Origin of the sequence: Burkholderia sp. MSMB2157WGS (assembly GCF_001532755.1) — a bacterium.
Classification (GTDB): domain Bacteria; phylum Pseudomonadota; class Gammaproteobacteria; order Burkholderiales; family Burkholderiaceae; genus Burkholderia.
In genome coordinates, this window is sequence record NZ_LPJG01000048.1 from 1 (window position 1) to 57,081 (window position 57,081).

At 66.7% G+C, this 57,081-nt stretch carries 52 protein-coding genes, 1 tRNA gene and 1 pseudogene (1 of these 54 only partly in view); 33 read left to right on the forward strand and 21 right to left on the reverse strand.

The features are described 5' to 3' along the window. Positions 1 to 117: pseudogene (locus WT53_RS33700) on the forward strand (3-hydroxybutyrate dehydrogenase); the annotation flags it as partial. A 122-nt stretch (positions 118 to 239) separates the two neighbouring features. Here WT53_RS33700 and WT53_RS28485 read toward each other — a convergent pair. After that, positions 240 to 1,439 carry an amino acid aminotransferase gene (locus WT53_RS28485; RefSeq protein ID WP_034207825.1) on the reverse strand — a complete coding sequence of 400 codons (1,200 nt, stop codon included), beginning with the start codon at positions 1,437 to 1,439 and terminating at the stop codon, positions 240 to 242. A gap of 259 nt (positions 1,440 to 1,698) precedes the next feature. On the opposite strand from WT53_RS28485, the gene uvrB reads away from it, so the two are divergent. The 5 genes from uvrB (at position 1,699) to WT53_RS28510 (ending at position 7,249) form a co-directional block, all read left to right on the forward strand. Next, positions 1,699 to 3,789: an excinuclease ABC subunit UvrB gene (gene uvrB / locus WT53_RS28490; protein WP_034207824.1), complete on the forward strand. Its 2,091-nt coding sequence runs from the start codon at positions 1,699 to 1,701 to the stop codon at positions 3,787 to 3,789. A 226-nt stretch (positions 3,790 to 4,015) separates the two neighbouring features. Further along, a complete protein-coding gene (locus WT53_RS28495) occupies positions 4,016 to 4,567 on the forward strand; it encodes an iron transporter (protein ID WP_059782052.1) in 552 nt (183 codons plus the stop codon). 55 nt (positions 4,568 to 4,622) lie between these two features. After that, positions 4,623 to 4,955: a cupredoxin domain-containing protein gene (locus tag WT53_RS28500; protein WP_006478303.1), complete on the forward strand. Its 333-nt coding sequence runs from the start codon at positions 4,623 to 4,625 to the stop codon at positions 4,953 to 4,955. A gap of 57 nt (positions 4,956 to 5,012) precedes the next feature. Then, positions 5,013 to 5,855 (forward strand): FTR1 family protein, encoded by an 843-nt coding sequence (locus tag WT53_RS28505; protein WP_027784952.1) that lies wholly within the window; start codon positions 5,013 to 5,015, stop codon positions 5,853 to 5,855. Next, the gene (locus WT53_RS28510; protein ID WP_059782054.1) at positions 5,852 to 7,249 is read left to right on the forward strand and encodes a 4Fe-4S binding protein; all 1,398 of its coding nucleotides are present in this window, start codon (positions 5,852 to 5,854) and stop codon (positions 7,247 to 7,249) included. Before WT53_RS28505 ends, WT53_RS28510 begins: the two co-directional genes overlap by 4 nt. A 275-nt stretch (positions 7,250 to 7,524) precedes the next feature. On the opposite strand, the gene hemP is transcribed toward WT53_RS28510, so the two are convergent. The 3 genes from hemP to WT53_RS28525 form a co-directional block, all read right to left on the reverse strand. Beyond that, complete coding sequence (gene hemP, locus WT53_RS28515) at positions 7,525 to 7,770, reverse strand: hemin uptake protein HemP (RefSeq protein WP_059782058.1); 246 nt, start codon at positions 7,768 to 7,770, stop codon at positions 7,525 to 7,527. A 141-nt stretch (positions 7,771 to 7,911) separates the two neighbouring features. Next, on the reverse strand, positions 7,912 to 8,394 hold the full coding sequence (locus tag WT53_RS28520) for an SRPBCC family protein (RefSeq protein WP_059504035.1): 483 nt from the start codon (positions 8,392 to 8,394) through the stop codon (positions 7,912 to 7,914). A 99-nt stretch (positions 8,395 to 8,493) separates the two neighbouring features. Next, complete coding sequence (locus WT53_RS28525; protein ID WP_034207820.1) at positions 8,494 to 9,366, reverse strand: pirin family protein; 873 nt, start codon at positions 9,364 to 9,366, stop codon at positions 8,494 to 8,496. Positions 9,367 to 9,487: 121 nt separating this feature from the next. Between WT53_RS28525 and WT53_RS28530 the strand changes: the two genes are divergently transcribed. After that, positions 9,488 to 10,462: a LysR substrate-binding domain-containing protein gene (locus WT53_RS28530; protein ID WP_027784947.1), complete on the forward strand. Its 975-nt coding sequence runs from the start codon at positions 9,488 to 9,490 to the stop codon at positions 10,460 to 10,462. A 417-nt stretch (positions 10,463 to 10,879) separates the two neighbouring features. Here the strand turns inward: WT53_RS28530 and WT53_RS28535 are convergent, their stop codons facing one another. The 9 genes from WT53_RS28535 to WT53_RS28575 form a co-directional block, all read right to left on the reverse strand. After that, positions 10,880 to 11,308, reverse strand: a complete 429-nt coding sequence (locus WT53_RS28535; protein WP_006478310.1) for a biopolymer transporter ExbD — start codon at positions 11,306 to 11,308, stop codon at positions 10,880 to 10,882. 13 nt (positions 11,309 to 11,321) lie between these two features. Next, a complete protein-coding gene (locus tag WT53_RS28540; protein ID WP_027784946.1) occupies positions 11,322 to 12,056 on the reverse strand; it encodes a MotA/TolQ/ExbB proton channel family protein in 735 nt (244 codons plus the stop codon). Positions 12,057 to 12,090: 34 nt separating this feature from the next. Then, complete coding sequence (locus WT53_RS28545; RefSeq protein ID WP_059782061.1) at positions 12,091 to 12,822, reverse strand: energy transducer TonB; 732 nt, start codon at positions 12,820 to 12,822, stop codon at positions 12,091 to 12,093. Positions 12,823 to 13,039: 217 nt separating this feature from the next. Beyond that, positions 13,040 to 13,276 (reverse strand): bacterioferritin-associated ferredoxin, encoded by a 237-nt coding sequence (locus WT53_RS28550; RefSeq protein WP_006482749.1) that lies wholly within the window; start codon positions 13,274 to 13,276, stop codon positions 13,040 to 13,042. Positions 13,277 to 13,423: 147 nt separating this feature from the next. Further along, positions 13,424 to 14,281: a glutamate racemase gene (gene murI / locus WT53_RS28555; protein ID WP_060262416.1), complete on the reverse strand. Its 858-nt coding sequence runs from the start codon at positions 14,279 to 14,281 to the stop codon at positions 13,424 to 13,426. Between the two features lie 34 nt (positions 14,282 to 14,315). Then, positions 14,316 to 14,792: a bacterioferritin gene (gene bfr / locus WT53_RS28560; RefSeq protein WP_006478315.1), complete on the reverse strand. Its 477-nt coding sequence runs from the start codon at positions 14,790 to 14,792 to the stop codon at positions 14,316 to 14,318. A 193-nt stretch (positions 14,793 to 14,985) separates the two neighbouring features. Further along, entirely contained in the window at positions 14,986 to 16,509 is a 1,524-nt protein-coding gene (locus WT53_RS28565; RefSeq protein WP_060262418.1) for a fumarate hydratase, read from the reverse strand. A 44-nt stretch (positions 16,510 to 16,553) separates the two neighbouring features. Next, positions 16,554 to 17,138 carry a TIGR00645 family protein gene (locus tag WT53_RS28570; protein ID WP_034207817.1) on the reverse strand — a complete coding sequence of 195 codons (585 nt, stop codon included), beginning with the start codon at positions 17,136 to 17,138 and terminating at the stop codon, positions 16,554 to 16,556. Between the two features lie 112 nt (positions 17,139 to 17,250). After that, a complete protein-coding gene (locus WT53_RS28575) occupies positions 17,251 to 18,159 on the reverse strand; it encodes a DMT family transporter (RefSeq protein ID WP_034207816.1) in 909 nt (302 codons plus the stop codon). A 311-nt stretch (positions 18,160 to 18,470) separates the two neighbouring features. Between WT53_RS28575 and acs the strand changes: the two genes are divergently transcribed. From acs to WT53_RS33705, 4 genes are all read left to right on the forward strand, one after another. Next, positions 18,471 to 20,453: an acetate--CoA ligase gene (gene acs, locus WT53_RS28580; protein WP_060262420.1), complete on the forward strand. Its 1,983-nt coding sequence runs from the start codon at positions 18,471 to 18,473 to the stop codon at positions 20,451 to 20,453. Positions 20,454 to 20,535: 82 nt separating this feature from the next. Further along, positions 20,536 to 20,880, forward strand: coding sequence for a DUF4212 domain-containing protein (locus WT53_RS28585; protein ID WP_060262422.1), 345 nt, complete (start codon positions 20,536 to 20,538; stop codon positions 20,878 to 20,880). A 3-nt stretch (positions 20,881 to 20,883) separates the two neighbouring features. Continuing rightward, complete coding sequence (locus WT53_RS28590; protein ID WP_059782066.1) at positions 20,884 to 22,899, forward strand: sodium:solute symporter family protein; 2,016 nt, start codon at positions 20,884 to 20,886, stop codon at positions 22,897 to 22,899. A gap of 32 nt (positions 22,900 to 22,931) precedes the next feature. Beyond that, positions 22,932 to 23,123 carry a hypothetical protein gene (locus WT53_RS33705; RefSeq protein WP_156447914.1) on the forward strand — a complete coding sequence of 64 codons (192 nt, stop codon included), beginning with the start codon at positions 22,932 to 22,934 and terminating at the stop codon, positions 23,121 to 23,123. Positions 23,124 to 23,127: 4 nt separating this feature from the next. Here WT53_RS33705 and WT53_RS28595 read toward each other — a convergent pair. Beyond that, positions 23,128 to 23,218 (reverse strand) — tRNA-Ser (locus tag WT53_RS28595). A 57-nt stretch (positions 23,219 to 23,275) separates the two neighbouring features. Further along, a complete protein-coding gene (locus tag WT53_RS28600; protein ID WP_060262424.1) occupies positions 23,276 to 25,456 on the reverse strand; it encodes a TonB-dependent siderophore receptor in 2,181 nt (726 codons plus the stop codon). Positions 25,457 to 25,794: 338 nt separating this feature from the next. On the opposite strand from WT53_RS28600, the gene WT53_RS28605 reads away from it, so the two are divergent. The 11 genes from WT53_RS28605 to WT53_RS28655 all read left to right on the forward strand — a co-directional run bounded on the left by WT53_RS28605 (position 25,795) and on the right by WT53_RS28655 (position 36,403). Further along, positions 25,795 to 26,424 (forward strand): LysE family translocator, encoded by a 630-nt coding sequence (locus tag WT53_RS28605; RefSeq protein WP_060262426.1) that lies wholly within the window; start codon positions 25,795 to 25,797, stop codon positions 26,422 to 26,424. Positions 26,425 to 26,477: 53 nt separating this feature from the next. Then, entirely contained in the window at positions 26,478 to 27,578 is a 1,101-nt protein-coding gene (locus WT53_RS28610; protein WP_257127885.1) for a hypothetical protein, read from the forward strand. Further along, positions 27,575 to 29,053 (forward strand): virulence factor, encoded by a 1,479-nt coding sequence (locus WT53_RS28615; protein WP_156447915.1) that lies wholly within the window; start codon positions 27,575 to 27,577, stop codon positions 29,051 to 29,053. The genes WT53_RS28610 and WT53_RS28615 overlap by 4 nt, the downstream gene beginning before the upstream one ends. A 9-nt stretch (positions 29,054 to 29,062) precedes the next feature. Beyond that, positions 29,063 to 29,326 (forward strand): PAAR domain-containing protein, encoded by a 264-nt coding sequence (locus WT53_RS28620; RefSeq protein ID WP_060262430.1) that lies wholly within the window; start codon positions 29,063 to 29,065, stop codon positions 29,324 to 29,326. 21 nt (positions 29,327 to 29,347) lie between these two features. Next, positions 29,348 to 30,709 carry a virulence factor gene (locus tag WT53_RS28625; protein WP_257127886.1) on the forward strand — a complete coding sequence of 454 codons (1,362 nt, stop codon included), beginning with the start codon at positions 29,348 to 29,350 and terminating at the stop codon, positions 30,707 to 30,709. A 349-nt stretch (positions 30,710 to 31,058) separates the two neighbouring features. Beyond that, the gene (locus tag WT53_RS28630) at positions 31,059 to 32,156 is read left to right on the forward strand and encodes a toxic anion resistance protein (RefSeq protein WP_034207807.1); all 1,098 of its coding nucleotides are present in this window, start codon (positions 31,059 to 31,061) and stop codon (positions 32,154 to 32,156) included. 20 nt (positions 32,157 to 32,176) lie between these two features. Beyond that, complete coding sequence (locus tag WT53_RS28635) at positions 32,177 to 32,917, forward strand: VWA domain-containing protein (protein WP_060262432.1); 741 nt, start codon at positions 32,177 to 32,179, stop codon at positions 32,915 to 32,917. 43 nt (positions 32,918 to 32,960) lie between these two features. Continuing rightward, the gene (locus tag WT53_RS28640) at positions 32,961 to 33,977 is read left to right on the forward strand and encodes a DUF475 domain-containing protein (protein WP_034207805.1); all 1,017 of its coding nucleotides are present in this window, start codon (positions 32,961 to 32,963) and stop codon (positions 33,975 to 33,977) included. 98 nt (positions 33,978 to 34,075) lie between these two features. Next, complete coding sequence (locus WT53_RS28645; RefSeq protein WP_060262434.1) at positions 34,076 to 34,732, forward strand: TerD family protein; 657 nt, start codon at positions 34,076 to 34,078, stop codon at positions 34,730 to 34,732. Positions 34,733 to 34,783: 51 nt separating this feature from the next. Beyond that, entirely contained in the window at positions 34,784 to 35,656 is an 873-nt protein-coding gene (locus WT53_RS28650; protein WP_060262436.1) for a hypothetical protein, read from the forward strand. Between the two features lie 123 nt (positions 35,657 to 35,779). Beyond that, positions 35,780 to 36,403, forward strand: coding sequence for an HAD family hydrolase (locus WT53_RS28655; RefSeq protein ID WP_059826994.1), 624 nt, complete (start codon positions 35,780 to 35,782; stop codon positions 36,401 to 36,403). Between the two features lie 31 nt (positions 36,404 to 36,434). On the opposite strand, the gene WT53_RS28660 is transcribed toward WT53_RS28655, so the two are convergent. Then, positions 36,435 to 37,544: a fatty acid desaturase gene (locus WT53_RS28660; RefSeq protein ID WP_060262438.1), complete on the reverse strand. Its 1,110-nt coding sequence runs from the start codon at positions 37,542 to 37,544 to the stop codon at positions 36,435 to 36,437. A 224-nt stretch (positions 37,545 to 37,768) separates the two neighbouring features. On the opposite strand from WT53_RS28660, the gene WT53_RS28665 reads away from it, so the two are divergent. After that, positions 37,769 to 38,806 (forward strand): AraC family transcriptional regulator, encoded by a 1,038-nt coding sequence (locus WT53_RS28665; protein ID WP_060262441.1) that lies wholly within the window; start codon positions 37,769 to 37,771, stop codon positions 38,804 to 38,806. 67 nt (positions 38,807 to 38,873) lie between these two features. Here the strand turns inward: WT53_RS28665 and WT53_RS28670 are convergent, their stop codons facing one another. Next, complete coding sequence (locus WT53_RS28670) at positions 38,874 to 39,920, reverse strand: beta-propeller fold lactonase family protein (protein ID WP_060262442.1); 1,047 nt, start codon at positions 39,918 to 39,920, stop codon at positions 38,874 to 38,876. Then, the gene (locus tag WT53_RS28675; RefSeq protein ID WP_060262444.1) at positions 39,907 to 41,274 is read right to left on the reverse strand and encodes an MFS transporter; all 1,368 of its coding nucleotides are present in this window, start codon (positions 41,272 to 41,274) and stop codon (positions 39,907 to 39,909) included. Before WT53_RS28675 ends, WT53_RS28670 begins: the two co-directional genes overlap by 14 nt. Before the next feature lie 454 nt (positions 41,275 to 41,728). Here WT53_RS28675 and WT53_RS28680 point away from each other — a divergent pair, with 454 nt between their 5' ends. Together WT53_RS28680 and WT53_RS28685 are read left to right on the forward strand one after the other, a co-directional pair. After that, positions 41,729 to 42,709, forward strand: a complete 981-nt coding sequence (locus WT53_RS28680) for a hypothetical protein (protein ID WP_060262466.1) — start codon at positions 41,729 to 41,731, stop codon at positions 42,707 to 42,709. 327 nt (positions 42,710 to 43,036) lie between these two features. Then, positions 43,037 to 44,515 (forward strand): deoxyribodipyrimidine photo-lyase, encoded by a 1,479-nt coding sequence (locus tag WT53_RS28685; RefSeq protein WP_179949057.1) that lies wholly within the window; start codon positions 43,037 to 43,039, stop codon positions 44,513 to 44,515. Positions 44,516 to 44,650: 135 nt separating this feature from the next. Here the strand turns inward: WT53_RS28685 and WT53_RS28695 are convergent, their stop codons facing one another. Next, positions 44,651 to 45,883 carry an MFS transporter gene (locus WT53_RS28695; RefSeq protein WP_060262448.1) on the reverse strand — a complete coding sequence of 411 codons (1,233 nt, stop codon included), beginning with the start codon at positions 45,881 to 45,883 and terminating at the stop codon, positions 44,651 to 44,653. A 164-nt stretch (positions 45,884 to 46,047) separates the two neighbouring features. Beyond that, positions 46,048 to 46,989, reverse strand: a complete 942-nt coding sequence (locus WT53_RS28700) for a LysR substrate-binding domain-containing protein (protein ID WP_059826982.1) — start codon at positions 46,987 to 46,989, stop codon at positions 46,048 to 46,050. Positions 46,990 to 47,269: 280 nt separating this feature from the next. Here WT53_RS28700 and WT53_RS28705 point away from each other — a divergent pair, with 280 nt between their 5' ends. Further along, positions 47,270 to 48,307, forward strand: a complete 1,038-nt coding sequence (locus WT53_RS28705; RefSeq protein WP_060262449.1) for an alpha/beta fold hydrolase — start codon at positions 47,270 to 47,272, stop codon at positions 48,305 to 48,307. Positions 48,308 to 48,437: 130 nt separating this feature from the next. After that, a complete protein-coding gene (locus tag WT53_RS28710) occupies positions 48,438 to 49,193 on the forward strand; it encodes a 4'-phosphopantetheinyl transferase superfamily protein (RefSeq protein ID WP_060262451.1) in 756 nt (251 codons plus the stop codon). 21 nt (positions 49,194 to 49,214) lie between these two features. Here the strand turns inward: WT53_RS28710 and WT53_RS28715 are convergent, their stop codons facing one another. Continuing rightward, positions 49,215 to 50,135: a glutamate/aspartate ABC transporter substrate-binding protein gene (locus WT53_RS28715; protein ID WP_060262452.1), complete on the reverse strand. Its 921-nt coding sequence runs from the start codon at positions 50,133 to 50,135 to the stop codon at positions 49,215 to 49,217. Positions 50,136 to 50,347: 212 nt separating this feature from the next. Here WT53_RS28715 and hutH point away from each other — a divergent pair, with 212 nt between their 5' ends. The 6 genes from hutH to WT53_RS28745 all read left to right on the forward strand — a co-directional run. Continuing rightward, the gene (gene hutH / locus WT53_RS28720) at positions 50,348 to 51,871 is read left to right on the forward strand and encodes a histidine ammonia-lyase (protein ID WP_059782096.1); all 1,524 of its coding nucleotides are present in this window, start codon (positions 50,348 to 50,350) and stop codon (positions 51,869 to 51,871) included. 4 nt (positions 51,872 to 51,875) lie between these two features. Beyond that, positions 51,876 to 52,571 carry a histidine utilization repressor gene (gene hutC / locus WT53_RS28725; protein WP_060262455.1) on the forward strand — a complete coding sequence of 232 codons (696 nt, stop codon included), beginning with the start codon at positions 51,876 to 51,878 and terminating at the stop codon, positions 52,569 to 52,571. A 39-nt stretch (positions 52,572 to 52,610) separates the two neighbouring features. Beyond that, positions 52,611 to 54,299: a urocanate hydratase gene (hutU, locus tag WT53_RS28730; RefSeq protein ID WP_059578320.1), complete on the forward strand. Its 1,689-nt coding sequence runs from the start codon at positions 52,611 to 52,613 to the stop codon at positions 54,297 to 54,299. A gap of 2 nt (positions 54,300 to 54,301) precedes the next feature. Beyond that, positions 54,302 to 54,913, forward strand: coding sequence for a HutD family protein (locus WT53_RS28735; protein ID WP_060262457.1), 612 nt, complete (start codon positions 54,302 to 54,304; stop codon positions 54,911 to 54,913). Between the two features lie 4 nt (positions 54,914 to 54,917). Continuing rightward, positions 54,918 to 56,141 (forward strand): imidazolonepropionase, encoded by a 1,224-nt coding sequence (hutI, locus tag WT53_RS28740; protein ID WP_060262459.1) that lies wholly within the window; start codon positions 54,918 to 54,920, stop codon positions 56,139 to 56,141. 196 nt (positions 56,142 to 56,337) lie between these two features. Beyond that, on the forward strand, positions 56,338 to 57,081 hold the 5' portion of the coding sequence (locus WT53_RS28745) for a formimidoylglutamate deiminase (RefSeq protein WP_034207785.1). Its footprint extends 633 nt past the window's final position; only the first 744 of its 1,377 coding nucleotides appear in the window; it begins with the start codon at positions 56,338 to 56,340; its stop codon lies beyond the right edge, outside the window.

The window sequence follows — 57,081 nt, forward strand, 5'->3', positions numbered from 1 at the left end:
GGCGTGTTCACGACGGTGCAGGACGTCGCGCAGACGGTGCTGTTCCTGTCGGCATTCCCGAGCGCCGCGCTCACGGGTCAGTCGGTGGTCGTCAGCCACGGCTGGTTCATGCAGTAACGCGGGGGCGGGCGGTGTAGCCGCCCGCCGCGCTGAACGGCACAACAAAAAAACGCGCTCCACGGAGCGCGTTTTTCATGTCGGCAGGGCGGGGCCGGTGGCGGCTGCCGCCCGGCACCGCTTTACTTCAGGACCGCTGCGACCGCATTGGCGACCGCGTCGAGGTTGCGCGTGTTCAGCGCGGCGACGCAGATCCGGCCCGTGCTGACCGCATAGATGCCGAACTCGTCACGCAGGCGATCGACTTGTGCCGAGGTCAGGCCCGAATACGAGAACATCCCGCGCTGCGCGTTGATGAAGCTGAAATCGCGATCGACGCCGCTCGCCTTCAGGCGCTCGACGAGACCGTTGCGCATCGCGCGGATGCGGTCGCGCATTTCGCCGAGTTCCTGCACCCACGAAGCGTGCAGTTCCGGCGACGCGAGCACCGCTGCGACCACCGCGCCGCCGTGGGTCGGCGGGTTCGAGTAGTTCGTGCGGATCACGCGCTTCAGTTGCGACAGCACGCGCGTGGCTTCTTCCTTGCTCGACGTGATGATCGACAGCGCGCCGACGCGCTCGCCGTACAGAGAGAACGACTTCGAGAACGACGACGACACGAACGCGTTCAGGTCGGCCGCGGCAAACAGGCGCACGGCAGCGGCATCGGCTTCGATGTTCTCGCCGAAGCCCTGGTAGGCCATGTCGAGGAACGGCACGAGGTTGCGTGCCTTCACGACGTCGACGACCTGCTGCCACTGCGCTTCGGTCAGGTCCACGCCGGTCGGGTTGTGGCAGCACGCATGCAGCACGACGACCGTGCCGGCCGCGTAGCTGTTCAGCGCCGACAGCATGCCTTCGAAGTTCACGCCGTTGGTGGCCGCGTCGTAATACGGGTACGCGACGACTTCGAAGCCGGCCGCTTCGAACAGCGCGCGGTGGTTTTCCCAGCTCGGATCGCTGATCGCGACCTTCACGTTCGGATTCACGGTGCGCAGGAAATCGGCGCCGATCTTCAGCGCGCCCGTGCCGCCCAGTGCCTGGGCCGTGACCACGCGGCCCGCCGCGATCAGCGGCGAGTCGTTGCCGAGCAGCAGCTTCTGCACGGCCGCATCGTAGGCGGCGATCCCGTCGATCGGCAGGTAGCCGCGCGGCAGGCCGGCCTCGACCCGCGCCTTCTCCGCGTCGCGAACCGCGCGCAGCAGCGGAATCTTGCCGTCTTCGTTCGTGTACACGCCGACGCCGAGGTTGACCTTGGTCGGACGCGCGTCGGCGTTGAAGGCTTCGTTCAGGCCCAGGATCGGGTCGCGGGGAGCAAGCTGGACAGCGGAGAAGAGCGACATGATGATTCGGCAGTAGTGAAAAGAGGGTCAGGCTTTCAGCCGGCGGGGCGGGCGCGAAGCAGCGCGCCAACGGCGCGACGCCGGAAAGCGCAGCAGCCTGACATTGTAACGAATTCGCGCTGGCGGGGGCGGCGATTCCATCGCGATCGGGGCGGCGAATCGTGAATTCGGGCGGCCGTCGGGCGTCAGGAGCCGACAGCAGTTCGCGCGGCCGCGAAGCGCTAGAATGCTTTCTTTGCCCTTGCTCCGGCCGCATTCCATGTCCGAACATCATGCCGAAGTCGGCGACGCGCTCGACGAATCCAAATTCGTCACTTTCGAAGGGTCGCCGTTCCAGCTTTACCAGCCCTATCCGCCCGCGGGCGATCAGCCGACCGCGATCGACACGCTCGTCGAAGGCGTCGGCGACGGCCTTGCCTTCCAGACGCTGCTCGGCGTGACCGGTTCGGGCAAGACCTTCACGATGGCCAACACGATCGCGCGGCTCGGCCGCCCGGCGATCGTGTTCGCGCCGAACAAGACGCTCGCGGCCCAGCTTTACGCGGAATTCCGCGAGTTCTTCCCGCGCAACGCGGTCGAGTATTTCGTCTCGTACTACGACTACTACCAGCCTGAAGCCTACGTGCCGCAGCGCGACCTGTTCATCGAGAAGGACTCGTCGATCAACGAGCACATCGAGCAGATGCGGCTGTCGGCGACGAAGAGCCTGATGGAGCGTCGCGACGTGGTGATCGTCGCGACGGTGTCGGCGATCTACGGTATCGGCAATCCGTCCGAATACCACCAGATGATCCTCACGCTGCGCACCGGCGACAAGCTCGGCCAGCGCGACGTGATCGCGCGGCTGATCGCGATGCAATACACGCGCAACGAGCAGGACTTCCAGCGCGGCACGTTCCGCGTGCGCGGCGACACGATCGACATCTTCCCGGCCGAACACGCAGAAATGGCCGTGCGCGTCGAACTGTTCGACGACGAGGTCGAGACGCTGCACCTGTTCGACCCGCTGACCGGGCGCGTCCGGCAGAAGATTCCGCGTTTCACCGTGTATCCGTCGTCGCATTACGTGACGCCGCGCGACACCGTGATGCGCGCGGTCGAGACGATCAAGGACGAATTGCGCGAACGGCTCGAGTTCTTCCATCGCGAGGGCAAGCTCGTCGAGGCGCAGCGCCTCGAGCAGCGCACGCGCTTCGATCTCGAGATGCTGCAGGAACTCGGCTTCTGCAAGGGCATCGAGAACTATTCGCGGCATTTCTCGGGCGCGGCGCCCGGCGATCCGCCGCCGACGCTCGTCGACTACCTGCCGCCCGATGCGCTGATGCTGCTCGACGAATCGCACGTGCTGATCGGCCAGCTGAACGGCATGTACAACGGCGACCGCGCGCGCAAGGAAAACCTCGTCAATTACGGCTTTCGCCTGCCGTCGGCGCTCGACAACCGGCCGCTGAAGTTCCACGAGTTCGAGCGCAAGATGCGCCAGGTCGTGTTCGTGTCGGCCACGCCGGCCGATTACGAGAAGCGCGTGACGGGGCAGATCGCCGAGCAGGTCGTGCGACCGACGGGCCTCGTCGATCCGGAAATCGAAGTGCGGCCGGCGAGCTCGCAGGTCGACGACGTGCTGACCGAAATCAACGCGCGCGTGAAGGCCGGCGAGCGCGTGCTGATTACCGTGCTGACGAAACGCATGGCCGAACAGCTGACCGAGTTCCTGGCCGACCATGGCGTCAAGGTGCGTTATCTGCACAGCGACATCGATACGGTCGAGCGCGTCGAGATCATCCGCGACCTGCGGCTCGGCACGTTCGACGTGCTGGTCGGGATCAACCTGCTGCGCGAGGGCCTCGACATTCCCGAAGTGTCGCTCGTCGCGATCCTCGACGCGGACAAGGAAGGCTTCCTGCGCGCCGAGCGCTCGCTGATCCAGACGATCGGCCGTGCCGCGCGGAACGTGAACGGCAAGGCGATTCTCTACGCGGACAACATGACCGAGTCGATGAAGCGCGCGATCGACGAAACCGAGCGGCGCCGCGCGAAGCAGATCGCCTACAACGAAAAGATGGGCATCACGCCGCGCGGCGTCGTGAAGCGCATCAAGGACATCATCGACGGCGTCTACAACGCCGACGACGCGCGTGCGGAGCTGAAGGAGGCGCAGCAGCGCGCGAAATTCGAGGACATGTCGGAAAAGCAGCTCGCGAAGGAAATCAAGCGTCTCGAGAAGCAGATGGCCGACTACGCGAAGAACCTCGAATTCGAGAAGGCCGCCGCGACCCGCGACCAGCTTGCCGTGCTGCGCGAACGCGTGTTCGGCGCGAACGTCGGCGACCACATCAGCGGCGGCCGGTAAATCTTTCCAAGCGTCACCGAATCCTTTTGGTAAAGCGCCTGTAAGCCTTGTCGGATCAGGGGTTTACGGCGCGCTCCGTTTGTTCCGAAACGGGTTCGGTGCTAAACTCCTCATGTATTGAGAATAGTTCGCATTAACGTTCTTCGTCGCGTTAGTGTTTCCAGCGGGCGGCCCGGCGGCGGCTCGCATGTCGTCAAGATAGTCAGACAAATAACAAGGAGTGTCCATGTTGGGTTCTTCGTTCATCCGCACGACGGTTGCGGTAGCGGCGGCGCTGGCCGCGATGTCGGCCTCGGCGGCCGAGTATCCGATCGGCAAGCAGCAGATCCAGGGCGGCATGGAAATCGGTGCGGTGTATCTGCAGCCGATCACGATGGACCCGGAAGGCATGATGCGCAAGGCGTCGGATTCCGACATCCACCTCGAGGCCGACATCCATGCGGTCAAGAACAACCCGACCGGTTTCGCGGAAGGCGACTGGATGCCGTACCTGCAGGTCACGTACAAGCTGACGAAGCAGGGCGACCCGAAGTGGAAGGCCGAGGGCGACCTGATGGGCATGGTCGCGAGCGACGGCCCGCACTACGGCGACAACGTGAAGCTCGCCGGCCCGGGCAAGTATCACCTGACGATGGTCGTCAAGCCGCCGATGCAGTCGGGTCACATGGCATTCGGTCGTCACGTCGACAAGGAAACGGGCGTGGGCCCGTGGTTCAAGCCCATCACGCTCGAGTACGACTTCCCGTTCGCCGGTATCGGCAAGAAGGGCGGTTACTGATCGGTGGCATGACGAACGGCGCGCTTCGGCGCGCCGTCGGCGTAGAGAACCCAGAATGAAAATTCCCCAGAAAATCGTTGCCGCAGCCGCTGCGCTGTGGCTTGCCGGCGCGGCGCATGCGGCCGATCTGCCGACGTTCAAGCTCGAGATGACGGACGGCAAGCTGAATCCCGCACGCATCGAAGTGCCGGCCGGCCAGCGTTTCAAGATCGAGATCAGGAACACCGGCAAGGGCGCCGCCGAATTCGAGAGCGTGCAGTTGCGCAAGGAGAAGGTGCTCGCGCCGGGCGCCGATTCGTTCGTGGTCGTCGCCCCGCTGTCGCCGGGCGAATACAAGTTTTTCGACGATTTTCATCAGCAGGCGCAGGGCGTGATCGTCGCGAAGTAACGCGTTTTATCTGCGCGCGGGCGTCCAGTCCCTTGCCCCGCGCGTCAGGAGGTATCGATGGGTCAGATCTTGTTCATCGTCTGGCGGGAGAGCGTCGAAGCGCTGCTCGTCGTCGGCATTCTCTATGCATGGCTGAAAAACGGCGACGACGATGCGCGCCGCGGCCTGCCTTTCCTCTGGGCCGGCGTCGGCGTCGGCCTGCTGATGGCCGTCGGCCTCGGCGCCGCGCTGGTCGGGTTCACCGAGGTGTTGTCCGGCGATGCGCAGGACTATTTCCAGACGGCGATGGTGCTGATCGCATGCGTGCTGATCGTGCAGATGGTGCTGTGGATGCGCCGGCACGGCCGCACGCTGAAGCGCGACATGGAGCAGTCGCTGCAGCAAAGCACGCGCGATTCGAACTGGTGGGGCGTCGCCGTGCTGGTCGCGCTCGCGATCGCGCGCGAAGGCAGCGAGACGGTGATCTTCCTGTACGGCCTCGGTTTCGGCCAGTCGGGCCACGTCGACGGCAGCCAGATGCTCGCGGTCGTGATCGGTCTCGGCCTCGCGTTCCTCACGTTCTATCTGCTGCAGCTCGGCGGCAAGTATTTTTCGTGGCGGCATTTCTTCCGCGTCACCGAGGTGATGCTGCTGTTTCTCGGCGCGGGCCTGTTCCAGACCGGCGTCGACAAGCTGATCGACAAGGAAATCCTGCCGCTCGGCATCTCGCAGGTGTGGGATACGTCCGCGATCCTCGATGATTCGGGCACGTTCGGTTCGCTCGTCGCGACGCTGACCGGCTATCGTGCGCACCCGGCGCTGACCAACCTGGTGGCGTATGCGGTGTACTGGGCGGTCGTCTGGCTGCTGATGAAGCGCGCGAGCCGCCGTCCGGCCGTTGCAGCGGGTCGCGCGGCATGAGCGTCGTCGCCGCCGTCAAGCCGGGCTGGCTAGCGCAGGCCGGCCAGTGGATGCAGCGCCACGGTGCGCTGATCCGCGGTATCCAGTGGATCGTCGTCGCCGTCTACGCGTTCCTGATCATCGTGCCGGCGGTGTTGCCGCTGCCGGACGATTCCGCGCACCTGTGGAACAACCTCACGCTCATCGCGCAGTTCGCGTTCTGGGGCATCTGGTGGCCGTTCGTGCTGCTGTCGATGGTGATGCTCGGCCGCGTCTGGTGCGGTGTGCTGTGCCCGGAGGGCGCGCTCACCGAATACGCGAGCAAGTTCGGCCGCGGCGGCCCGATTCCGCGCTGGATCCGGTGGGGCGGCTGGCCGTTCGTCGCGTTCGGCATCACGACGATCTACGGGCAGATGGTGAGCGTGTACCAGTACCCGCTCGCGGTGCTGTTCGTGCTCGGCGGCTCGACCGTCGGCGCGATCGTGATCGGCGTGCTGTACGGCCGCGAGAAACGCGTGTGGTGCAAGTACCTGTGTCCGGTCAACGGCGTGTTCGGGCTGCTCGCACGGCTCGCGCCGATGCGCTACAAGGTCGACGAGGATGCATGGCGCCGTTCGTACAAGAACGGCGAGCACGGCCATCGCGTGATTCCGATCAACTGCGCGCCGCTCGTGCCGTTGCGCAACATGAAGGGTGCGGCGGCCTGCCATATGTGCGGCCGCTGCAGCGGGCACCGCGACGCGATTTCGCTGTCGCTGCGTTCGCCGTCCGACGAAGTCGTGAACCTCGGCGCGGAACAGGCTAACCCGTGGGACACCGCGCTGATCCTGTACGGCCTGCTCGGCGTGGCGATCGGCGCGTTCCACTGGACCGTCAGCCCCTGGTTCGTGCAGATCAAGCAATGGCTCGCGGGCTGGCTGATCGACCGCGACATCACGTGGCCGCTCGAGACCAATGCGCCGTGGTTCCTGCTCACGCACTACCCGGACCGCAACGACGTGTTCTCGTGGCTCGATGGCGGGCTGGTCGTCAGCTACATCGTCGGCACGGGCCTCGTGTACGGCACGGCGCTGCTGGCGTTGCTGGCCGGCGCCACGCTGATGCTCGGCCGCTTCGATCGCGTGCGCCTGCATCATCTCGCACAGGCGCTGATCCCGATCGCGGGTGCGGGCGTGTTCCTCGGGCTGTCGGCCACGACGCTGTCGTTGCTGCGCGCCGAGCATGTGCCGCTCGGCTGGGCATCCGATGTGCGTATCGCGATTCTGGTCGGCGCCAACGTATGGAGTGCATGGCTCGCGTGGAAGGTAACGGGGCGCTATGCGGCGTGGCCGCGCCGGCTCGCGGCATTCGCGTGGTTCGCCGTCGGGCTGGCCGTCGTCGACAGCGCATGGTGGTTGATGTTCTGGGGGTTCTGACGCGGCGCGCATGCCGCTCTCGCTGTCGCGCATCGACGGCAGCAACGACACCCGGGCAACGCGCTGCGCGCATTGTCTGCTCAAACAAAAAAGCGACACGTCCTTCGACGTGTCGCTTTTTTTCTTCCTTGTGCGAGAACCAAAAAAGTGGCTTGGCTTGCTGCAACGGCTGCTTGAGTGTGTTTGCACGAAGGGGTCTAGATCTCGCGTGCAAGCCGTTACGCTGGCTACTGCCCAACACCTCTCAGGGAGGTGGTCCCCACAATACTCGGTCGTTACTTCGTCAGGATCAGTTTGCCGAGCCGCGTGGCGCGCAACTGATAAGTCTCTCCGTTATGCGCGATGCTGACGTGGCTTTGGCCTTGCAGCAGCGCATCGCTGTTGACGACCCGCGTGCCTGCATCGCGGTTGCCGGCGGGTTTCGTCGGCGTGGTGACCGCTGCCGTCTTCTGACGGCTGCTGGCTGCGGTGCCGGTGGTGCGGCGCAGGGTCAGCGTGGTCGGGCGCATGGTGTCGGTCATTCGGTTTGAGCGGTGACTGTCGATACGATGGAATGAATTCTAAATGATAACCATTCCCATTTACAAAAACTCTTTATCAATTGAGATGTCAGTTCTGATAGCTTGAATCAAGAGAGGCGGCCCGCAGGCCGCCACGGGGATTCAGTGCAGCGGATCGGGATCCTTGCGACCCTGCGCGTATTCGCGGATCAGGCGAACGGTATCGATATCCGACGTGCGGTACGCTTCCTTGACGATCCCGTGCGTCTGTCGCGCTTCTTCGCTGTCGTCCGTGACCGTCAGCGTCGTGCGGTACTCGAAACGCAGGAACAGCTCGTTGTCGTCGCGCTCCTCGATCGTCATCGTCAATGAGCCGCCGATCTCGCCGTCGGCCGCACGGATGTCGTAGCGGACCTGCTGGTTCGGCGTGAACGTCACGTGGTCGCGCACGGTCGCGTGGCCGTAATGCAGTTCGCGTTCGAGCGTCGTGTCCGTCCGTTCGTGGATGACGCAGCTGTCGAGACCGATCACGAACAGCTGCGGCTGTTCCGCGCGCAGCACGAGGCCTTCCCAGAGCTGGTCGCGGGTGAGGGCCGGCACGGCCGGATCGTCGGAGTTGATCTGGATCAGATGTTCGAAGTTCAAGGGCAGGAGTTCCTTCTGGTGGCGGGTCGCCACATGCATGATTCAAGCACTCATTGTGACGCAAAACCACGGGCTTCGCGGCACCTGCGCCTCACTGGCTCACGCATCGATGCGGCCCATGCGGCCGGTCTGGTAATCGACGACGGCCTGCCGGATCTCTTCCTCGGTATTCATCACGAACGGTCCGTAACGGACGATCGGCTCGTTGAGCGGCACGCCGCCGATCAGCAGCAGGTCGAGCGACGTATCGCCGGCAGCGAACGTGACAGCGTCGCCGTCGTCGCCGTAGACGATCATGCGCCGTGCGTCGACAGCCTGCCGGTCGGGCCCGTAGAGGCCCGTTCCGTCGATCGGATAGGCGAACACGCGGTAACCGGCCGGCACGGGCTGCGTGACCGTTGCGCCGGGCGCCAGCGTGAAGTGCTGATAGAGGATCGGCGTGCGCGTCTCGATCGCGGCCTGTACGCCGAACGCTTCGCCGGCGATGACGCGCACGTGCGCGCGGCCGTCCGGCGACGTCGCGGTCGGAATGCGGGCAGCCGGGATTTCCTGGTAACGCGGCGCGATCATTTTGTCGCGGCGCGGCAGATTGACCCACAGCTGGAAGCCGTGGGAGCGCCCGCCTGCCTGAGCGAACGCCGGGTCCGGCATCTCGCTGTGCACGACGCCGGCGCCGGCCGTCATCCACTGCACGTCGCCGGGGCCGAGTGTGCCGGCATGGCCGGACGAGTCGCGATGACGGAAACGTCCGTCGAGCGCGTAGGTCACGGTTTCGAAGCCGCGATGCGGATGATCGGGCGCGCCGACGGCTTCGCCGGGGGCGTAGTCGACGGGCCCCATTTCGTCGAGCAGCAGGAACGGATCGAAATCCATCAGCAGCCGCGTCGGAAACGGGCGGTGAACCACGAAACCGCCGCCTTCGATGGTGCGAAGCGCGGGGTAGGTGCGATCAAGCGAGCGAGCGGTGGTCATGGGAAGCCCTCGACATCATCGGAATAGCGTTATTTTTGAAACATGGCGCTATTATATGGGGCGTTTTACCGCGCGATTCGCGGCGGTTCGCAATGGATTGTTCTGAAATTGGAACGATGAGATGAATATCGATGCACATAACCTGAACGACCTGATGTACTTCTCGCAGGTCGTCGAACATGGCGGCTTCTCGGCCGCCGAGCGCGTGCTGGGCATCTCGAAATCGCGGCTGTCGCGGCGCCTGACCGAGCTCGAGGCGGCGCTCGGCGTGCGCCTGCTGCAGCGTTCGACGCGCAAGCTCGCATTGACCGAGGCGGGCGAGCTGTTCTACCAGCATTGCCAGGCGATGCTCGCCGAAGCGAGGGCCGCGATGAATGCGGTGCAGCAGTTGCGCGCGTCGCCGCGCGGCTCGGTGCGCGTCAGCGTGCCGGTGACGCTGTCGCAGACGATGCTGTCGCGCATCCTGCCCGAATTCCTGCGCCGCTATCCCGAGGTGAAAGTGCATGTGCGCGTGACGAATCGCGTGATCGACCTGTTCGAGGATTCGATCGACGTCGCGTTGCGCGTGCGCTCGGAGCCGCCGCAGAACGCCAACATCGTCGTGCGGCCGCTGTGGCGCACCGAGCAGATGCTGGTCGGCGCGCCGAGCCTGCTGAGCCAGAATGCGCCGCCGCTGGCGCCGGACGACCTGACCGGCTTCGAGACGCTCGATACGCCGAGCGTCGACGGCCGGCACGTATTCAATCTGATCGCGCCGGACGGAACGCGCCACGTGCACGAGCACGATCCGCGGCTCGTGACGGCCGACCTGATGACGATCCGCGAAGCCGTGCTCGATGGCCTCGGCATCGCGGCGCTGCCGGAGATGATGTATGGCAACGCGCTGCGCGCGGGGCAACTGTCGCCGGTGATGCCCGGCTGGACGCTGCCGGTGCCGCAGCTGTATGCGGTGTTCGTATCGCGACAGGGGATGCCGCCCGCGGTACGTGCGTTCGTCGATTACCTGGTCGAGAAGCTCGACCATGGCGCGTACAAGGAGCCGGGTTGCCCCGAGCGCGCGAAGAAGGAAGCGGCGGCCGATGTTTCGGCGACCTGAACACGGTGCCCACAACGACGCAAATTTGTTTTGTCATTGAAGCGTCGCCTGCAATCGCAAGTTTCAATCGCCGGAACCTTGAATGCGCGGACGGGCGGGCCTATATTGAAATCCCATTTCGTGAAGGAAGTTCTGAGCGAAATCAGGTGGCCGCATATATTGTGAGCCAGATAGGGCAGAACGCGCAGTCCGTGCAGACCACGGCAGAGTCGCATTTGCGTTGCTCGAGGCGCAACCGATACCGCCGAAGAGCCCGCCGCCCGAAGGCGCCCGCGTGCGCATGAAAAAAGGCCTTCATCTGGCGATGAAGGCCTTTTACTTTGGGGACGCCCGGTTGGGGACGCCCGGTTAGGGAGGCCCGGTTAGGGACGCCCGGTTAGGGGCGCCAGTTACTACCGGCGGCGGGACGTGTGCACGTTACTTTGCTTTTGCGCCGGGCTCCGTCACGAAGCCGAGCTTCGTCAGGCCGCCTGCCTGCGCATCCGACATCACTTCCGCGACGTGCTCGTACGCCACCTTGCGGTCCGCGCGCAGGTGCAATTCCGGCTGCGGCGTGCGTTTCGCGGCTTCCGCGATGCGTGCCTGCAGTTGTTCGCGCGTGACCGTGTGGTCGTCCCACAGGATCGTGCCGTCGCCCTGGATCGCGACGTCGACGGTCTGCGGCTTTTCGTCGACGGGCTGGCTGCTGGCGTGCGGCAGGTCGATCTTCACCGCATGCTGCATTGCCGGGATCGTCACGAGAAAAATGATCAGGAGTACGAGCATGACGTCGACGAGCGGCGTCATGTTGATCTCGCTCATCACGGCATCGTCGTCATCGTCGCTGAAACCGGTGTTCATGGCCATGGATCACCTCGTCTCAGCTGGCGGCGCGCGATGCGAGACGCAGGCCGTCGCGCGTCGACGACGACGCGAGGCTCGCGCCCGTCACGAAGTACGCGTGCAGGCCGTGCGCGAAGCGGCGCAGCTTGCTGACGACTCCCTTGTTCGCGCGGGTCAGTGCGTTGTAGCCGAGCACGGCGGGAATCGCGACGAACAGGCCGAAGGCCGTCATGATCAGCGATTCGCCGACCGGGCCCGCGACCTGGTCGATCGACGTCTGGCCGGTGGCGCCGATCGCGAGCAGCGCGTGGTAGATCCCCCAGACCGTGCCGAACAGGCCGACGAACGGCGCCGTGCTGCCGACCGATGCGAGGATCGCGAGGCCGCTCTGCATGCGCGAAATGCCTTCGTCCATCGTGTCCTTCAGGCAGCGCGTGACCCAGTCCGATACGTCCATGCGATCGTGCAGGTGCGGTTGCGTCTGATGGTGGTGGTCGGCGGCTTCCTTGCCCGACAGCGCGAGCGCGAGGAACGGGTTGTCGTTCGGCGTCGAGGCGGCGAGGCCGAGCTTCTTGATGCCGTCGTCGAAATTGTCGGAATGCCAGAATGCCTGTTCGGCGTTCTTCGTGAGGCGATTCAGGCGGATCACGTTCCAGCCTTTGACGACGATCACGATCCACGACAGGACCGACATCACGAGCAGCGTGATCGCAATCGCGCGTGTGACGAAATCACCTTGCGCCCAGACGTGCGCGATACCGTAGCTTTGCATTTTTGTTTCCTTTGAATCTTCCGGATGAGGCAGGTTAGTCGGTGAGCCCGAAGCTGTAGGGCTGCGTGCGGGCGGCGCGGATCGCCTGGCCGTTCTCGACATACGGACGGCAGGTGGTCGAGCGCATCGCGTCGAGGGCGGCATCGTCGAGGCGCGGATAGCCGCTGCTCTTTTGCAGATCGATGCTTTCGATCTTGCCGGTCACGCCGACGACGAAGTGAACATAGGCGGTGCCCGATTCGCCGCGGCGGCGCGACATCGACGGATAGTCGGGCTTCACGAAGTTGCATTGGAGCGTCGGCACGTTCTTCGGTGCGCTGACCTGCATCGTTTCGCGCGCCGGGGCCGGCGTGGCGGCCGGTGCCGCGGGAGCGGGCGCGGCCGGAGCAGGTGTCGGATCGGCGGCGGGAGCGGGGACGGGCGACGGGGCCGGCGACGGCGCAACCGGTTGCGGCGTCGGCTTCGCCGCTTTCTGCACCGGCTTCGGCTCGACCTTCGGCTTCACGCGCGGCACGGGCTTCGGCGGCGCGGGCTGCGGGATCGACTCGGCCGCGACCTGCTGCGCGATCGGTGCTGGCGTGATGAGCTGCGCGGTGATCGTCTGGACCTCGACCGATTTCGGCGGCGGCGCGTTGCGATGGAGCCACGCGGCCGTGAGCATGATCGCGTGTGCGGCAAGCACACCGACCGCGACGACGATCACTCGGGAATTCATACGTGGTGCAGCCGGCATGGCGCCGGCAGGAGCGAGATGCGAAGCCTGCATGTTAGCTTGAAAGAACGACGCCGCACCCGGGGCGCGGCGGGTGAATCGGCATCACTTGCGGAAGATCAGCAGCGAGATGCAAACGGTGGTTACGAATCCGATCAGCAATTCCATCACAGGCTCCTTGGCAGGTAAGCCGTTGGCTCGCGCAGACGGTGGCTTGCTGACGGTCACAACAAAAAATGCGGCCTGGCCGCATGCGCACGCTCGGTGTCGCTCAGGCCGCCTTGCGGTCGTAGAACGTGACCGGGATCGGATGCGCATGATGCTCGACGCCGCACCGGCTCGCGCAGACGCCTTGCTCGGCCATGAGGTCGCGTACGGACTCCTCGCACTTGCCGCAGCACGTGGCCACGCCGAGCTCGAACTGGAGTTCATCGAAAGAGTTCACGCCCTCGGCGAGGGACGCGCGAATCTTGCGATCGGAAACAGACTTGCACACGCAGACGATCATGATGAGTTGCGATAGCTAACGTTAATGCGAATTATTATCATTAATTTTGCAGACGTTGACAAGCCTGGGTCGGCTTTTTTTAAAACCATCGGACCCTTGAAGCGGCGGGCGTGGCGAAGCAGGGAAGAGCGGACCTGCCGGCCCGCGTCAGGCGGTCGCGCAGGCGTGCGCGTTCGGCGAAGAAATGGTGACGGATTCGACCGGCGCATCGAGGCCGAGCAGCGTCGACGCGAGCGCGCGCAGTTGCAGGCCGTCGCTCGTCGAACAGAAGCGCGGCGGCGCGGCGTGCGTGCCGGCCGGCGCGCGCAGCCCGCGTTCATCGAGCACCCGCGCGAGCTGGCGCGCGATGGCATCGCTCGTGTCGACGATCGTCAGGCGCTCGCCCACAAGGTTACGAATCGTTTCCGTGAAGAACGGATAGTGCGTGCAGCCGAGTACCAGCGTATCGGCGCCGTCGTCGAGCATCGGCTGGATGTAACGCTCGAGCAGCGCGCGCAACGCGGGGGAGTTCGTGTCGCCGCGTTCGATCGCCTCGACGAGCCCGTGGCCGGGTTGGCAGATGAAGCGACGGCCCGCGCCGTAGCGGTCGAGTAGCGCCTGGAAGCGCGGGCTGTTCAACGTGGATTGCGTGGCGAGCACGCCCGCGACGCCGGTCGCGGACAGCGCGGCGGCCGGCTTGATGCCCGGCTCGACGCCGACGAGCGGGATCGACAGGCGTTCGCGGATGGCCGCGATCGCCCGTGCCGTTGCCGTGTTGCACGCGATGACGAGCGCTTTCGCGCCTTCGCGGGCGAGCCACTCGCCGATCGCCAGCGTGCGTTCCGTGATGAATGCCTCGTCGCGCGGGCCATACGGCGCGTGGTGCGAGTCGGCGACGTAGACGAACGATTCGTCGGGCAGATGCGCGCGCGCGGCGCGCAGCACCGACAGGCCGCCGAGCCCCGAGTCGAAGATACCGACAGGGGCGGTGGCGTGCGGAGCGGTAGCGGCGGACGGGTTCGTCATCGTCGGGCGGGCGGCGGGCTGGCGGGTGGCGCGATTACTCGGCCGAACCCATCATCGTTTGCTGATAGTTCTGCAGGCCGACCTTGCCGATCAGGTCGATCTGCGTTTCGAGCCAGTCGATGTGCTCTTCGGTATCGTCGAGAATCTTCTCGAAGATCTCGCGCGACACGTAGTCGCGCACCGATTCGCAGTAGGCGATCGCTTCCTTGCAGGTGGACTGCGAGATCTGCTCGAGCTTCAGGTCGCACTTCAGGATCTCTTCGGTTTCCTCGCCGACGAGCAGCTTGTGCAGGTCCTGCAGGTTCGGCAGGCCGTCGAGCATGAACACGCGCTCGATCAGCCAGTCGGCGTGTTTCATTTCGCCGATCGATTCGTCGTATTCGTGCTTGCCGAGTTTGTCGAGGCCCCAGTGCTTGTACATGCGCGCATGCAGGAAGTACTGGTTGATCGCCGTGAGTTCATTCTTCAGTTGGGCGTTCAGATATTCGATGACTTTCTTGTCGCCTTGCATGGCTGTTCCTTGTTCAGTGGGGCTTCAGAAACCGAACGATAATCGCTCGAACGAGAAAAGCCAAGCCTCGAAGCCTTGTCGGGCCTGCCTTTTGCGTGTAATGAGAATCAGCCTCGAACAACCGGCCGCGCACAATAATGAGAATGAGAAGTAAAAAGGCCGGACGTCCGTCCGGCCTTTCGTTCGATCGCGCTTAAGCGGCAGCGACCGGGATCTTGCCGATCTTCGCCTGCCATTCCTTCGGACCCGTCTGGTGCACCGACGTGCCCGACGAATCGACGGCGACCGTCACCGGCATGTCCTGCACGTCGAACTCGTAGATCGCTTCCATGCCGAGGTCTTCGAACGCGAGCACCTTCGCGCCGCGGATCGCCTTCGACACGAGGTAGGCCGCGCCGCCGACCGCCATCAGGTAGGCCGCCTTGTGCTTCTTGATCGCATCGATCGCGACCGGCCCGCGCTCGGCCTTGCCGACCATCGAGATCAGACCCGTCTGAGCGAGCATCGTCTCGGTGAACTTGTCCATGCGCGTGGCCGTCGTCGGGCCGGCCGGGCCGACCACTTCGTCGCGCACCGGATCGACCGGGCCGACGTAGTAGATCACGCGGTTCGTGAAGTCGACCGGCAGCTTCTCGCCCTTCGCGAGCATGTCGGAGATGCGCTTGTGCGCGGCGTCGCGGCCGGTGAGCATCTTGCCCGACAGCAGCAGCGTCTGGCCCGGCGTCCAGCTCGCGACTTCTTCCGGCGTCAGCGTGTTCAGGTCGACGCGCTTGCTGGTTTCGGTGTTCGGTTCCCACTGCACCTTCGGCCAGGCGTCGAGCGACGGCGCTTCGAGCTTGGCCGGGCCCGAACCGTCGAGCACGAAGTGCGCGTGGCGCGTGGCCGCGCAGTTCGGAATCAGCGCGACCGGCTTCGAGGCCGCGTGCGTCGGCGCCGCCATGATCTTCACGTCGAGCACGGTCGCGAGGCCGCCGAGGCCCTGCGCGCCGATGCCGAGCGCGTTGACCTTCTCGTGCAACTCGACGCGCAGTTCCTCGACCCAGTCCTTCGGGCCGCGCGCGATGATTTCCTGGATGTCGATCGGCTCCATCAGCGATTCCTTCGCCATCAGCATCGCCTTCTCGGCGGTGCCGCCGATGCCGATCCCGAGCATGCCGGGCGGGCACCAGCCGGCGCCCATCGTCGGGACCGTCTTCAGCACCCAGTCGACGATCGAATCCGACGGGTTCAGCATCACGAACTTCGACTTGTTCTCCGAGCCGCCGCCCTTCGCCGCGACCTGCACGTCGACCTTGTCGCCCGGCACGATCTCGTAGTGGATCACGGCCGGCGTGTTGTCCTTCGTGTTCTTGCGGGCGCCTTCCGGCGGATTGACGATCGACGCGCGCAGCACGTTGTCCGGGTGCGTGTAACCGCGGCGCACGCCTTCGTTGATCATGTCGGTGAGGCCCATCGTCGCGCCGTCCCAGCGCACGTCCATGCCGACCTTCACGAAGATCGTCACGATGCCGGTGTCCTGGCAGATCGGACGCTTGCCTTCCGCGCACATGCGGCTGTTCGTGAGGATCTGCGCGATCGCGTCCTTCGCGGCCGGGCTCTCTTCCAGCTCGTACGCGCGGCCGAGGGCCTGGATGTAGTCGAGCGGGTGGTAGTAGCTGATGTACTGCAGCGAATCCGCAATGCTCTGGATCAGGTCTTCCTGTTTGATGACGGTCATGGCTGAGACTCTGTGGGGACAGTGGGGAAGGGTTGGCCGACGGTTCAGGCCGCCGGTCGGGACGCCGCTGGCGCATGCGTCTCGTGGAAATGGGCCGGATGCGTGTGCGTCGTCAGGCGATCGACCCACGCCATCACGAGCGCCGACACGAGGAACGACACGTGGATGATCACCTGCCACATGATCGCGTGCGTCGTGTGCTGGTCGGGGTTGATGAAGGTCTTCAGCAGGTGGATCGACGAAATGCTGATCAGCGCCATCGACAGCTTGACCTTCAGCACGCCCGCGTTCACGTGGTCGAGCCATTCGGGCTCGTCGGGATGGCCCTCGATGCCGAGCCGCGACACGAACGTTTCATACCCGCCGACGATCACCATGATCAGCAGGTTCGAGATCATCACGACGTCGATCAGGCCGAGCACCGCGAGCATCACGCTGATTTCGTCGAGGCCCGTCGCATGCGACAGCAGGTGCCAGACTTCTTTCAGGAACAGGAACACGTAGACGGCCTGCGCGACGATCAGGCCGAGGTAAAGCGGAACCTGGAGCCAGCGGCTCATGAAAATCAGCGCGGGAAGCGGACGAAGCGGGCGACGGCCAGGGCGGCCGGGCGAATGCGGGGCGGACATGTCGGAGTACGGGCGCGGGGCGCAGGTATCGGGGGTAATCTTGAAAAGGCGCGCTATTGTAACGCGTCGGCCGGCGCGGCTGCAGCGACGCGCCGGTACTGCGAGGGACGGATCACGAGGCGGCGGCCGGCACGTTTTTCACACGCAGGCTGGCGAGCACGATGCCGGTGACGACGCACGCGAGCGCGATGCCGTGCGCGAGCGTCGGGCGCTCGCCGAGGAACGCGATGCCGTACGCGGCCGCGGCGATCGGCAGCACCGCGCTGAACACGCCGGCGAGGCTGCCCGGCACGTGCCGGATCCCCTTCATCCACAGCCAGAACGAGAAGATGCTGGCCGACAGGCCGTACCAGACGACGAGCGCCCAGGTGCCGGCCGGCACGCTCGCGTAATCGAAGCGCCACAGCGCCGTCGCGCCGAGCGGCAGCATCAGGAACAGGCCGAACAGGTGCGTATAGGCGCAGATGTCGATCGGTGCGAGCGTTTGCGTGAGCCGGCGCGACAGGATCACGTAGATCGATTCGCAGCACACCGCGCCGAGGATCAGCAGGTTGCCGGTCAGCGAACCGGACGCGTCGCCGTGCGCACCGTGCCCGGCCGCGCCGCCGTTGGCGAGGTTGATCGTCACGACGCCTGCGATCGCGAGCGCGATCGACACGAGCGCCCGGCCGTTCGGCTTTTCACGCAGGATCAGCCACGCGAACAGCGCGACGATCGCCGGGATCGTGCTCGTGATGACGCCCGCGGCCACCGCGCTCGTGCGCTGCACGCCGTTGAGCATCAGCAGCGTGAACATGAAGGTGCCGAAGAAGGCTTGCAGGAACAGGTTCAGCCATTCGCCGCGCTTGACCGCGCGCATCTTCACGGGCCTGAACAGCGGCCACAGCACGGCGATCGCGATCACGAAGCGCAGCGTGGCGAGGATGGCGACGGGGACGAATGCAACGATGGATTTACCGATACCGACGTTGCTGCCGACGAACAGCATCGACAGGATGAGAAAGAGGGCGTAGCGATTCAAGCTGGAATCCGAAAGGCGAGTTCAGTTAGGATTGTAGGGTCGCGGTTGTAACAGCGTAAAGCCGGCCTCGATGCGGCGCCGCCCGGCGCATGAAGCGGCCATGCCGCGTAAGTGACGGGTAAGTTGGAGCGCTTATCGTGGACACTGCCGGGTCGCGTTCGCGTGATGTGGTGCGGTGCAGCATCGTGCGCAGGCCGTCGCGGCCGCGTACGGGTGGGTGGGAGACAGCGGCGCGCGAGCGCCGGCCAAGACGCGCGGCGTGCACGATCGCGCCGCCATGCAGAGGATTCATGTTCACCAAGGGGTAGTCGATGTCTGCGATTGAATCGGTTCTTCACGAAACCCGTCAGTTCGCGCCGCCCGCGGCGCTCGAGAAGACGGCGACCATTTCCGGCATGCCGGCCTATCGCGCGCTCGTCGCCGAGGCCGAGCAGGATTACGAAGGCTTCTGGGCGCGCCTCGCGCGCGAGGGCCTTGCGTGGCACAAGCCGTTCACCCAGGTGCTCGACGAGCGCAACGCGCCGTTCTACACGTGGTTCGAGGACGGCGAGCTGAACGCGTCGTACAACTGTCTCGACCGCCACGTCGAAGCCGGCAACGGCGAGCGCGTCGCCGTGATCTTCGAGGCCGACGACGGCACCGTCACCCGCGTCACCTATGCCGACCTGCTCGCACGCGTGTCGCGCTTCGCGAATGCGCTGAAGAAACGCGGCATTGCGAAGGGCGATCGTGTCGTCATCTACATGCCGATGTCGATCGAAGGCATCGTCGCGATGCAGGCCTGCGCGCGCATCGGCGCGACGCACTCGGTCGTGTTCGGCGGCTTCTCCGCGAAATCGCTGAACGAGCGGCTCGTCGACGTCGGCGCGGTCGCGCTCGTCACCGCCGACGAGCAGGCCCGCGGCGGCAAGACGCTGCCGCTCAAGAGCATCGCCGACGAGGCGATCGCGATGGGCGGCTGCGAGGCGGTCAAGAGCGTGATCGTCTATCGCCGCACCGGCGGCAAGATCGACTGGCATGCCGAGCGCGACCTGTGGATGCACGAGCTCGTCGACGGCGAATCCGAGCGCTGCGAGCCGACCTGGGTCGGCGCCGAGCATCCGCTGTTCATCCTGTATACGTCGGGCTCGACCGGCAAGCCGAAGGGCGTGCAGCACAGCACGGGCGGCTACCTGCTGTGGGCCGCGCAGACGATGAAGTGGACCTTCGACTGGAAGCCCACGGACGTGTTCTGGTGCACGGCCGACATCGGCTGGGTCACGGGCCATACGTACATCACCTACGGCCCGCTCGCGTGCGGCGGCACGCAGGTCGTGTTCGAAGGCGTGCCGACTTATCCGGACGCCGGCCGGTTCTGGAAGATGATCGGCGATCACAAGGTCACCGTGTTCTACACCGCGCCGACCGCGATCCGCTCGCTGATCAAGGCGGCCGAAGCCGACGACAAGGTGCATCCGAAGAGCTACGACCTATCGAGCCTGCGCATCATCGGCACGGTGGGCGAGCCGATCAATCCGGAAGCGTGGATGTGGTACCACAAGCACGTCGGCCACGAGCGCTGCCCGATCGTCGACACGTGGTGGCAGACCGAGACCGGCGGCCACATGATCACGCCGCTGCCGGGCGCGACGCCGACCGTGCCGGGCTCGTGCACGCTGCCACTGCCGGGCATCACGGCCGCGGTGGTCGACGAGACGGGCCAGGACGTGCCGAACGGGCAAGGCGGGATTCTCGTCGTCAAGCGCCCGTGGCCGGCGATGATCCGCACGATCTGGGGCGACCCGGAGCGCTTCAAGAAGAGCTATTACCCCGAGGAGCTCGGCGGCCGGCTGTATCTCGCTGGCGACGGCACCGTGCGCGACAAGGAGACCGGCTACTTCACGATCATGGGCCGGATCGACGACGTGCTGAACGTGTCGGGCCACCGGCTGGGCACGATGGAGATCGAATCGGCGCTGGTGTCGCACGAGCTGGTGGCCGAGGCGGCGGTGGTCGGCCGTCCGGACGACACGACCGGCGAAGCGGTCGTGGCGTTCGTCGTGCTGAAGCGTTCGCGCCCGGAAGGCGACGAAGCCGCGGCGCTCGCGAAGGCGCTGCGCGACTGGGTCGGCAAGCAGATCGGGCCGATCGCGAAGCCGAAGGACATCCGCTTCGGCGACAACCTGCCGAAGACGCGCTCGGGCAAGATCATGCGGCGCCTGTTGCGCTCGCTCGCCAAGGGCGAGGCGATCACGCAGGACACGTCCACGCTCGAGAATCCGGCCATCCTCGAGCAGCTCACCGAAGTGCGTTGAGCACACGGTTGCGCGTCATGCGCGCGAGCCCCTGCGCGGCAGTCCCGATTGCCCGCGCAGGGGCTTTTTGCTACATAACGGCATGACCGTTCCGACCCGCTCGGCGCCTGCCGCGCCACCTCCCGTTCCCGCGCCGCTCGCGCGTGCGCACGCACGCTACTGGCGCTTCAACGTCGCGCTGATCGCGGTGCTGATGGTGATCGGCTTCGCGGTGTCGTTCATCGTGCCGTTCTTCGGACCCGCGCTCGCCGGCGTTCGTTTCGCCGGTTTCAGCCTGCCGTTCTATGTCGGCGCACAGGGCGCGATTCTCGTCTACCTCGTGCTGATCGTCGTCTACATCGGGCTGATGCAACGCGCGGACCGTACGCTGCGCCGCGCGTACGACGAGCATGCGGCACGCGCCGGCCATGCGAGCGGCGGGCGCTGATTCATGCTGACGCATCGACTGATACGCGCGTACGCGCTCTACACGCTCGGGTTTCTCGGGTTCGTGCTGCTGATGTGGCGGATCGAGCGCGCGACGGGCTCGGGCGTCTGGATCGGCTACGTGTTCCTGTTCGTGCCGATCGCCGTGTATGCGGTGATCGGGTTGTTGTCGCGCACGTCCGATCTCGTCGAGTACTACGTGGCCGGGCGGCGCGTGCCGTCCGCGTTCAACGGGATGGCGACGGCGGCCGACTGGCTGTCGGCCGCGTCGTTCATCGGCCTGGCCGGCTCGCTCTACGCGACCGGTTACGACGCGCTCGCGTACGTGATGGGCTGGACGGGCGGGTTCTGCCTCGTCGCGTTCCTGCTCGCGCCGTATGTGCGCAAGCTCGCGCGCTACACGATTCCCGATTTTCTCGGCACGCGCTTTTCGAGCACGGCCGTGCGCGCGCTCGCCGCCGGTGCGGCGATCCTGTGTTCGTTCGTGTATCTGGTCGCGCAGATCCAGGGGATCGGCCTGATCGCGACGCGCTTCATCGGCGTCGATTTCGCGATCGGCATCTTCTGCGGCCTCGCGGGCATTCTCGTGTGCTCGTTTCTCGGCGGGATGCGGGCGGTCACGTGGACGCAGGTCGCGCAGTACATCATCTTGATCAGCGCGATCCTGATTCCGGTGTCGCTGATCGCGATGAAGAATGGCCTCGGGCCCGTGCCGCAGTTCAATTACGGCAAGCTGATGGAGCGCGTCGCGGCGCGCGAGGCGCAGGTGCGCGACGCGCGCGACGAGCAGCAGGTGCGCGATGCGTACCGCCGGCAAGCCGCGGAGATCCAGACGCGGCTCGACCGGTTGCCGGCGTCCCATGCGGACGCGCGCCGGCATCTCGTCGACCGGCTTGCCGACCTGCGGCGCCACAACGGGCCGCTGCGCGAGATCAGCCAGCTCGAGCGCGAGCTGGCCGATTTCCCGCGCGATCCGGCGGCGGCGCGCGTGGCGTGGACACAGGCGCGCGACGACCTCCTCGCGCGTGCCGAGCCGCCCGTGCCGATGCACGAGCCGTTTCCGGCTGCGAGCGAAGACGAACGCAAGCCGCGCGAGCGGAATTTCCTCGCGCTGCTGCTGTGCCTGTCGCTCGGCACCGCGAGCCTGCCGCACATCCTGACGCGCTACAACACGACCACGTCGGTCGCGTCCGCACGGCGCTCCGTCGGCTGGACGCTGTTCTTCATCGCGCTGTTCTACCTGAGCGTGCCGGTGCTCGCGGTGCTGATCAAGTACGAGATCCTCGCGAATCTGGTCGGGCGGCCGTTCGCCGAATTGCCGGCGTGGGTCACGCAATGGCATCACTTCGAACCCGACCTGATCAGCGTCGTCGAGGTGATTCGCGACGGCATCGTGCACTGGTCGGAAATCCAGATGCAGCCGGACATGGTCGTCCTGGCCGCGCCGGAGATCGCGGGACTGCCGTACGTGGTGTCGGGTTTGATCGCGGCCGGTGCGCTGGCCGCGGCGCTGTCGACCGCGGACGGGCTGTTGCTGACGATCGCGAACGCGCTGTCGCACGACGTCTATTACTGCATGGTCGCGCCCGATGCGACGAGCCAGCGGCGCGTGACGATCTCGAAGGTGCTGCTGCTGGGGGTGGCGCTGTTCGCGTCGTATGTCGCGTCGCTCAATACCGGAAAGATCCTGTTTCTCGTCGGCGCCGCGTTTTCGCTGGCGGCGTCGAGCTTCTTTCCGGTGCTGGTGCTGGGCGTGTTCTGGAAGCGCACGACGACGCGCGGCGCGATCGCCGGGATGGTGACGGGCTTGGCGGTGTGCGTGTACTACATCGTGTCGACTTATCCGTTCTTCACGCAACTGACCGGGTTCGCCGGACGCGCGTGGTTCGGAATCGAGCCGATCAGCTCAGGCGTGTTCGGCGTGCCGGCGGGGTTCGCGGTGGCGATCGCGGTGAGTCTGTGCGACAAGCGGCCGGATGAATATACGCGGGCGCTGGTGGATTACATTCGGCATCCGTGAGCGCAGGCGGGAGCAGGGTGTCGACGTGCCGAATGGAAAGCCCCCTGACTTCTCAGGAAATCGGCTGGCTTCATGCTTTTGGCGAGGAGAGGATGATTCGCCCGCACAAGCGCTGGCCGCGGATTCCGCGGATTCGATTGCAAGCGAATCCGTTCGAATCCCGCCGCCGAACCATCGGCCTGCTTTTCTCCGGAAACGAAAATGCCCGCTGGCGCGGGCATTGAATACTGGCGGAGAGAGGGGGATTCGAACCCCCGATAGGCGATTAACCTATACACGCTTTCCAGGCGTGCGACTTAAACCACTCATCCATCTCTCCGGAAGACCGAGAGTATAGCAAACTCTGGGGGCTGCCCGCCAGTCCCTTCGGTGCCCGTCAGAAATCCGTCGTCATCGACAGCCACACCGAGCGCGGGTCGCCCTGCGTCAGATATCCGCCGATCGTCGACGACCAGTACGACTTGTTCGCGACGTTGCGCACGGTTGCGCGGAACGTCGTCTTCTTGCCGAACACGTCCGTCGCGTAACGCGCGCCGAGATCGAAGCGGTCCCATGCCTGAATCGACATCGTGTTCGCGACGTCCAGGTACTGCGGCCCCGTGTGGATCCAGCGCGCGGTCAGCGTGAGCCCGTTCAGCATCGGCACGTCGTATTCGGCGCCCGCGTTGAGCAGGAACGACGGCACGCCGATCGGCCGGTGGCCGTCGTTCGCGCCGCCCGCCGTGTTCCGCAGCGTCGCGTCGAGATACGTCGCGCCCGCGATCAGCCGCACGCCTTTCCACGGCTCGCCGTACACGGCCGTCTCGATGCCGCGGTGCCGCTGTGTGCCGTCGGCGCCGAACAGGTTCGTCGCCGGATCGGTGTACGCCATCGGCTTCTCGATCTGGAACAGCGCAAGCGACGCGCCGTACTTGTCGGTGTCGTAGCGGACGCCGGCTTCATATTGCTTCGATCGGTACGGCGACAGCGCCTGGCCCGCGTTGCGTGCGGTGTTCGGCGCGATCTCGCCCTGTGCGAGCGCTTCGCTGCGGTTCGCGAAGATCGACACGTTGCGCCACGGCTTCACGACGAGACCGAACACCGGCGTCGTGATCGCGTCGCTGTAGGTGGTGGCGACCGCGCCCGTGTAGTCGAAGTTGTCGACCGAGATCGACTGGCGCCGCGCGCCGATCGTGAACAGCACGCGGTCGTCGAGGAAGCCGAGCGTATCGGATACCGCGAGGCTGCGCAGCCAGGTCTTCGTGACGGTGCCCGGATCGTTCATGTCGCCGCCTGCGTAGGCGGTTGGCGGGGGCGCGAGCGGCGCCGGATCGTAGAGCGTCGTCGGGAACGCGTTCGACATCGTGTACGCGGACTGGCTGTCGATGCGGATGAACGACGCGCCGACCGTCACGAAGTGCGACACGGGGCCGGTCGTGAAGCGGCCGCGCACGCCGGCTTCGGCAGACTGCGCATCTTCCTTGTGCGGCACGCTCAGGCGCGAGCCGGTCGTGCCGGACGACGAGTAAGTCGGCGTGTAGTAGTCGCCGTGCTCGTTCGTATGGCGTGCGCCGGCCGATACGTAGGCCGTCCACGCGGGCAGGAAGTCGTACTCGGCGCGCACGATGCCGACCGTGTCCTCGAGTTCGCTGAAGCTCCACGGCTGCGCATAGTTGTGCGTCGCGGACGGCACGGCGGGCAACTGATTGCCGCTGACGAGCACGACCGGGCGGCCGTTGTCGATCCGCTGCCGCTGATACAGGAAGTCGCCGGCCAGGCGCAGCTTGTCGCCGCGCCAGTCGAGCGACACCGCCGTCACGTTGCTGCGGCGGCGCTCGTCGTCGACAGCGGTGTCGCCGCTGCTGACCGACTGGTTCACGCGCACGCCGAACTGGCCGTCGCTGCCGAAGCGGCGGCCGATGTCGACATGCGTGCCGAGCGAGCCGGACGTGGCGCCGTCGACGGTGACGCGCGTGAGCGGCTTGTCGTCCGCACGCTTCAGTTGCAGGTTCACGCCGCCGCCGACCGCCGAGCCGTTCGGCGATGCACCGTTCAGGAATGCATTCGCGCCCTTGAACACGTCGACACGCTCGACCGCATCGGTCTGGACGAGCTGCCGCGGCGTGACGCCGTACAGGCCGTTCAGCGACACGTCGTCGCCGGCGAGCTCGAAACCGCGGATGACGAAGACCTGCGAGAAGTTGCCGTAGCCTGAGGCGCTGCGCACGGCCGGATCGTTGTCGAGCACGTCGGCGAGCGTGCGCGCCTGCTGGTCCTCGATCAGTTTCGACGTGTAGGTGGTCATGCTGAACGGCACGTCGCTCGCCTTTTGCCGGCCGAGCACGCCGAAATCCGCGCCGCGCGCGACCTGGCCGCCGGCGTAGGTCGGGGCGAGGTCGCCGGGCAGCGGCTCGGCCGCGCCGGTCACGTTGATCGACGGCAGCATGGTGGCGTCGGGTGCGGCGTTGGCGGCGGAAGTGGCCTGTTGGGCCCGGGCGGCGGCCGGGAAGGTGCAGGCGAGCGCAATGCCGAAGGCAATCGGCGTGAGACGCCGGACGGGTAACGAACGTGTCGACATGGAACGCAAATCGGGTGTGGTCGGTGATCCATCCCGGGGTGGCGAGTCGGAATCCGGGCGGCGTGACGCGTCCGTACTGTCGCGGACGTGTTTTTGTCGAGCGGCGGAGTCTAACGTAAACGAGAATCATTGTCGTTTGCGGAAAGATCAGTCCACTATTTGAGATAACCGGGTGCCGCTCGCCGACGACGGCGCTCATCCGCCGGGCAGGCGTCGGGATGGACATGCGATCATGCGAAATCCGTATTCGTCGTAACAAACGTACGCATCGGTTGCGGCCTGTCGGCCGATCATGCCGATGCCGTCCGTACCGCTCTCTTCAAAAGGAACGCCACGCCATGTCGCTCTCTGCCTTGCTCGCCTTTGCGCTGATCCTGTCCGTCGGTGTCGCGACGCCCGGCCCGACGGTGTTGCTCGCGATGAGCAACGGTTCGCGCTACGGATTGCGTCATGCGATGGTCGGCATGCTCGGCGCCGTCACCGCCGACGTCGTGCTCGTCGCGCTGGTCGGGTTCGGCCTCGGCGTGCTGCTCGACGCGTCGGAAACGGCGTTCGTGACGCTGAAGCTGCTCGGTGCGGCGTGGCTCGCGTATGTCGGCATCCGGATGCTGATGTCGAGCGGCGGGGCCGCGGCGGCGCAGCCCTGCGTGCCCGCGACGCCCGATCGCCGGAGCGCTTTTCTGAAGAGCTTCTTCGTCGCGATGAGCAATCCGAAGTACTACCTGTTCATGTCCGCGCTGCTGCCGCAATTCGTCGACCGGTCGCATGCGATCGCGCCGCAGTACGCGATTCTCGCGGCGACGATCGTCGCCATCGATGTAATCGGGATGACCGGTTACGCGCTGCTGGGCGTGCATTCGGTTCGCGTATGGAAGGCGGCCGGCGAGAAGTGGCTGAACCGGATCAGCGGATCGCTGCTGCTGATGCTCGCGGGGTACGTTGCGCTGTATCGCAAGGCCGTGCATTGACGCGGTGACGGAGCGGGGAAGCGGCTTGGCGCCGTGCCATCAGGACGCATGACGTGGCCGACGGTCGGTGTTTCGGCGCGACGTTCGTCGGTATCGACAGGCGAGGGGGCGTTTTCTCCCAACGCGTATTCGCGTCGAATTTCGAGGTGGGCGGAGAGAACAAGCTCTATCGGTATTGGCAGGACGACTGGCGCAAGGACAAGAACCAGAAGGAAGGCTTCTGGTATCCGCCATCACCGCCCGCGCGGTATGGTCTTGGACGAGGCATGCATTCCAATGAAGGGTTGTTCCCGAAGTTCATGACGCTGATAACGAGTCCCGCCCTCTATCTGTTTAATTTGACCGAGATGAAGGTCAATGCCGATCCGCCAAAAGACTGGGAAATCCCGATCACGGCACCGATGCTCGATAAGGAGACTCGCTTCCTCCCGCAGGCGTTCCGCTATGGAAAACCATCGGGTGCTTGCGATGCGCAAGGGAAATCGATCGAGGAAGGGAGCTTCAACGAGAGTTACGATCCGCCGTCGGCCGCGCGTGACGCCAACAAGGAGAACAAGCGCGATGACGATCCGTACGACAACTTCGACGCGAAATCGGAAAAATTCAAGACTGAGGGTGATGCGCTGAAGGCGCAGGGGGATACTGCATCCGAAGCTGCGCAGCGGTATGAAGATCATTCGATTCTTCGCATGGAAGCGCGTAGATCCGGAAATCGTCGCTGGGTCGACAAGGACGGAAATGTGGTCGGGGAGGACAATCCGGGGGCTGCGAGTGCTGACTATACCGAATGGCGGAACAAGGAGATATTTCAGATTCTGAACGGCGGGGATAAGAATAATCCCACCAATCATTCGACCATCATGACGAATGGTGAACATGCGGAAAAGGCTTTGGCTTACGATATTGCTATTGGGCTTTGCTATCTGACGGAAGACGACTTTGCGGATCTCAGGAAGCAGGCGGATTGGCGATTTTTGAGTGGATTGGTGAAGGATGGTCAAAATGAATTATTTGCGGAATATATAAGGAAGGGAAAGTATAAGGACATGTTTTTGCATAAATGGGTTAAAAGTGATCCGGTTGCAAGCATGCCCGAAAAAATCTACGACGAACGTGATGGCGGATTTTTCCTGCGGCTGGGGAGTGTGCTATGAAGGTGATTGTTGCCACTTGGCAGCGGCGATTTGGATTGGCGATTTTCGTCATGCTGTTGGCTGCGATCGCGTTATATGCAACGATGACGTTGCCGAGTAGTGCATCTGCCGAAAACTCAAGTGCAGGAGATCTGATGAAGAGAATGGTGCTGGTTCCTGGATTGTTGGCTGTGTTGGTATTTGTGTTTTCGACCATGTTGGCGACGTCGAGTGCCGTGGCTGCGACACCACGCACCGTGGGCGACGCTGAATCTAAAAGTGATTCGGTGAAGCCTTTTGTGGCGCAAGTCGTTGGCCTTGAATGGCTCAATCCTCTGCAACGCCGGGATTATCCGGCGGAATGGCAGTTATTATGGACGTTGGGTCTGGCTTCTGCGAACAAGAATGACGATATGGTGCGCACCAATCCTAAAAAGTACTCTGCCGTTCAAGCGATCTCAATCATCGCGGATGGCAGCTCGGGACGTGAATCATTTGGCGGATTTTACGAGAAATATATCGACGAGTTGCTCGTATTGTTTCGTACTAAATATTTTACCAATTCCAACTATTTCTATACCGTAAAACCTGGGGATAGAAGTAGATGGCGTGAGCTGGCTGGCGTGCATGTTGAACTGGCAATTCCTGATCGTCTCGATCCCATCAAGGCAAAGGCATATTTGCGTGATCAAATAATCAGCACGTTCGAGATCGGAAATTCATCGGCAAAAGACCTGTGGAGCCACGACACACCGCCGGATGTGCATGTGACATCGGGGCAGGGGAATGCCGGCTTCACGTCGCTGAACGCGGCACTGGACTATCTGGCCGCCCACCCGGACAAAAGCGCGTGGGTGATGAACTGGGACGCACCGAGTTTCCCGCCGAAGGACGAACAGATCAACGAGAACATGGTGGTGCTGTTCCTCGCCGGCCCCGACCTGAAGACCGAGCGTGAGCCGCTGGCCTGGATCGGCAAGGCTGCTCGAAGCAACGTCAAGGATTTCGAGGCCAAGCAAGGCGCGAGCCGCGCGGTGCAGGCATGGAAGTCGGCGATCGATGCGGCCGCGAGTAATGCAGGCGTGCCGGTGTCGTCGGTGAATTACATCGTGCACGACGCGGGCAAGGGCAGCGATGCTGCATCGACACGCATTGCGTCACTGTCGCAGACGCTGACGGAAGTACTGCCCGAATACGATTTCCGTACGCAGACCTTCAATACATCGGCGCTACTCGGTGACATGGGCGCCGGCGCGGCGCTGACCGATGTGGCGCTGGCGATCGGCCGAGCGAATCACCTCGGTGGCAATGTGCTCGTAGCCGGAACGACCGACACGGAGCATCCGACGGCAGTGGTCGTCGTCGCGCCTTCGAAGCTGACGCCGATCGACGCCGGCAAGGACTGGTTCCGTGCACGCGGCGAGAACAACGCGTACTTGCCGTGGTGGGGGCGCCGTCACGACGCACGTCCGGCATCGCAAGGCTATTCGGAATAAGGAGCGCGCATGCGCGGCATCATTCGAGTCGGCGACGCAACGAGCCACGGCGGTCAGGTCGTGACCGGCAGTGCGGTCAGCGAAGTGATGGGGCGGCCGGTCGCCCGGCTCGGTGACACGTGCGTCTGCCCGATCGCGGCCCATCAGGCCTGCTTTATCGCCGAAGGCGATCCGCAGGTCATCGTCGACGGGAAACCGGCTGCATTCGATGGTCACAAGACATCGTGCGGTGCGACGCTGATTTCGAGTCTAGCGTCGTCCGGACGGGAATGAATTCGCGGACCGGCGCGCGGGTTGGCCGGTTCGATCGGGGTATTCATGCACTGTTTCACTCTTGCCAGACGTATCGGGTGCGTCTTGATCGTGATGGCGACGCTCTTGTCGTGCTCGCCATTGCGGGTCGAGACGCGCGCTGCATCGACGCGATCCGTCGAAGGTGCGTCTGCCGCGCCGTTTGTTGCTCAAGTTGTCGGGCTTGAATGGCTCAATCCGCTGCAGCGTCGCGACTATCCGACCGAGTGGCAATTGCTGTGGACGCTTGGGTTGGTGAAGCCGAACGCCAACGACGACATGGTGCGCACAAACCCCAAAAAATACTCGACCTTGCAGGCGGTTTCCATCGTCGCGGACGGTAACTGGGGAAGTGAGACGTTTTCGGGGTTCTATGAAAAATACGTCAGCAAACTTCTTGTGTTGTTTCGTACGCGCTATGTAATGAACTCCAATTATTTCTATACCGTCAGCTCGAAGTACAAGAGTGAGTGGCGTGAACTGGCCGGGGTGCGTGTCGAACTTGCACTTCCTGCCGACCGCCTCGATCCGGTAGCTGCCGGCGCGTTCTTGCGTGACGAAATGGTGAATGCGTACGAAATCGGCAACCCCTCCGCAAAAAATCTATGGATCCGCGATACGCCGCCCGACGTACACGTAACGTCGGGCCACGGCAATGCCGGCTTCACGTCGCTGAACGCCGCGCTGGACTACCTGGCCGCGCATCCCGACAAAAGCGTGTGGGTGATGAACTGGGACGCACCAAGTTTTCCCCCGCACGACGAACAGATCAACGAGAACATGGTGGTGCTGTTCCTCGCCGGCCCGGATCTAAAGACCGAGCGCGAACCGCTGGCATGGATCGGCAAGGCGGCGCAAGGCAGCGTCAAGAATCTCGACGCGAAGCAGAACGGCAGCCGCGCGGTGCCGGCGTGGAAATCGACGATCGACGCAGCCGCAGCCAATGCGGGCGTTACAGTCTCGTCGCTGAACTACGTTATCCACGACGCAGGCAAGGGCAGCGCCGCCGCGTCGGCAAGGGCCGCGTCCCTTTTGCAAGGGTTCGCGGAAGCCGTGCCGGAAAGCGACCTCCGCGGCGCGACCTTCAACACGTCGGCACTGCTCGGTGACATGGGGGCCGGCGCGGCGCTGACCGATGTGGCGCTCGCGATCGGCCGCGCAAAACATCTCGGCGGAAACGTGCTCGTGGCGGGCACGACCGACGCTGAGCGTCCGACGGCCGTGGTCGTCGTCGCACCATCGAAGCTGACGCCGATCGATCCCGACAAGGAGTGGTTCCGCGCACGCGGAGGGAACAACGCGTACTTGCCGTGGTGGGGCCGCCGTCACGACGCGCGCCCGACGTCGCAAGGCTATTCGGACTAGGACGCGACGTAAGGGGTTGCGTTAAGCAATCTGTAACAATCAGCGGAATAGCGAGAAGCCGATTATTTCAAAATACTTTCAGCTTCTCTTTGCCGATGTGCACGAGGAAATCCGGATTCGCGCTCCATCAAGGCACGGGTCCCGACGTGCCGGAGGCCGTGTCGGAATTCCTATCGCATGTCTTACATATCGAATGGAAATTGAAAGAATTGCCCGGCTTGACGCGCCACCCCGTCGCCCCTTATTGTCCGTCTGCCGCCCGTGAGAGAGCACGACGGCAATCGCGCAAGCGCGTCTCGCGCGCACGACAACACGTAGCAAAAAGCAGAAAAGGAAACGTGGTAGCCACATGAAGCCGCTATTCGACGACAACAAATCCGATGCGGTCAGCGATCGTCCGTCCACCCCGTCTTCGTCACCCGTCGCCGTGCCGGCAGCCGTCGCCCACGTCGTCGTGCCGGCAGCGTCGCCGACGGAACATGCGCGCCTGATCACCGTCGACGAGATCGATCAGCTCGGCGCGACGCAGGGCACGCGCATCGCCGCCTTCTCCCAGCAGATTCTCGCGAGTGTCCGGGCATCGGACGCCGACCAGTTCGGCGACAAGCTCAACGAGCTGATCGCGACCGCGAAGGGGCTCGACCCGCGCGGCGCCGACAAGGGCGGGCTGCTCACGCAGGTCACGCGGCTGTTTCGCTCGACCAAGGAGAAGCTGCTGTCGCAATACGAATCGGTGAGCAAGCGGATGGACACGCTCGTCGTCGAGCTCGAAAACCATGCGCAGCGCCAGAAGGCCGGCATCGACGAGCTCGAGCGGATGTACAACGACAATTACGCGCTGCACCAGGAGCTCGCGCAGTCGAAGGCGCACGGCGAAACGGCGCTCGCGACGCTGCGCGCACATCTCGCGGCCGGCCAGCAGCCGGCTGACGATGCATTCGCCGCGCAGCGCCTGCTCGACGTGAAGCGCAAGGTCGATGCACTCGAAAGCAAGCTCGACGATCTCGATCGCGCGATGCTGATGTCGAAGCAGCTCGCGCCGCAGATCCGGATGGAGCAGGACCAGAAACGCACGCTGACGTCGAAGTTCATGACGATCAAGACCGTGCTGATCCCCGCGTGGACCAACGCGTTCGCGCTCTATCTCGAGCAGCTCGGCACGAAGCGCGCGGCGGCGCTCGCGAACGCGACGTACGATGCGGCCGACGAGGCGATCCGCGCGCAGGCCGACCTGAATCGCCGGAACGCGCAGGAAGTCGCGAAGCTCGGCCAGCGTCCGGTGATCTCGACCGACACGTTCGAATACGCGCAGCAGCAGCTGTTCGGCGCGTTCGACGACATCACGCAGATCATCGCCGACGGCAAACGCCAGCGCGAGCAGGACGCGCCGCGCCTGCGCCAGCTCGAACAGGATCTGATCACCCGATTCGCTCCGAAGCACAACTAAGAGAACCGAGAGAACACTGCATGATTACGCTTGAGAAACGCGCGGCGAAGGTCGCGATCGTCCTCGAAAAACGTCAGATCCTGAAGCCGCCCGTCGTGCGCGTCGGCGCGGCGCTCGACATCTCGGGCTCCGCGAAGCCGCTGTACCAGTCGGGCGTGATCCAGGAGACGCACGACCGGATTCTCGGCATCGCCCTGAAGTTCGACGACAACGGCGAAGTCGATACGTGGACCTTCACCGAAGGCTACGACCGCCTGCCGACCGCGACGCCGGAGAACTACGGCTCGTACATTTCCGACCATGTGCTCAACGCGCGGATCGACAAGTGGGGCGGCACGCAGTACGCGCCGGTGATGAACGACATCGTCGACTTCTTCTTCCGCGCGCCGGAGCCGAAGCGCGAGGAAAAGCGCGGCTTCCTGAGCCGGCTGTTCGGCGGGGCGGACGACACGTCCGCCCCGGCCGCCGCGGCGCCCGTCAACGGCCATCTGCCCGCGTGGGTGCTGTTCGTCACCGACGGCCAGAACCCGAAGAACGACCGCAAGCGCGTGCGCCAGTTGCTGACCGAATCGCAGCATTTTCCGCTGTACTGGTCGCTCGTCGGCGTCGGCGATCCGAGCGAATTCGACTTCCTCGCGGAAGTCGCGGAGGAAATGCCGAACGTCGGCTTCCTGCATCTCGAATCGCTCGATCTCAGCGACGAACAGATCTACGAACAACTGATCACGCAGGAATTCTGCGACTGGGTGCGCGCGAAGTAAGCGCGCCCCGCCAGCCCATTTTTCTGAACTCGATTACCCCATCATGTTGAAAGACTTCAAGATCCCGTTGTCGCTCACGGCGCTCGCGCTGATCGCGGCCTATCTCCTCGGCGGCGTGAAGGACATGCTGATCGTCGCGGTCCTGTGCGTGCTCGAGATTTCGCTGTCGCTCGACAACGCGGTCGTCAACGCATCGGTGCTGAAGAACTGGTCGGAGAAGTGGCGCAACCGCTTCATGGTGTTCGGCCTGCCGGTAGCCGTGTTCGGCATGCGGCTCGTGTTCCCGCTGCTGATCGTCGCGGTAATCGGCCACATCGGCCTGTGGGATGCACTGACGCTCGCGATCGAATCGCCGGACAAGTACGCGGCGGTGCTGACGTCCGCGCATCACGAGGTGTCGGCGTTCGGCGGCGCGTTCCTGCTGATGGTGTTCTTCAAGTTCATGCTCGACACCGAGAAGGACGAGCACTGGATCGGCTTCCTCGAAGGCCCGATGCGCCATCTCGGGCGCATCACCGCGCTGGAGGTGGCGCTGACGCTCGCGATCGTGATCGTCGCGTCGTTCTACGTGCCGGCGGCCGAGCAGGTGAGCTTCCTGCTCGCGGGCGCGTTCGGCGTGATCGGCTTCGTGATCGCGCACGGCGTGGGCGACCTGGTCGGCGGCGAGGACACGGGCACGCGCGTGGTGCGCGAAGGCGTCGCGGGTTTCATGTATCTGGAAGTGCTCGATTCGTCGTTCAGCTTCGACGGCGTGATCGGCGCGTTCGCGCTGTCGAACAACATCTTCCTGATCGCGCTCGGCCTCGGCGTCGGCGCGGCCTACATCCGGGAGATGACGCTCGTGCTGCTGAAGAAGGGCACGCTCGCGCAGTACCGCTTTCTCGAGCACGGCGCGTTCTGGGCGATCGGCGCGCTCGCGACGATCATGTTCCTGGGCGTGAAATTCGAGGTGCCCGAGGTCGTCACGGGCCTGATCGGCGCGGCGATGATCGCCGCGGCCGTGTGGTCGTCGATCGTCGTGCAGCGCAAGGAAGACCGTGCCGCGGTGGCGGGCAAGTGAGCACGCGTCACGCGGCGCGATAACCATCAACGAGGGGCCGCCGCGGGCGGTCCGGCATCGCCGCCGACGCAACGGCGGTTCCAGCAGAAGAGGTTCAGATGATCAATTTGTCGAAGGGCGGTCGAGTCAACCTGTCGAAGGAAGCGCCCGGCACGCAGAAATTCCGCATCGGTCTCGGTTGGGACGCGAACGCGACGGACACGGGCACGGATTTCGATCTCGACGTGTCGGTGTTCCTGTGCAAGTACGACGCGCAGAGCAATCCGAAACTGATCTCCGATCAGCATTTCGTGTTCTACAACAGCGAAGTGCGCACGATGGAGCGCAAGGAAACCTTCATCCAGCCGGGCGACGATTTCCCGAAGCGCGGAATGCCTTCGTCGAGGTGCCTGGGCGTCGTGCATAGCGGCGACAACCGCACGGGCAGCGGCGACGGCGACGACGAAGTGATCTTCATCGACATGACGAAGCTCGCGGCCGACGTCGAGGAAATCTCGGTGGTCGTGACGATCGACCAGGCCGAAGCGCGCCGCCAGAATTTCGGGCAGGTTCGCAACAGCTACATCCAGATCGCCGACGAGGTGTCGGGCGCGGTGATCGCGAAGTACGCGCTCGAGGAAGACTTCTCGATGGAGACGTCGGTGCAGGTCGGCAGCTTCTATCGTCGCGACGGCCACTTCATGTTCAAGGCGGTCGGCGCAGGCTACAACCGCGGCCTCGGCGATTTCGTCCGCGCGTACGGCGGCGCGGTCTGACTGGCGGGAGCCCGGCGCGCGGCACCTCGCCGCGCCGGGCAGGAAGCGGCGATGACGAATCCGTCCGACGAGCCGAAGCGGCTCGAGTTCGATACGACGCCCGAGCGCACGCCCGGGCGTCTCGCGTTCGACGCGCTGGCCGCGCCCGGTGCGTCGGTCGCGCGTGCGCCGGCGCGACCGGCACCTCGGGCGCTCGACTTCGGGCCGGCTTCCGCGTCCGATCAAGCCGTGCGCACGGCGCCCGCCGATGCGGTCGGCCGCGCGCTGTTCGGCGAATCGAATCACCCGCAGCTCGAAGCGTGCTTCCGCGCCGCGCAGGCCAGCTTTCCCCATCTCTATCCCGATTACGCGCCGCGCATCGAGCGGCATATCCGGCAACTGGTGCCGCTGAAGCTCGCGACGGTCGCGACGATCGGCGACGGCGCGCTGGAGACGGCCGGCAACCTCGTCGAGGCCGTCGCGGCGACGACACGCGAATTCAACGAACTCGGCGCGGCCGACATGATGGCGGGGCTGCTCGCGCAGGCGACACGCAAGGCCGGCATGTTCGAACGCTGGTTCGGTGCGGCGTCCGGTCATGTCGACTACCGCGCGGCGCTGGGCGCGCTCAAGCAGTCGCTCGGCTTTTTCCCGCGCCGTACCGAGGCGCTCGCCGCGGAGGTCCGCCATGCGGAGGAGAACCTCGTGGTCGTGCTCGCGGCGTTGAGCGCGGTGTCGGACGTCGTGCGGGCGCCGGACGATGCGGGCGTCGAGCGCGCGCTGTTCGACCGCCGCAACATCGTCGGGCAGGCCGTCCAGCAGATCCGGATGCAGCCGGCGCAACTGCGCGGGCTCGACGAGCGCGTGACCGACCTGCTGTCGCGCGCCGATCACCTGATGAACGTCGTGCTGCCGGCGGCGCTGGCCGCGCGGCCGTCGCGCTGAGCGAACGATACGGCCGCATGCGCTTCGGCGCGTGCGGTCTCGTGTCGGGCGCGACGGTTTCGCGCGCGCGGCCGCGAGTCTGTTATCTTCCCGGGCATCTCATCGCTTTCCCGCCGATTCTTCATGACCGACCGCATCGTCGCCGCCTTCGATTTCGACGGCACCATCACGACTACCGACAGCTTTCGCCATTTCGTCCGCCATGCGGTCGGCACGCCGCGTTTCGCGTGGGCCGGGCTGCGGGCGTTGCCGTGGATCGTCGCGATGAAGGCCGGGCTGCTGTCGCGCGGCGACGCGAAGGCGAAGTTCGCGTCGTTCGCGTTCGGGCCGATCCGGGAAGAAGCGCTCGATGCGCAGGCGCGCAGGTTCGTCGACACCTGCCTGCCGAGCCTCGTGCGTCCGGAGATGCTAGAGCGCATTCGCGAGCATCGCGCGCGCGGGCATGAAGTCGTGCTGGTCAGTGCGTCGCCGTCGCTGTATCTGGAGAAGTGGGCGAAGACGGCCGGCTTCGACGCCGTGCTGGCGACGCGGCTCGCGTTCGAGCGCGGCGTCTTCGCCGGGCGGCTCGACGGCGAGAACTGCTGGGGGCCGCAGAAGGTCGTGCGGCTGCGCGGCTGGTGGGGCGACCGGCCGCCGCAGCAGTTGTTCGCGTACGGCGACAGCCGCGGCGACAAGGAAATGGCCGAGCTCGCGAACTGGTCGTGGATCCGCGGGCAGGGGCCGATGCCGCCGATCGGCGATCGATGAAGCGCCGATGCGTTGATGCGCGCCGTCGGCGTTACGCGTCGGCTTGCGTGCGATGCGTGCCGCGAGACGGGCGATAGCCGCCCCAGCGATTCGCGCGCGCGAACGTGCCGACGTCGTTGAAGCGCACGCCGACTTCGCGCAGTGCCGCATGCGCGGTGCGCGCGGTCAGTTGCCGGATGTAGAACGGGTCGCGCACCACGAAGTGATGGATCGCGTGCGTGCTGCCGAAATTGAAGCAGAACAGCTGGAACGGCAGCATCCACCACGGGTTCAGTACCTGCGTCTGCTGGATCACGTTGCGCGAATCGATGTCGCCGAAATAGTGCATGTTCGAGCTGACGAAGTTGATGCAGAAGCTGCGCACGAAGTTCGGCCCGAGCCACACCACCGCCAGGAAATCGACGACGCGCATCACGTGCTCGACGACGGCCGGCACCGTCACCGCGTAGCCGCACGCATGCAGCGCGAACAGGCCGACGTGATAGACGACGAACGCATGCCATAGCGTGTAGTACAGGTGGCCGATCGGCATGTATGACGACACCTGCTCGACGCGCAACTGCAGGCGCTCGGACGGATCCTGCACCGGCTGCGCGGCCACGTACTGCTTCACCTTGCGGCGCATCGCGGCCGGTCGCAGCACGACGGCGAGCATGCCGTCCGCGATCATCAGCAGGCGCTTCACGCCCCAGCGCTCGCCGTTGGTGATGCCGAATTCCTCGAGATCCGATTCGCCACCCGACACCTTGTGGTGATGCAGGTGCATGCGCCGGCGTGTCCACGGGTTGATCGTGCCGGGCCGCGTGAGCCAGCACAGCGCCATCATCAGGTGATACGCCCACGGCGTCTTCTTGAAGTACATCAGATGGATCAGGTCGTGCTCGAGCTCGTGGATCAGCGACGTGACGAACGCGGCGAGCGGCAGCGCGACGTACCATGCGATCGCGCCGCGCGCATACAGCCATGCGATCGCGAGCATCGCGCTCACCGACGTGGCCATCACGGTCGCGCCGACGAGATTCTGGTTGTCGAGCAGCGGAAAGCGCGCGCGGATCGCGTCGCTCGCGGCGTTGACTTCGCGGCGGACGTACGCGACCTTGTCGGCGTCGTTTCGAAAGACGGTTCGTGCGGGTGGGCTCATCGACCGGAATCCGTGCGGAAAGAGTAGGGCGCAATGCCGATGTGACAAGCATAGGCGCGTGCCGGCGCGCATGCGAGGGCCGGCGGTGCCAATGGCGGTGTCATTTCGGGCCACGTTGGCCGGCAATCCGCGTTCGAGGCGCCGGTACGCGGCTAGAGTGCCGCCGCGGTGTCATTGCGGGCCAGCGACGCTACAATCCGCCGAAACCGCCCGGAGTGAGCCGCATGGTCCCGTCCGTTCCGGATGCCGCGCGCCAGTTGAACAAGGCGACGGTGTCGTCCGCGTATGCGTTGTTCATGCTGATGCTGGCCGAGGAGCGCGGCATCGACGGCGGCCGCATTCTCGCCGGCTCGGGCGTCGAGCGCGACCGGCTCGCGCAGCCCGATGCGCGCATCACGCCGCTGCAGCAGGCGACGATCGTGTTCAACCTGCTCGACGCGACCGACGATCCGTCGATCGCGATCGAGATCGGCTTGCGCAGCAGCCTGACGAAGGCGGGGCTGATCGGCTTCGGGCTGATGAGCTGCGCGACGCTCGGCGAGGCGATCGCGCTCGGCATCCGTTACCTGCCGACGCGCGTGCCGTTTTTCTCGGTGCGGCTCGCGCAGCTCGACGGCATCGTCGACATCGACGTGCTCGAAGCGTTTCCGCTCGGCCGGCTGCGCCAGTTCGCGGTGGAAAACTTCCTGGTCGAGACCGCGATCCTGTTCAATTCGCTGCTGTATCCGACGCCGGGGCGCACGCTGCAGTCGCGTGCCGAACTCCATTTCGAATGGCCCGAGCCGCCGTGGTTCGAGCGTTATCGCGCGCGGCTGCCGCGCTGCCATTTCGATGCGAGCGCGAACCGCATCCGCTGCGACGCCGCGCTGCTCGACGAGCCGATCGGCACCGCGAACGCGCAGACCGCGCAGATGATCGTCCAGCAGTGCGAGGCGGAGCTTGCGCGGCTCGGCTATGCGGAGAGCATCGTCGAGCGCGTGCGCAACCTGCTGATCTGCGACGAAGGCGGCTATCCGTCGGTCGACGACGTCGCGCGCGAGTTGCACGTGTCGGCGCGCACGCTCAAGCGCAAGCTCGCCGCATACGGCGCGACCTATTCGGCGCTGCTCGACGAGATCCGGCTGCGCGACGCGCTGCGGCTGCTCGAAGGCACACGGTTGCCGGTCGACGAGATCGCGGCGCGCGTCGGCTATACCGACCGCGCCAATTTCACGCGCGCGTTCAAGCGCTGGACGGGCGTTGCGCCGAGCGAGCGACGCTGAACGCCGAACCGGCATCGGCGTGCCGGCTCCCGCTCGCGCGCCGATGCTTCTTCAAGCCTTCCTGCCTTCAGACGATCGCGATCCAGTTCGCGCCGTGGCCGCCCGGCACGCGCGCGTGCAGCGACAGCGTGCCGTCGTCCGGCGCGATCGCATACACCGCCACGTGTTCCGACCGTTCGCCGCAGGCGACGAGCCAGCGTCCCGACGGATCGATCGCGAACCCGCGCGGCTGGGTTTCGGTGGCCGTCGCGTGCGTCGGCTCGAACGACCCGTCTTCGTGGCGGCGATAGCCGAGCAACCGGCTCGACGTGCGCTCGCTGACGTACGCGAAACGCATGTCGGGCGTCAGGTGCAGATCGGCGGCCCACACGGACGGCTCGGCGGGGGCGGGCGGACGCGCATGGCCTTGCGCGAGGTCGGCGACGGCCGGGTGGCGCGCACTCACGCGTGCGTCGCCGAGCCGGCCGGTGTCGGTGTCGCGGGCGAAGGTCGCGAGCGTGCCCTGGAATTCGCTGACGACGACCAGCGTGCGGCCGTCATCCGCGAACCGCAGGTGACGCGGACCGAAGCCGGCCGGCACGCGCGTTTCGCCGTGTTCGACCGCGCGCAGGCCGGCAGCGTCCTCGACGAGCGCGAAGCCGAACACGCGGTCCGAGCCGAGCGAGCTGACGTACGCGAAACGGTCGTCCGGCGACACGATCACCGCGTGCGCGTTCGCGATGCCGCCCGCGACTTGCAGCGGCGCGCCGTCGCCGTCGCGCACGCGTGCCGCATCGTAGACGCTCAGCGAATTTCCGCCGTACGATGCGCCGAGCAGCCAGCGGCCGCTGCGGTCGAGCGACAGGTACGCATGGCTCGCGTCGATCGCGGTCGTGCCGATGCGCGCGAGCGTGCCCGTGGCGGCGACGCGGAACGCGACGATCGTCGGCTGCTCGCCGCGCGTCGCGACGTAGAGCCGCGTGCGGTCGGCCTGCACGGCGATCGGCATCGCGACGTCGGCGGCCGGATAGCGGGCGAGCGGCGCGAGCGTGCCGTCGCCGGCGAGGGAGAACGTGGCGAGGTCGCCGTCGGCGGCATTCGAGACGACGACGGTCAGGCGGTCAGTGTTCGGCATGGCGGAGCATCGGGGCGTGCGTGAGGGAATCGTCGGCCGGCCGGCCGCGCGGCGGATCGCTGCGTCGCTGCGTGCGCGCGAACAGCGCGGCGACCGCGGCGACGAGCGAAGCGATCGCGAGCGCATACAGCCCGCCCGTGATCGAACCCGTATGTTGCTTCAGATAGCCGAAGGCCGTCGGCGCGACGAAGCCGCCGAGGTTGCCGACCGAGTTGATCAGCGCGATCACGGCCGCGGCCACGCGCGTGTCGAGATAGCCCTGCGGGATCGGCCAGAACAGCGACGCCGCCGCCTTGAAGCCGAGCGCGGCGAAGCAGATCGACGCGAACGACCACACCGGATCGGGCGACGTCGACGCGAACAGCCCGCACGCGGCGAGCACGAGCGCGAACGCGAGCCAGCGCTGCGGATGCTTCCACTTCGACGACAGCACCGCGAAGCCGTACATCGCGCCGATCGCGATCATCCACGGAATCGTGTTGTACAGGCCGACCTGGAAATCGGTGAGGCCACCCATCTTGCGGATGATGGTCGGCAACCAGAACGTGGCCGCGTAGATCGTCAGCTGGATCGAGAAGTACAGGAAGCAGAACAGCACGATCTGCGGATCGCGCAGCAGCGTGGTGGCGCGCACCGGCACGTTCGAGCGGACGTCGCGCGTGGCGCGCTCGTCGTCGAGCGCGTTCTGGAGCGCCGTGCGTTCCGCGGGCGTGAGCCACGTCGCGTCGCGGATATGCGATTTCAGCAGCAGCCAGCTCGCGCCGCACAGTGCAACCGAGAACAGCCCCTCGATCAGGAACATCCATTGCCAGCCTTCGAGGCCGAAGCCGCGGATCGACAGCAGCGCGCCGGTGACGGGCCCCGACAGCACCGACGCGAACGCGGAGCCGCCGAGGAAGATCGCCATCGCCTTGCCGCGCTCCTGCGGCGGCAGCCATTGCGACAGGTACAGCACGACGCCGGGGAAGAAGCCGGCCTCGGCCGCGCCGAGCAAAAAGCGCAGCACGTAGAACGACGTGTCGTTCCACACGAACGCCATCGCGGCCGCGACGATGCCCCACGTCGCCATGATCCGCGCCAGCCATACGCGCGCGCCGTAGCGCTGCATCAGCAGGTTCGACGGCACTTCGAACAGCGCATAGCCGACGAAGAACAGCCCGGCGCCGAGCCCGTACGCGGCCGCGCCGATGCCGATCGATGCTTCGAGATGGCGATCGACGAAGCCGACGTTCACGCGGTCGATGTAGTTCGCGACGAACATGATCAGCACGAGCGGCAGCACGTGCCACTTCACTTTCGAGACGGCGGACGCGAGCGGATCGCGGCCGGGCAGGGCGGACGAGGGCGGGTTCAACGGTGTCTCCGGTCGGGCGGCGGACGGGGCGGTAGCCCCGTGTCGGCGTCTGGGTGGCGGTTTGTGTAGTACGTCGTCGTATGACATGGTACGCCGGAGTGTCGGGGCTGGCGTCGCGGGTTTACCCGGAAATTTTCCCGATAATGGCAAAATTTCCGACTAGAGATGTTCCGCCGCTAACGTCTGATGACGTATGACATAGAGCCGGTTACCGGCGCGACGAGCGAAGCCTTCGCGGGAGGTCGTCCCCGCATATGAAGGGCAGAAGCACGGCGCGAGCGCGTTCAACGACGCGCAGGCGACTCGCGAGCCGTTTGCAGCGGAGGGCGGCTACGTTCCATCGACGGATGCGCTCGCGGTTGCGGCAAAATACGTCGCGTGCGAACCCGGCGACGGGCGCGACGCTCGCCGCGAACCGCGGCGATTTCATGCCTTGACGACGGAGCAACGGATCATGCAGGACAACCAGTACGCGCGGCATGTGTTCGCGTTCAACGGCGACGCGGACGGCCTGTGCGCGCTTCAGCAGTTGCGGCTCGCGCAACGCGTGCAGGGCACGCTCGTGACCGGCGTGAAGCGCGACATCAGTCTGCTCGAGCGTATCGACGCGGGCGCAGGCGACCTCGTCACCGTGCTCGACGTGTCGCACGACCAGAACCGCGACGCGTGCGCGCGGCTGCTGCGCGACGGCGCGACGGTCCGTTACTTCGATCATCACTTTGCGGGCGAACTGCCGGACCACCCGCGCTTCGACGCGCATATCGACACGGCAGCCGACGTCTGCACCAGCGCGATCGTGAACCGCCATCTCGGCGGCCGGTACGCGCGCTGGGCGATCGTCGCGGCATTCGGCGACGAGCTGCCGGCGCTCGGCGATGCGCTGGCGCGCGAGCACGGCGTCGACGAAGCCGAGCGTTGCGTGCTCGCGGAGCTCGGCCGCTATCTGAACTACAACGCATACGGCGAGTGCGTCGGCGATCTGCATTTCGATCCGGCGGCGCTCGCGGACGCGATGCTGCCGTGCATCGATCCGCTCGATTTCGTGCGCGAGACGGCCGTGTTCGCCGCGCTGCGCGACGGTTACCGCGACGACATGGCGCGCGCATGCGCGCTCGCGCCGGTGCGCGAGGTGCCGGGCGCGACGCTCGTGCGGATGCCCGATCTCCCGTGGGCGCGGCGCGCGACCGGCATGCTCGCGAACGAGCGGATGCGCAATGCGCCGCATGCGGCGCTCGCGGTGCTGTCGCCGCGCGCGGACGGCGGTCTCGTCGTCAGCGTACGCGTGCCCGACGGCCGGCCGATCGGCGCGGACGAGTTCTGCCGCGGCTTCTCGACCGGCGGCGGGCGCAAGCGCGCGGGCGGCATCAACCATCTGCCGGAAGCCGAGTTCGATGCGTTTGCCGAGCGCTTCGAGGCCGCGTTCCGGCTCGATTGACGCGACCCATCGTGACGACCCGCTCGGTCGGTCGCACCGGCGGTACGGTCGGTCCGTCGGGCGGCCGCAGCGCGGTGCGATGCGTTCGGCGTTGCACCAGCCGTGCGGATGCGCGGTGTGCGAGAAACCGCTCGACGCACCGCAGCCGCGGAAACATGCCGTGCGTGCCGCCTTCCGGCAGTGCGACTTCCATCGAATCGAAGCCGATCGTGCGGCCGCACGTGGTGTCGGCGTGACGCGCCGGCGGTGACGGCCGGCGTCGACACCGTGCGGCGCAGCCGCGACAATACGCGTCTCTTTTTGCTTTCGCCATCGAGGTGCCTGCCCGTGCTCGCCCAGCCGTCCGTTGCCCCCGCGATCGTCTGGTTCCGCGACGATCTGCGCATGACCGATCAGCCCGCGCTGACGCGCGCGGTCGGATCCGGCCGGCCGCTCGTCTGCGTCTTCGTCGACGACACGGGAGCCGGCGCCGGGCCTGCGCTCGGCGGTGCGGCGCGCTGGTGGCTGCACGGGTCGCTGGCAGCGCTCGACGCCGCGCTCGCGCGGCAGGGCGGGCGCGTGCTGCTGTTGCGCGGCGATGCGCCGCGCGAGATCGAGCGCGTCGTCGGCGACACGGGCGCGGCGGCCGTGTACTGGAACCGCCGCTATGCGCAGCCGCAGCGTGACGCCGACGCGGCGCTGAAGGCGTCGCTCAAGGCGCGCGGCGTGACGGTGGAGAGCAGCAACGGTAGCCTGCTGAACGAGCCGTGGGAGGTGCTGACGGGCAGCGGCGGCCCGTATCAGGTGTTTACCGCGTACTGGCGCGCGGCGCGGCGCGATCGCACGGTCGCCGCGCCGCTGCCGGCACCCGGGCGGATCGCGTTTCATCCGTGGCCGAAGGCCCTGCGCGATCGCGCGCTGGCGCTCGACGCACTCACGTTGCGTCCGCATGCGCCGGACTGGGCCGGCGGCCTGCGCGATGCGTGGCCGGCGCCCGACGAGGCCGGCGCGCACGCGCAACTCGACACGTTCGTGACGACCGCGCTCGCCGGCTATGCGGACGCGCGCGACCGGCCCGATCGCCCGGCGACGAGCCGGCTGTCGCCGTTCCTGCGCTTCGGCAACGTGTCGCCGCGGCAGGTGTGGCATGCGGTGCAAGGCGCCGCGAGTGCGGGCGGCGCGGCGTATGCGGCGCACGCCGACAAATTCCTGAGCGAGCTCGGCTGGCGCGAATTCAGCTACATGCTGCTGTATCACTTCCCGGCGCTCGCGACCGACAACTTCCGCGCGCAATTCGATGCGATGCCGTGGCGCGCCGATCCTGCGGCGTTACGTGCATGGCAACGCGGGCGGACCGGCTACCCGCTCGTCGATGCGGGCCTGCGCGAGCTGTGGACGACCGGCTGGATGCACAACCGCGTGCGGATGGTCGTCGCGTCGTTCCTCGTCAAGCATCTGCTGATCGATTGGCGCGCGGGCGAAGCATGGTTCCGCGACACGCTGGTCGACGCCGATCCCGCGAACAATGCGGCGAGCTGGCAGTGGGTGGCCGGCTGCGGCGCCGACGCCGCGCCGTATTTCCGCATCTTCAATCCGGTCGCGCAGGGGCAAAAGTTCGACCCGGACGGCGCGTACGTGCGGCGCTGGGTGCCCGAGCTTGCCGGCCTCGACGATGCGTCGATCCATGCGCCCTGGGAAGCGTCGCCGCTGGCGCTCGAGGCGGCCGGTGTACGGCTCGGCGTCGACTACCCGGCGCCGCTCGTCGAGCACGCGGCCGCGCGCGCCCGGGCGCTCGATGCGCTGGCGGCCTTGCCGAAGCGCCGCTGATCGCCCGCCCCGGTTTGTCGCCTCAATTGCAGAACGCGACGTGCTCGAGCAGCGCGTACGCGACGCCCGCATCGAAGTAGGCCGCGCCGCACCACGCGACGAACGCGAGCGTGCCGGCCGCCAGTGCCGCGCGGATCATGCCCACGCCGCGCGGCCCGATGCCGGGCGCGCGACGCGCGCGTCGTCGATCGGCAGGTGCAGCAACGCCGCGAGCACGCCGAGCGCGATCGAACCGATCCACATCGGCAGGTACGAATGCGTCGCGTCGTACACGATCGCACCGAGCCACACGCCGAAGAAGCTGCCGAGCTGGTGCCCGAAGAACACGAAGCCGAACAGCGTCGCGATGTAGCGCACGCCGAACACCTGCGAGATCACGCCGTTCGTCAGCGGCACCGTGCCGAGCCACGTGAACCCCATCACGGCCGCGAACCCGTAGACGCTCGCGGGCGACAGCGGCGCGGCGACGAACGCGGTCATCGCGAATGCACGCACGAGGTACAGCACCGACAGCACGTACTTGCGCCGCAGCAGCCCGCCCAGCTGCCCGCACGCGTAGGTGCCGGCCACGTTGGTCAGCGCGATCAGCGCGAGCGCGACACTTGCGTGGCGCGCCGGCAGGCCGTGGTCGAGCAGGTAGGCGGGCAGGTGCGTCGCGATGAACGCGAGCTGGAAGCCGCATGCGAAGAAGCCCGCGTTCAGCAGCCAGAAGCCGCGATGCGCGAACGCCTCGCGCACGGCCTCGCCGATCGACTGGTCGGGGCCGGCTGCGGCGCCGGCCGCCTGAGCGGGCCGGTCGCGCAGCAGCACGGCGAGCGGTGCGAGCAGCGCGGCGGCGAGCGCCAGCGCGACGAACGCGTGCCGCCAGCCGATCCCGCCGATCAGTTCCTGCGCGACGGGCACCATGCAGAACTGGCCGAGCCCGCCGATCGCGCCGGCGATACCGAGCGCCCAGCCGCGCCGGTCGGGCGGGAACAGGCGGCTCAGCGCGCCGTAGATCGACGCGAACGCCGAGCCCGACAGCGCGACGCCGATCACGAGCCCGGCGCCGACCGTGAACAGGCCGGTCGACGCAGCCTGCGCCATCGTGACGAGCCCGGCCGCGTACAGCAGCATGCCGGCGACGATCACGCGCACCGAGCCGAAGCGGTCGGCCACCATCCCGGTGAACGGCTGCGCGACGCCCCAGATCAGGTTCTGCAGCGCCAGCGCGAGCCCGAACGCTTCGCGCGACCAGCCGTGGTCGAGCGAGACGGGCGCGAGGAACAGGCCCTGCACGTGGCGGATGCCGAGCGCGGCGCCCATGATCAGACCGCCTGCCAGCACGGGCAGCCAGCGACGCCGGACTTCCTGTTCGATCGGGGTCATGCGTGTCTCCGGATGAAGGCGCGCGGCGAAACGGCCGCGCTCGATCCCGATTAGACGAGCGGGGCGGCCGCCGCTCAAGCGATCATTCGGTCAGGTTGGCATGCGCAACAGGAATGCGAAGCGGGCGGCCGTCGTCTGCGCTCGCGCGCATCCGCACCGCCGGCTCAAGCCGACGTCGTATCGTGCGAGTGCATCGCCGCGTCGCATTCGGCCGCTTCGGCGAGTATCCAGTCGCGCACGTCGGCGACTTCGCGGCGCGGGGCCGGATCGTGCTGGAACAGCCAGTAGCCGTACGTTTCCGATCGCGTCCGCGTGTGCGGCCCGAGCACCGCGAGCCGGCCGTCGGCGAGCATCGGCGCGACGAGCGCGAGCCGGCCGAGCGCGATGCCCTGGCCCGCGATCGCGGCCTGGATCACCTGGTCGTACTGGTTGAAGCGCAACACGCCTTTCGGGCGCGCGTCGCCGAGCCCCGCCGCGTGCAGGTGCGCGTGCCACTGCAGTTGCGGCTGCGGCGGCCCGTCGAATTCGAGCAGCACGTGATCGGCGATCGCCGCCGCGCTCGCGACCGGCCGCGCGGCGAGCGCGGGATGCGCGACCGGCACGACGATCTCGTCGAACAGGCGCAGCGCACCGGCCGGCGCACGGTCGCGCGGGCAGTAGCGGATGCCGAGGTCGATGCCTTCGGCGCGCAAATCGAGTACCTTGTCGTTCGCGGCGACGCGCAGGTCGATCGCGGGCAGCCGCGCCTGCAACCGTCCTAGCCGCGGCAGCAGCCAGAGCGCGGTCACGCCGATGCTGGCGGTGATCGTCACGGGCTGGCGCTCGCGCACGGCGGCGAGCGACGCGACGGTGTCCTGCAGGCTGTGCAGCGCCGCATCGGCGACGCGGAACAGCCGCTCGCCTTCCGGCGTGAACGCGATCTTCCGGTAGCCACGCTGCAGCAAGGTCACGCCGAGATGCGCTTCGAGCGCATGGACCTGACGGCTGACCGCCGACTGCGTGACGCACAGGTCCTGCGCGGCGAGCGTGATGCTCATGCGGCGGCCGACGGCGACGAAACCGCGGACGAGATCGAGCGACGGGAGACGGACGAGTGGCGTTGACATGCGTGCGGCTCATGCGAACGGAGCAGCAAGATTGGTTGAGAACGCGGCACGCGTCAAGTTCAATGGAGGCGGGTCGATCGCGGAAGCGGGGCCGAGCAAGCGCCGAGGCGGCGACCCGGACCGACCCGGAAGCATGGGATTCCAGTAAGCGCCGAAGCGCTAACGAGGGCGACCGCCCCGTACGAGAACCCGGTAAGCGCTGCAGCGCCAACTGGGGCGACCGCGATGCAGGGGGGCCAGGTAAGCGCTCAAGCGCCAACTCGGACCGACAGGAGACACGATGACGATTTCGAACGAGGAAAGCGGTGCGGCGCCAGGCGGTCGCGCGGCAGGTGCATTGCCGCCCGAGCCCGTGACGCTGCGCGCGGCCGACGGCTACCCGTTGCGCGGCCATGTCTGGCGCCATCGCGGCGGCGGCGTGCGGCCCGTGACGGTCGTCAATTGCGCGACGTCGGTGCGCTGCGACTACTACTTCCGTTTCGCGGCCTGGCTGTTCGCGCAGGGGCGCGACGTGCTCGTCTACGACTATCGCGGCATCGGCGGGTCGCGCCCGGCGCAGCTCGCGAAGCTGCGCGCGACCTGGCTCGACTGGGGGCGGCTCGATTGCGAGGCCGCGCTGCATTACGCGCGCGACGCGTTTGCGGGCCAGCCGCTCGATGTGGTCGCGCACAGCATCGGCGGCTGCGTGCTCGGCCTCGCGGCATCGAACGTGCACGTGCGGCACGTGGTGACCGTCGGCGCGCAGTATGCGTACTGGCGCGATTACCTGCCCGCCGAGCGGCGCTGCATGTGGTGGAAGTGGCATGTCGCGATGCCCGCGCTCGCGGCCGTGTTCGGCTACGTGCCCGCGAAGCGGCTCGGCTGGATGGAGGACACGCCGCGCGGGGTCGCGCTGTCGTGGGCGCGTTCGCGGCCGCGCTTCGAGGATGGCTACATCGGCAGCGTGCTCGACGACGGCGCGGCGAGTCGCGCCGCGTTGCCGGCGCGCTTCGCGGGGCTGTCGGCGCCGATGCTCGCGATCGGCCTCGACGACGACGCGTTCGGCACGGTCGACGCGATCGAGCGGCTGGTCGGCTATTACACGGGCAGCAACGTCACGCATTTGCGGATCGCGCCGGCCGACGTCGGCGTCGCGGCGATCGGCCATTTCGCGTTTTTCCACAGCCGCTTCACCGACACGCTGTGGCCCGTCGCGTCGTACTGGCTGCAACACGGCGTGCTGCCGGCCGAAGCGCCGGGCGCCGTGCATGCGCTCCATCCGGCGTCGCGCGGACGGCTGACGGGCAGCGGCGCGCCGGGCAGGGCCGCGAACGGATGACCCGGCGTATACGACGAACGCAACCCGCTGTCCCCGTTTGCTTTTCGATCCGGCGCCAGCGGCCGCAGGCCGGCGCGATCGATTAACATCGGACGTTTCGTTTTACGGCACAGCTGGCTGCCGCGCGCCGATGTCCATTCCGTCCAATTCCGTTTCTCCCGTTGCAACGCCGCGCGCGTGGCGCGTGCATGCGCTCGACGTGCCGCCCACTGCGACGCGCGCCGGCGTGCGGGTCGCACGCGTCGATTTCGACTGGCGCGTGCCGCTCGCGTCGCCCGCGTATGCGGCGCTGAGCGACGACGAGCGCGCACGCGCCGCGCGCTTCCTGCGGCACGAGGATGCGGTACGCAGTGCGGCGACGCGCGCCGCGCTGCGCGACGTGCTCGGCGCGGCGCTCGGCATCGCCGCGCATGCGGTCGAGATCGTCGTCGACGCATCGGGGCGGCCGTCGCTGGACCGCGTGCATCGCGCGTCGCTCGACTTCAACGTGTCACACGCCGGCGACCATGCGCTGATCGCGTGGGCGCCGGCGGGCCGCGTCGGCGTCGATATCGAGGGCTGCAACCGCGCGGCCGACTGGCGCGCGCTGACGCGCGAAGTGTGCGCCCCCGCGGAGGTCGCGTATCTCGACGGCCTGCCGCCCGGCGCGCGCGAGCGCGAATTCATGCGCGTGTGGTCCGCGAAGGAGGCGCTGCTCAAGGCGCTCGGTACCGGCATCGTCGGCGGGCTGCGCGCGTTCGCGGTCGTGCCGCCGCGCGACGCCACGACGCCCGCGACGACGATCGTCGAGCCGGCCGCGCCCGCCGCCGGCGTCGCGGCGTTCGACGCGGCGTGGCTCGACGCGGCGCCCGGCTACGCGGCGTGCGTCGCGTGGACGCGCGCGTAGGCCGGTGTCGACGCGCGGCGCTTACTCGAGCGGCGCGTCGTTCGGCGCCGCATAGCGCGCCTTGATCGCGTCGCTCATCGGGAAGTCGAACGCCAGCCCCTTCGGCGGCACCGGCTTCATGAACCATTTGTCGTACAGCGCGTTGACCTCGCCGCTTTTCATCAACTGCACGAGCACGCCGTCGACGAGCGCCTTGAACTGCGGATCGTCCTTGCGCAGCATGAACCCGTAGGCTTCCGACGATTGCGGCGTGCCGACGATCTGCCAGTCGGCCGGTTTCGCGGCGAGCTGGCGCACGCCCGCGAGCAGCACGTCGTCCATCATGTACGCGGCCGCGCGGCCCGATTCGAGCGTGAGGCGTCCTTCGCCGTAGTCCTTTGCGCTGATGATCTGCATGTTCATCTTCTTTTCCTCGTTCATCTTGCGCAGCAGGCGTTCGGACGTCGTGCCCTGGTTCGTCACGACCGTCTTGCCGGCGAGATCGGGGAAGTCGCGGATGCCCGAGTTCGTGCGCGTGAGCAGGCGCGTCGTCGCGACGAAGAAGGTGGTCGAGAACGCGACCTGCGCATGGCGCGCGGCGAGATTGGTCGTCACGCCGCATTCGAGATCGACGGTGCCGTTCTGCACGAGCGGAATGCGGTTCTGCGACGTGACCGGAATGAAGCGCACCTGCAGGTCGGGCTTGCCGGTGCGCGCCTTCACCGCGGCGATCACGCGATCGCACAGGTCCTGCGAGAAGCCGATGACCTTGCCGCCCGCATCGACATACGAGAACGGCACCGACGTTTCGCGATGACCGATCGAAATCAGGTTGGCCTGCCGGACTTTCTCGAGCGTGCCGGACGGCGGCTCGGCAGCGAAGGGCGCGCCGCATGCGAGCGCGCACGCGGCGACGAGCAGGGAGCGGCCGACGCGGGCGGCGAATCGTGACGGGAAGGGCATGGCGGTCTCCGGAGCGAATGGTGATTCGTATGTTGCCAAAGACAAAATAATTGCAACATATGTTAATGCCCGGTCCTGACGGGCCAGTCCGGCGGGGCTGCGGGGCATCAGGGAAACTCCCGAGTCGAAATCGGCGAAAAACGGGTTGTCTAGACAAGTTGACGTGGCTACACTTCAATCCATTCCGAACTTGTCTAGACAGGATTGCTCACATGATTACGTTGACCCCCGGCCACCTGACCCTCCCGCAACTGCGCCGGATCGCTCGCGAATCCGTGCAACTGAAGCTCGACCCGGCGAGCTTCGCGAAGATCGACGCGGGCGCGAAGGCCGTCGCCGACATCGCCGCGAAGGGCGAGCCGGCCTACGGCATCAACACGGGTTTCGGCCGCCTGGCGAGCACCCACATCCCGCACGACCAGCTCGAACTGCTGCAGAAGAACCTGGTGCTGTCGCACGCGGTCGGCGTCGGCGAGCCGATGGCGCGCTCGTCGGTGCGCCTGCTGATGGCGCTGAAGCTGTCGAGTCTCGGCCGCGGCCACTCGGGCATCCGCCGTGAAGTGATGGATGCGCTGATCACGCTGTTCAACGCCGACGTGCTGCCGCTGATTCCGGTGAAGGGCTCGGTCGGCGCATCGGGCGACCTCGCGCCGCTCGCGCACATGTCGGCCGTGCTGCTCGGCGTCGGCGAAGTGTTCATCCGCGGCGAGCGGGCGAGCGCGCTCGAGGGCTTGCGCGTCGCGGGCCTCGCGCCGCTGACGCTGCAGGCGAAGGAAGGCCTCGCGCTCCTGAACGGCACGCAGGCGTCGACGGCGCTCGCGCTCGACAACATGTTCGCGATCGAGGACCTGTACCGCACCGCGCTCGTCGCGGGCGCGCTGTCGGTCGACGCGGCAGCGGGCTCGGTGAAGCCGTTCGACGCGCGCATCCACGAACTGCGCGGCCATCGAGGCCAGATCGACGCGGCCGCGTCGTACCGCGAACTGCTCGAAGGCTCGCCGATCAACCAGTCGCACCGCGACTGCGACAAGGTGCAGGATCCGTACAGCCTGCGCTGCCAGCCGCAGGTGATGGGCGCGTGCCTGGACCAGATGCGCCATGCGGCCGACGTGCTGCTGGTCGAAGCGAACGCCGTGTCGGACAACCCGCTGATCTTCCCGGATACCGGCGAAGTGCTGTCGGGCGGCAACTTCCACGCCGAGCCCGTCGCGTTCGCGGCCGACAACCTCGCGCTCGCCGCGGCGGAAATCGGTGCGCTGGCCGAGCGCCGCATCGCGCTGCTGATCGATGCGACGCTGTCGGGCCTGCCCCCGTTCCTCGTGAAGGACGGCGGCGTGAACTCCGGCTTCATGATCGCGCACGTGACGGCGGCCGCTCTCGCGTCGGAAAACAAGACGCTCGCGCATCCGGCGTCGGTCGATTCGCTGCCGACTTCCGCGAACCAGGAAGACCACGTGTCGATGGCGACGTTCGCCGCGCGCAAGCTCGCCGACATCGCGGACAACACGAAGCACATCCTCGCGATCGAACTGCTGGCCGCCGCCCAGGGCGTCGACCTGCGCGCGCCGTACCACACGAGCCCGAAGCTCGCGCCGGTGATGGAAATCATCCGCAGCAAGGTCGCGCACTACGAGCTCGACCACTACTTCGCGCCGGACATCGCGGTGATCGCGAAGCTCGTCGGCGAGCGCGCGTTCGCGAAGGTCGCGCCGTTCTCGTTCGCATCGGAACAGTAAGCCGATGAGCGCGCCGGTCTACCAGGAGATCAAGGACTTCATCCTGGCCCGCATCCACGCCGGCGAGTGGGAGGAGGGCGACCAAGTGCCGTCCGAGAACGAGCTGGCGCGCGAGTTCAAGGTGGCGCGCATGACCGTCAACCGCGCGTTGCGCGAGTTGACGGCCGAGCAGGTGCTCACGCGGATGAAGGGCGCCGGCACCTACGTCGCGCGGCCGAAGTACGAGTCGACGCTGGTGGCGATCCGCAGCATCTCCGAGGAAGTCGGCGCGCGCGGGCATGCGTATCGCGCGAGCGTGCTCGGGCTCGACACGATCCGCGCCGACGAGGCGCTCGCCGACGAGATGCAGGTGGCCGTGCGCACGAAGCTGTTTCATTCGCAGGTGCTGCACTTCGAGAACGACGAGCCGGTGCAGCTCGAAGAACGATGGGTGAATCCGGCGGTCGCGCCGGATTACGCCGCGCAGGATTTCACGAACACGACGCCGAACCTGTACCTGATGCGCGCGGCGCCGCTGCAGCGCGTCGAGTACCGGATCGAAGCGGCGGCCCCGACGCCGGAGCGGCGCGAGCAGCTGCGGATGGACGACGTCGAGCCGTGTCTGGTTTTACATCGGCGCACCTGGTCGCAGGGCGTCGTCGCCTCGGTGGCGAATCTGTGGCATCCCGGCAGCCGTTATCGCTTCACCGGGCATTTCTGATTCCTTGTTGATATTCATTTTCCTTCGGGAGCAGTCGTCATGAACCATCCGAAACACATCGATCCCCGCCTCGATCCGACGCGCACGATCCGCGCGCCGCGCGGCAGCGAGAAAACCTGCAAGACCTGGCTGGCCGAAGCGGCCTACCGGATGATCCAGAACAACCTCGATCCGGAAGTCGCCGAGCATCCGCACGCGCTCGTCGTGTACGGCGGCATCGGCCGCGCGGCGCGCAACTGGGAGTGCTACGACCAGATCCTCGCGTCGCTGAAGGATCTCGAGGAAAACGAAACGCTGCTGATCCAGTCGGGCAAGCCGGTCGGCGTGTTCCGCACGCACAAGGATGCGCCGCGCGTGCTGCTCGCGAACTCGAACCTGGTGCCGCACTGGGCGAACTGGGATCACTTCCACGAGCTCGATCGCAAGGGCCTGATGATGTACGGCCAGATGACGGCCGGCAGCTGGATCTATATCGGCAGCCAGGGCATCGTGCAGGGCACCTACGAAACCTTCTTCTCGGTCGCGAACCAGCACTTCAACGGCGATCCGTCGGGCCGCTGGATCCTGACGGGCGGCCTGGGCGGGATGGGCGGCGCGCAACCGCTCGCCGCGACGATGGCCGGCTTCTCGATGATCGCGGTCGAGTGCGACGAGACGCGTATCGACTTCCGCCTGAAGACGCGCTACGTCGACAAGAAGGCGACGACGCTCGACGAAGCGCTCGGCATGATCGACGAAGCGAAGCGCACCGGCAAGCCGGTGTCGGTCGGCCTGCTCGGCAACGCAGCCGACGTGTTCGCGGAACTCGTCGCGCGCGGCATCACGCCGGACTGCGTGACCGACCAGACGAGCGCGCACGACCCGATCAACGGCTACCTGCCGCAAGGCTGGACCGTCGCGCAATGGCGCGAGGCGCAGAAGGTCGATCCGCAAAGCATCGTGAAGGTCGCGAAGCAGTCGATGGCCGTGCAGGTCCGCGCGATGCTGGCGCTGCAGGAACGCGGTGCCGCGACGCTCGACTATGGCAACAACATCCGCCAGATGGCGCTGGAAATGGGCGTCGAGAACGCGTTCGACTTCCCGGGCTTCGTGCCGGCGTACATCCGCCCGCTGTTCTGCGAAGGCAAGGGCCCGTTCCGCTGGGTCGCGCTGTCGGGCGATCCGGAAGACATCTACAAGACCGACCAGAAGGTGAAGGAGCTGATCCCCGACGATCCGCACCTGCACAACTGGCTCGACATGGCGCGCGAGCGCATCGCGTTCCAGGGCCTGCCGGCACGGATCTGCTGGGTCGGCGTGAAGGATCGCTATCGCCTCGGCCAGGCGTTCAACGAGATGGTGAAGAACGGCGAACTGAAGGCCCCGATCGTGATCGGTCGCGACCACCTCGACACCGGTTCGGTCGCGAGCCCGAACCGCGAGACGGAATCGATGAAGGACGGGTCGGACGCCGTCAGCGACTGGCCGCTGCTCAACGCACTGCTGAACACGGCAGGCGGCGCGTCGTGGGTGTCGCTGCACCATGGCGGCGGCGTCGGCATGGGCTTCTCGCAGCACTCGGGCGTCGTGATCGTCGCCGACGGGACGGCCGACGCGCACGAGCGTCTCGGTCGCGTGCTGCTGAACGACCCGGCAACCGGCGTGATGCGCCATGCGGATGCCGGCTACGAACTCGCGCAGCAGACGGCTCGCGAAGCCGGCCTGAAGCTGCCGATGCTCGGTCGTTGAGCATGGCGGCGCTGGATCAGGCGCCGGTGACCGCAACGATGATCCGCGCAGCGGATCTCGTTGCGTCGCCGTGGAAGAACGGCGGCGGCGTGACGCGCGAGATCGGCGCGTTCCCCGTGGGCGCCGCGCTCGATGCGTTCGCATGGCGCGTAAGCGTCGCGGACGTCGGCACGGCCGGGCCGTTCTCGCGTTTCGACGGCGTCGACCGCACGCTCGTGCTGCTGTCCGGCGCGGGCATGACGCTCGCCGAAGCGGGCGGCACGCGGCACGTGCTCGACGCACCGCTGGCCCGCGCGGATTTCGCGGGCGAGACGGCGATCGACGCGACGCTGCACGACGGCGCGACGCGCGACTTCAACCTGATGACGCGCCGTTCGGCCGCGCGCGGGTCGGTCGACGTGTGGCCCGAGGGCATGCACCGCATCGAGCGCGCTGATACCGTACTGCTGTTCTGCGCGACGGGTGCGGTCGACGTCGAGATCGACGGCGCGCACCACGCACTGCAGGAAATGGACACGTTGCGGCTCGACGGGCCGCGGCGTGCGTTTGACGTCGTCGTGAGCGGAAGCGGCGCGCTGCTCGCCGTCTCGCTCACCGTCGGCGAACGAGACTGAACGCATGAAACCGACTGTCTGGCATCACCTGAGGCTGTGTCCGCATGGCCATCCCGACGAGACGATCGACGACGCGGCGATCGCCGTCGACGAAACCGGCGCGATCGCGTGGCTCGGCGCGTTGTCCGCGCTGCCGCACGGCTATGCGCATTGGCGGCGCGAAGACCTGCACGGCGCGTGGGTGACGCCGGGCCTCGTCGACTGCCATACGCACCTCGTGTATGGCGGCACGCGTGCGGACGAGTTCGCGCAGCGCCTCGCCGGCGTCAGCTACGAGGAAATCGCCCGGCAGGGCGGCGGGATCGTGTCGACGGTGCGCGCGACGCGCGCGGCCGACGAGACGACGCTGTTCGTGCAGGCCGCCGCCCGCCTGCAGCCGCTGCTCGCCGAAGGCGTGACCGCGATCGAGATCAAGTCGGGCTACGGGCTCGACCTCGCGAGCGAGCGCAAGATGCTGCGCGTCGCGCGCCAGCTCGGCGAGCGCTTCCCGGTCACGGTCTACACGACCTTTCTCGGCGCGCACGCGCTGCCGCCCGAATATGCGGGGCGCGCGGACGCGTACATCGACGAAGTATGCGACCGGATGTTGCCGACGCTAGCGGACGAAGGGCTCGTCGACGCGGTCGACGTGTTCTGCGAACGCATCGGCTTTTCGCTCGCGCAGACCGAGCGCGTGTTCGAGGCCGCGACGCGGCGCGGGCTGCCGGTGAAGCTGCATGCTGAGCAACTGTCGAATGCGGGCGGGACGGCGCTCGCCGCGCGTTACCGCGCGCTGTCCGCCGACCACCTCGAATTTCTCGACGAAGCCGGTGTCGAGGCGATGAAGGCGGCCGGCACGGTCGCCGTGCTGCTGCCCGGCGCGTACTACTTCATCCGCGAAACGCAACTGCCGCCGCTCGAGCTGTTGCGCAAGCACGGCGTGCCGATCGCACTCGCGACCGACCACAACCCCGGCACGTCGCCGCTCGAATCGCTGCTGCTGACGCTGAACATGGGCTGCACGCTGTTCCGCATGACGGTGCCCGAGGTGCTGCAGGGCGTCACGCGCCACGCGGCCGCGGCGCTGGGCCGCGCGGATCGCCACGGCGCGCTCGAAGTCGGTCGTCAGGCCGATTTCGCCGTCTGGTCGGTCGGCTCGCTGGCCGAGCTCGCGTACTGGATCGGCCGGCCGCTGTGCGAGCAGGTCGTACGCGGCGGCACGACCGTGTTTCGCCGGATGAACGGATAAGTTTCGCGACGGCTCGGGCCGGGTCGTGACGGCCCGGTCCGGCCGACGTTTTGCATGGGACCGGACCCGGCGCACCACGGCGCCCTCCGGTCGATCGCCGCGAGGCGGGCGCTGGGCGCGACGCGCGCGCCTGCCGGCCGCGGCACCGGGCCGGACGAGACGCTGACGCGCTCGAGCCGGTCGATGAGGACTCGCCATGACCGATACCCTGTTGTTCGCGGACCATGCCTACCTGCCCGATGGCTGGCGCCGCAACGTGCTGTTGCGCTGGGACGCAACCGGCACGCTGACCGACGTGACGCCCGACGCCGACGCGCCGGCAGGTGTCGCGCGCGCGGCCGGACCGGTGCTGCCCGGCATGCCGAACCTGCATTCGCACGCGTTCCAGCGCGCGATGGCCGGGCTCACCGAATACCGCGCGAATCCCGCCGACAGCTTCTGGAGCTGGCGCGACCTGATGTACCGCTTCGCACTGAAGATCACGCCCGACGCGCTCGCGGCGATTGCGCGCTGGCTGTATGTCGAGATGCTCAAGTGCGGCTACACGTCGGTGTGCGAATTCCACTACGTGCATCATGCGCAGGACGGCTCGCGCTATCCGCGGATCGCGGAGCTCGGCACGCGCGTGGTCGATGCGGCACGCGCGGCCGGCATCGGCATCACGATGCTGCCCGTGTCGTACCAGTTCGCCGGCTTCGGCAACAAGCCGCCGCGCGACGACCAGCGCCGCTTCATCAACACGCCCGACGGCGTGCTCGAACTGCTCGACGCGATGCGTCGCGCGGCGCCCGAACACGGTGGGCTGCGCTACGGCGTCGCGCCGCATTCGCTGCGCGCGGTGTCCGAGAACGGGCTGCGCGTGCTGCTCGAAGGGCTGCCCGACGATGCGCCGGTGCATATCCACATCGCCGAGCAGACGGCCGAAGTCGACGACTGCGTC

Coding starts and splice junctions, on each gene's coding strand:
- murI (WP_060262416.1), bottom strand. CDS start 14,281: ATGACGAACCCGTCCGCCGCTACCGCTCCGCACGCCACCGCCCCTGTC.
- WT53_RS28500 (WP_006478303.1), top strand. CDS start 4,623: ATGAAAATTCCCCAGAAAATCGTTGCCGCAGCCGCTGCGCTGTGGCTT.
- uvrB (WP_034207824.1), top strand. CDS start 1,699: ATGTCCGAACATCATGCCGAAGTCGGCGACGCGCTCGACGAATCCAAA.
- acs (WP_060262420.1), top strand. CDS start 18,471: ATGTCTGCGATTGAATCGGTTCTTCACGAAACCCGTCAGTTCGCGCCG.
- WT53_RS28715 (WP_060262452.1), bottom strand. CDS start 50,135: ATGCCCTTCCCGTCACGATTCGCCGCCCGCGTCGGCCGCTCCCTGCTC.
- WT53_RS28700 (WP_059826982.1), bottom strand. CDS start 46,989: ATGTCAACGCCACTCGTCCGTCTCCCGTCGCTCGATCTCGTCCGCGGT.
- WT53_RS28545 (WP_059782061.1), bottom strand. CDS start 12,822: ATGCAGGCTTCGCATCTCGCTCCTGCCGGCGCCATGCCGGCTGCACCA.
- WT53_RS28615 (WP_156447915.1), top strand. CDS start 27,575: ATGAAGGTGATTGTTGCCACTTGGCAGCGGCGATTTGGATTGGCGATT.
- bfr (WP_006478315.1), bottom strand. CDS start 14,792: ATGCAAGGCGACAAGAAAGTCATCGAATATCTGAACGCCCAACTGAAG.
- WT53_RS33705 (WP_156447914.1), top strand. CDS start 22,932: ATGGAAAGCCCCCTGACTTCTCAGGAAATCGGCTGGCTTCATGCTTTT.
- WT53_RS28705 (WP_060262449.1), top strand. CDS start 47,270: ATGACGATTTCGAACGAGGAAAGCGGTGCGGCGCCAGGCGGTCGCGCG.
- WT53_RS28735 (WP_060262457.1), top strand. CDS start 54,302: ATGGCGGCGCTGGATCAGGCGCCGGTGACCGCAACGATGATCCGCGCA.
- hutC (WP_060262455.1), top strand. CDS start 51,876: ATGAGCGCGCCGGTCTACCAGGAGATCAAGGACTTCATCCTGGCCCGC.
- WT53_RS28620 (WP_060262430.1), top strand. CDS start 29,063: ATGCGCGGCATCATTCGAGTCGGCGACGCAACGAGCCACGGCGGTCAG.
- WT53_RS28600 (WP_060262424.1), bottom strand. CDS start 25,456: ATGTCGACACGTTCGTTACCCGTCCGGCGTCTCACGCCGATTGCCTTC.
- WT53_RS28645 (WP_060262434.1), top strand. CDS start 34,076: ATGATCAATTTGTCGAAGGGCGGTCGAGTCAACCTGTCGAAGGAAGCG.
- WT53_RS28655 (WP_059826994.1), top strand. CDS start 35,780: ATGACCGACCGCATCGTCGCCGCCTTCGATTTCGACGGCACCATCACG.
- hutI (WP_060262459.1), top strand. CDS start 54,918: ATGAAACCGACTGTCTGGCATCACCTGAGGCTGTGTCCGCATGGCCAT.
- WT53_RS28585 (WP_060262422.1), top strand. CDS start 20,536: ATGACCGTTCCGACCCGCTCGGCGCCTGCCGCGCCACCTCCCGTTCCC.
- WT53_RS28640 (WP_034207805.1), top strand. CDS start 32,961: ATGTTGAAAGACTTCAAGATCCCGTTGTCGCTCACGGCGCTCGCGCTG.
- WT53_RS28630 (WP_034207807.1), top strand. CDS start 31,059: ATGAAGCCGCTATTCGACGACAACAAATCCGATGCGGTCAGCGATCGT.
- WT53_RS28710 (WP_060262451.1), top strand. CDS start 48,438: ATGTCCATTCCGTCCAATTCCGTTTCTCCCGTTGCAACGCCGCGCGCG.
- WT53_RS28660 (WP_060262438.1), bottom strand. CDS start 37,544: ATGAGCCCACCCGCACGAACCGTCTTTCGAAACGACGCCGACAAGGTC.
- hutH (WP_059782096.1), top strand. CDS start 50,348: ATGATTACGTTGACCCCCGGCCACCTGACCCTCCCGCAACTGCGCCGG.
- WT53_RS28695 (WP_060262448.1), bottom strand. CDS start 45,883: ATGACCCCGATCGAACAGGAAGTCCGGCGTCGCTGGCTGCCCGTGCTG.
- WT53_RS28605 (WP_060262426.1), top strand. CDS start 25,795: ATGTCGCTCTCTGCCTTGCTCGCCTTTGCGCTGATCCTGTCCGTCGGT.
- WT53_RS28525 (WP_034207820.1), bottom strand. CDS start 9,366: ATGACCACCGCTCGCTCGCTTGATCGCACCTACCCCGCGCTTCGCACC.
- WT53_RS28635 (WP_060262432.1), top strand. CDS start 32,177: ATGATTACGCTTGAGAAACGCGCGGCGAAGGTCGCGATCGTCCTCGAA.
- WT53_RS28550 (WP_006482749.1), bottom strand. CDS start 13,276: ATGATCGTCTGCGTGTGCAAGTCTGTTTCCGATCGCAAGATTCGCGCG.
- WT53_RS28680 (WP_060262466.1), top strand. CDS start 41,729: ATGCAGGACAACCAGTACGCGCGGCATGTGTTCGCGTTCAACGGCGAC.
- WT53_RS28505 (WP_027784952.1), top strand. CDS start 5,013: ATGGGTCAGATCTTGTTCATCGTCTGGCGGGAGAGCGTCGAAGCGCTG.
- WT53_RS28670 (WP_060262442.1), bottom strand. CDS start 39,920: ATGCCGAACACTGACCGCCTGACCGTCGTCGTCTCGAATGCCGCCGAC.
- WT53_RS28530 (WP_027784947.1), top strand. CDS start 9,488: ATGAATATCGATGCACATAACCTGAACGACCTGATGTACTTCTCGCAG.
- WT53_RS28650 (WP_060262436.1), top strand. CDS start 34,784: ATGACGAATCCGTCCGACGAGCCGAAGCGGCTCGAGTTCGATACGACG.
- WT53_RS28485 (WP_034207825.1), bottom strand. CDS start 1,439: ATGTCGCTCTTCTCCGCTGTCCAGCTTGCTCCCCGCGACCCGATCCTG.
- WT53_RS28495 (WP_059782052.1), top strand. CDS start 4,016: ATGTTGGGTTCTTCGTTCATCCGCACGACGGTTGCGGTAGCGGCGGCG.
- WT53_RS28565 (WP_060262418.1), bottom strand. CDS start 16,509: ATGACCGTCATCAAACAGGAAGACCTGATCCAGAGCATTGCGGATTCG.
- WT53_RS28665 (WP_060262441.1), top strand. CDS start 37,769: ATGGTCCCGTCCGTTCCGGATGCCGCGCGCCAGTTGAACAAGGCGACG.
- WT53_RS28570 (WP_034207817.1), bottom strand. CDS start 17,138: ATGTCCGCCCCGCATTCGCCCGGCCGCCCTGGCCGTCGCCCGCTTCGT.
- WT53_RS28540 (WP_027784946.1), bottom strand. CDS start 12,056: ATGCAAAGCTACGGTATCGCGCACGTCTGGGCGCAAGGTGATTTCGTC.
- hemP (WP_059782058.1), bottom strand. CDS start 7,770: ATGACCGACACCATGCGCCCGACCACGCTGACCCTGCGCCGCACCACC.
- WT53_RS28535 (WP_006478310.1), bottom strand. CDS start 11,308: ATGGCCATGAACACCGGTTTCAGCGACGATGACGACGATGCCGTGATG.
- hutU (WP_059578320.1), top strand. CDS start 52,611: ATGAACCATCCGAAACACATCGATCCCCGCCTCGATCCGACGCGCACG.
- WT53_RS28510 (WP_059782054.1), top strand. CDS start 5,852: ATGAGCGTCGTCGCCGCCGTCAAGCCGGGCTGGCTAGCGCAGGCCGGC.
- WT53_RS28590 (WP_059782066.1), top strand. CDS start 20,884: ATGCTGACGCATCGACTGATACGCGCGTACGCGCTCTACACGCTCGGG.